Here is a 56476-nt window from a genome sequence, read left to right as displayed (position 1 = left end):
CTCACGTCCTGCACGAACGGCCCGCTACTCCAGAACTGAGGGATCGACGAAGGCAGGAGCGAGAAAAGCTGAAGGCTGCCCAAGGCAGCCTTCAGCTATGAAACATGTTTACCGGACACTAGTGACGGTGCGGCCGGGGTCGCGGCCGTCCGGGTCTGCGAAGGTGCTGCGCAAGTCGGAATAGGTCAGGACGCGACGACCATTGTCACGCAGGCCGAGGCCAGGGTCATCGAGTTTGGGTGAAGTGGTCATGGCTTGCATGTCCACCAGTGGATTGTTGTTTTCGGTCGCGGGATGGGACTGCATTTCGCCCATGCCGGTCATGCCGCTGTGATCCATGCCCGCCATGTCGCCGCCCATGCTGCCGTGATCCATACCGCCCATGCCCATGTCATCCATGGTCACCAGTGGTCTCGGGTCTAGGGCAGGGATCGGCGCGGACAAACCCACCTTCGCCGCCAGCGTGCCGCGGGCGTAGCCGGTACGATCCATCGACTGGGCAAACAGGGTGTAGGCATCCTGGGTCGGCTCGACGATCACATCGAACGTCTCTGCCACCGCGATGCGAAACTCGTCGACGCTCACCGGTTTGACATGCAGGCCGTCCGCTGCGACCACCGTCATTTTCAGGCCGGGAATGCGTACGTCGAAGTAGGTCATGGTGGAGCCGTTGATAAAGCGCAGGCGCAGTTTCTCTCCGGGACGGAATACACCGGTCCAGTTCATGTCAGGCGCCTGGCCGTTCAACAAATAGGTGTAAGTCGCGCCGCTGACGTCGGCCAGGTCTGTGGGATTCATCTTCATTTCGGCCCACATCTTTCGATCTGCGACGGTGGAGCCCCAGCCTTTCTCGCTGACGTCGTGGATGAAGTCGCCCACGGTGCGCTTGTTGTAGTTGTAGTAATCCGACTGTTTTTTCAACGTCTTCATCAGGCCGACCGCGTCTTCGTCGGTCCAGTCGGTCAGCATCACCACATAATCGCGGTCGTACTCAAACGGCTCCGGCTCCTTCGCATCGATCACCAGCGGGCCGTAGACGCCTGACTGCTCCTGAAGCCCCGAATGACTGTGATACCAGTACGTGCCGTTCTGCCTGACCTTGAATTGATAGACATACATCCCACCGGGTTCGATGCCGTGAAAACTCAGCCCCGGTACGCCGTCCATGTTGGCCGGCAACAAGATGCCGTGCCAGTGAATGGAGGTATCGGCATTGAGTTTGTTCCTCACTCGCAGCGTAACCGTGTCGCCTTCGCGCCAGCGCAGCAGGGGGCCGGGAATACCGCCATTGATGGTCATCGCGGTGCGCCGGTTGCCGGTGATGTTGACCGGGGTTTCGCCGATGAACAGGTCAAAGTCGGTACCGGCCAGGACATTCGCCTCTCCCGGGCTGGTAATCGCCCAGACAGGAGTGCGCCATAGCCCGAGGCCGCCGAGAATCCCGGTGGCGGCGAGCCCCTTCACAAAGGTTCGTCTAGAAGTTTCAGGTCGCATGACGCTGTGTTCCCTGTCAGTCGGATGACGGAGCAATCAGGAGATGTTGCCACGTTTGATGAAGAGGGTAAGGGGGGCGACCTTTCAGAAGACTGAGCTGAAGATTACGGTTTTGTCAGATTCACCCGTGACCTCGAACTGGATCCTGTCATGCCAGATTTTGCGAATGTGGGCTTCACGCTTAAGTATCTTGACGTTGAGGTTCTCCTTGGCAATCGCTATGCAGATGAAGTCATAGGCGCGGAGCGAAGCCCTCAGGGGCCATACCCATCCTGATGGAAACGATCGGGGTGGCCCTTGGCGCAGTGGGTGCAAAAAGAGGTGGCGCATGACTTCAGTGACTGATTTTGCGCTACCTCATCATCAACGCGGCCAGTTCCCGTTCCCGCCGCGTGACGTCCTCTTCCACCGCCCGCACTTCGCGCATGTAAGCCTCGACGGCGGGAGGCAGCGAGCGTTCCTTGAGGGAGATAAAACCGTAATGCATATACGACGCCTGATCGTGGAGCGGCAGGGGTACGATCTCCCCCGCCAGCAACTCGCGCTCAAAGGCCGTCAACGTGCCGATTGCCAGCGCGTTGCTGTTCACCACGAATTGAACGATCTGCATGGGCACGTCAATTTCAATCGCCGGCACGAAATCGCCTGTCCCTGTGTCATAGGCACCGGCGCAGCCTAACGCCGCGCGCGGCAGAAGGCCGGCCAGGCGCGACGGAATACGCGACGCCACCCAAGGGTAATCGAGTGCTTGCGCCCGCTTCAGGGAGCGTTGCGCAAGCAGCGGATGCCCGGGTCGGCAAAACAGGCGCCCCTGGTGTTCACCCAACAGCTCGCAATTGAATTCTTTTTCGCCTTGCAACGCGCTGATTTCAGCGATCCCCAGATCCACCACACCGTTGGCGACCTGCTGCGCAACTTCTCGCCAACCGGCAACATGGGCCGTCACCTTGAGGTTGGGATGGCGGGCGTGCAACCGGGCAATGGCGCGATAGCCGCTGATGACACTGGGGTACGGCCCCAAGGCCACCTTGAGTGTGCCGATGTCGCCCACTGCCAGCAGGGCGATGTCTCGCCGAAGGTCCTCTTCGGCCATCAACAAGCGCTGGCTTTTGCCCTGCAGCACCTGGCCGAACGCCGTCAGGGTCACACCATCGCTGCGTCGATCGAACAGCGTAACGCCGAGCTCCTGTTCCAGCAGCTGGATACTTTTGCTCAGCGCAGGTTGCGAAACGCCCAACGCTTTGGCCGCCTGACCAAAATGGGCATGTTCGATCAGTGCCAGGAATTGACGTAGGCGGCGCGGGGTCATGTCATAACCTTAATGTTATCGATATCAAGTAAAACGGAATTTTTCGTAATCAAATGAATATGCTATTCCTTGCCGGGCGGGTCAAGACGAACAAGAGCAAACCCGCGCCATCAAGGCATCGATACTCTGGCGAAGGAACATTTCATGAACAACAAGACCCTCAGTTGCGCGCTGGCCATCGCACTGTCCACGGGCTTTAACCCCAGCATTTTTGCTGCTCAGACAACTGCCGTACCGGCCGCGATTGAGCATGTCGATAACCATTTCGACAACAAGGGCAAACCGCCCTCGACCTACACCGTCGAATTTCAGAAAGGTGTGCGCAACACGCTTCCTTTTGCAGACAAGCGCGATTTTGAAGAAGCCAGGAAAGGCTTCATCGCAGCGCCGGCCTACAACAAGATCATGGCCGATGCGGGGAACGTCGCCTGGAACATGGGCAGCTACGATTTCCTGCTCGCGGGCAAGGACTTCGACACGGTCAATCCCTCGTTGCAACGGCAGGCCGTGCTCAACATGGCCTATGGTCTGTATGAAGTGGTTCCGGACAGGATCTATCAGATCCGCGGCTTTGACCTGGCCAATATCACGTTCATCAAGGGCGACACCGGCTGGATCGTTTTCGACACCCTGACCTCGAAGGAAACCGCCAGGGCGGCGCTGGATTTCATCAATGAAAAACTGGGCAAGCGCCCGGTGGTGGCCGTGGTGATTTCTCACTCCCATGCGGACCACTTTGGCGGTGTCCGTGGCGTAGTCGAGGAAGCCGACGTGCGCAGCGGCAAGGTCGCGCTGATCGCCCCCGTGGGCTTCATGGAGCATGCGGTCGCTGAAAACGTATACGCCGGCAATGCCATGAATCGACGCGCGTTCTTTCAATACGGCCTGCTGTTGCCACGCAGTCCCTACGGTCATGTCGACATGGCGATCGGCAAAAACGCCGCCTCCGGCAACATCGGCTTGATCGAACCTAATCGATACATCGAAAAGGATTTTGAAAGCGTGACCATCGACGGGGTGCAAATGGAGTTCCAGAACACGCCAGGCACCGAAGCACCGTCGGAAATGAATACCTGGTTCCCGCAGTTCAAGGCGTTCTGGGCGGCCGAGAACGTCACCGGCACCATTCACAACATCTACACCCTGCGCGGTGCCTTGGTGCGCGATCCGCTGGTGTGGTCGAAGAACATCAACAACGCCCTGTATCGCTACGGTCAGCAGGCGGATGTGATGCTTGCCGCGCACAATTGGCCGCGCTGGGGCAATGAACGAATCCAGGAAGTGATGCGCGCGCAACGCGACGCCTATGCCAACCTGAACAACGCCGTCCTGCATGCGGCGAACCAGGGCGTCACCATCAACGAGATCCACAATGTCTACACGTTGCCCGAGAGCCTCAAGAACACTTGGGCGACGCATAGCTATCACGGCTCGGAAGAACACAACAGCCGCGCGGTAATCAACCGCTACCTGGGTTATTGGGATGCCAACCCGGCCACGCTGATGCCGCTGTCACCGAAGGATTCGGCTCCGCTGTACGTTGAAATGATGGGCGGGGCTGCAAAGATCATGGCCAAGGGCAAAGCCTTGTACGATCAAGGCAAATACCGTGAAGCCTATGAGATTCTCAATAAGCTGGTGTACGCCGAGCCGCAAAACACCCAGGCCAAGGACCTGCTGGCGGACGTCTATGAGCAGGTGGGCTATCAGAAGGAAAGTGCCGGCGTGCGCAACAGCTTCCTGGCGGCGGCCTATGAGTTGCGCAACGGCATGCCCAAGGGCCGGGCGCCAAGATCTGGCGGGCCGGACTTTATCCGCGCCATGAGCACGGAGTTGTGGCTCGAATATCTCGGCATCAGCCTGGATGGCAGCAAGGTTGCGGACTTGCATTTCGTCCTGAACCTCAAGACCCCGGACAATGGCGAACAATTCGTGGTGGAGCTGAGCAATTCAACGCTGACCAGCATCAAGGGCCAGCAGGCAAAAAAACCCGACCTGACCCTCACCCTCGATCGCTCGGCGCTTGAAGGCGTGATGGCCAGGCAGACCAGCTTCGATCAGCTCGTCGCGGACGGCAAGGCAACCTTTGAAGGCGATCGCAAACCGTTCGCCCAACTGATGGCCGCCATGACCCCATTCACCCCGGACTTTGAACTGCTGCCGGGGACGAAGCCGTAATGGCGATGGCGCGTTAGACAGTTAACCTGGCGCGTCTGTGGCTTGGACGCGCCTGTTAAACACCCGCTGGCTGGAAAGCTCCCGCCGCGTGAGCTTCCACTTGCCCCCTGTCGTCATCAAGGAAGGGCATAGAGGTTGAAAAACATTCGGGAGGTATCACTGACGCCTCCCAGATGTTTGTCATATTGGCGCTCAATCTCACCGCTGCGATACATCTCGCTTAGCGCGCTATCAACTAACAGTCGGAAGTTTTCATCATCTCGATCGAGCATCATCGAGGTTGTTGAGTACTCAAAGATGCGATCAAGCAGTATTAGATTTCCGGTGACGTATTTGTCGGTGAGCTCATGTTTGAGCATTGTACGTTCAGCGAAGAAAACATCTGCCTTGCCATCGGCAACACGCTTGAGGCCCGCGGCCGCGTCTTGCACCGTGACGAGTGTGGCGACCACGCCCAGGGATCGTATCTGTTGATTGATCCACTGCTCGGTGACGCCGCCAGCAATCGTGGCATACGTCATGTTGGCCAATGCGCGATTGACGTCTGTACGCCAGGTTGGGCCGGTTTTGACCACGTCGCCTTTCAGCACCCTGAGTAGCGCATTAGGCGCCTTTTTGTTGACCACGGCCGATAGGCCGGCCGTGTAGACAGGAATGGAGTAGCTGACTGTTTTTCGACGTTCCAGTGTTGCCGGCGTCGGGGTGCAGAGAATGTCGACTTTTCCAGTGCTGACGGCGCTGGTTTCTTCGCCCAATCCAACGGGCTGATAACGAACTTGTAGTGAAGGCAGGTTCAACTCGGTTTTCAGTGCGTTGAAGATGCCCTGACAGAGATCGATCGCATATCCGCTGGCCTTATCACCGTCCTGGGTACTGAACGGTGCGAAGTCAGGCACATACCCCAGCACTACCGAGTGACTGTTGCGCACCCGTTCAAGCGTGTCGGCTCCCGCGACGGCGGATACCAGGGAAAGCAGGCAGACAAGAAGCAGGTGGGCGGCTTTAATCGGTTGAGCGCTCATTCCTCTTTCTCCCGTCAGGTGTTTCTTCTGATCGGCAAAGATCCATCCTTCAGATGTCTTCGGGTGAAATCACCCACACGCTGCAGGGCATCTTGTACAGCAGATGTTCCACAGTGCTGCCAACCAAACGCTCCATGGCGCCGTGGCCGACGCGCCCCATGACAATGACATCAGTGTCATAGGCCCCGACATAGCTGGAAAGCACCTTGGCCGGATTGCCCATGATCATGTGCTGGCGCTCCGGCCCAATACCGTTGCGCTGAGAAAGCTCGCGGAACGCTTCAGCTTGCGCATCGAAAAGGGTTTTGGCTTTGCTCGAAGAAAAAAATGCCGAACCATTACTGAAGCCAAATTCATCTGCGCTGATCGATGAAAGATCGTGGGCGTAGACCACGTCGAGCTCGGCGTTGCAAATGGCGGCCAGTTTTGACGCCTCGCGCAAAATCCTGTCGTTGAAATCTGCATACTGGTCATCACGATGAAAAGGGTCGACTGCAGCGACGATTTTGCGCGGCAAAGCATGGTGCATATGGCTGACAAAATGCAGCGGCACCTTGCATTCACGCAACAAGTGGATATCCAGTGGAGTAAACATCAGGCGTGATAGCAGGGACTCATGTTCGAGTGCCTTGATCAATACGGCCATCGGTTGTTCCTTGAGATGGATGAGGATTTCCTGCAAGGGCCTCTCCACCCAGACCACTTCCGTGGTGACGTGAACGCCAATTTTGCGCAGTGGTCTAGCCTGGTCCTCAAGCCATTGGCGATGGCGCTCGACATAACCCAGCCGCATCTGTTCCAGCGCCTGTTCGTTGACCATTCCAGCCGTCGCCAGCCCTTCGAGGTAATCGAACGCTACGATGTGCAGTGCCGCGTCCGAAGCCTTGGCCAATGCGGCGGCCCGGTCGAAGGCAGGGCTGTTTTCCATCAACGGTGAAACGATCAGCATGAAACGTGATTGATCAGACATGACGGATCTCCGGTCGGTAATCGCGCGTTGGCTTGCCCCAAATAACCGAGGCCTTGGGCAGTTGAACCTTGCAATCATGGTGCTTGCGGCCGGGAGGGTGGACTTGATCTTTGTCAAATGAGAGGGGGACGGACGCTATCGCTCGACGTGCGGTTGCCCAAAGCCGCGTCCAGTGAAGAATTAGTTGACCATTATCAATCCTTCTCCTGTCACGGCGGTGCAGTCTTTGGATTGCGTGCTGGTGCCGGACGCCATTGCCAATTTGTGCCCGATTGCGCACGGGGTGATTCTCGTTGTCGGATGGAGGTATTTATGTTCATTGATATCACGGAGAAACCCGCCAGCCATTGTTGGGGCGTGTGCATTGATGCCCTGGAAGTGAATTTCAATAGCCTGGCGCAAGCGCAGGCATTCGTTGATCAGCTCAAGGCACGTATCGAAGCCCCCCATGTCTGGCCGAATGCTCGAGACTCGGCAGCCCGTGCCAGCCGAATACCGCAGGCTCGCACCGATCTCGTGTAGTCAGCAGGACGTGGGCCAGCACGGGGCCGGGCTTGTGCAGGTGACAACCCAATGAATGAAACCTTCGGGATGGCGGGTGCCGCTGCTGCGCTGGGAATTGGCATGCTCATCGGCCTTGAGCGCGAACGGCACAAAGGGCAGGAGGAGAACCGTGCGTGTGCCGGTTTGCGCACCTATGCGATCACTGCATTGCTGGGTTATGTGGCGATGCAGCTCGGTGGCAACCTGCTGATAAGCATCGTCGCGATCATCCTCGGCGTGCTCTTCACCGTAGCGTACTGGCGCAGCGTTGGCGACGATCCCGGTGTGACCAGTGAAGTGGCCCTGCTCAGTGTCCTGATACTGGGTGGGCTGTGTGGTGCCTGGCCGACGCTGGCGATTGCCATTGGCGTGGCCATTGCGGGATTATTGGCCTATCGACAGAAATTGCACTACTTCGCCCGCAGTCAATTGACCGATGCCGAGCTGGGTGACGGCCTGATCCTGCTGACCGCTGCGCTGGTCGTGCTGCCCTTGGCGCCGGATCGTTTTATCGGGCCCTACGCTGCGATCAATTTGCGCACCATTTGCACACTGACCGTGTTGCTGATGGCAGTGGGGGCGATTGGGCATATTGCAGTGCGTACCCTGGGTATCCGCTACGGTTACCCCATCAGCGCCATTGCCTCCGGGTTTGCCTCCAGCGCCGTGACGATCGCCGCCATGGGCCATCTCGTCGCCCGGCAGCCCGACGACATAAAGCTCCTGAGCGCGGCCGCGATCCTGTCCAACATGGCCACCGTTACCCAGGTCGGCCTGATCCTGGGGGCGGTCGACACCGGTCTGCTTCGCCACATGTGGGGGCCCCTGATCGGCGGCGCTGTCGCGGCAGCGTTATATGGCTTGTGCCTGATGCTCCCCAAGCCGACGGCCGGCGCCAACCAGCCGATCAAGGTCGGAGGTGCGTTCAACCTCAAACTGGCCCTGATCGTCACGTTGGCCATGACCGGTATCACCTTTGTTTCTTCCATGATGCTTAGCCATTTTGGCCAGCTGGGGGTCATGCTCACCGCCACGATCTCGGGTTTTGCCGATGCACATTCCTCGACGGCGTCGATTGCCACGTTGGCCAAGTCCGGCCGTTTACCGTTCGACGCTATTGTCGGGCCCCTGTTGATAGCGATCAGCAGCAACTCTGTCAGCAAATGCGTGGTGGCGTGGGTCAGCGGCGGACGTCGTTTCGCCGCCTACGTGATTCCGGGCCAGGTGTTGCTGACACTGGCAATGTGGGCGGGGATGAGCCTGAACTGACGGACATCGTGCGTATCACTGACAAATATCAAGGGGGCGCAACAACAATCGATCAATCTGAGCATCTACTACCGGATTGAAATGGCCGTGCGCCGAGGTGCCCCATGTCGCAGACTCAACGTTTACTCCTGATCGCCCCTTCAGCCATGAAGCATACCCCGGCGTTCGACCGGGCCGCGGCGTTGGCGCAGGCGATGCATTTGCCGTTGCACATCGTGGCATTCGACTATTCACAGGCGTTGGCGGTCGCCGGGTTGTTTGCCCCGGAACAATTCAGCCTGGCGCGGGATGGCTATCTGCAAACTCATCGGCAATGGCTCGCGGATCAGGCCGGATTGATGAGCAAGCATGGCGTCGAGGTCACCAGCGAGGTGGTGTGGGTACAGGATCCTTATGCAGAGATCCTCAACTTTATCAACGAGATGCCACTGACGCTGATCATCAAGGACGCCCATGAAGAATCGGCGCTCAAGCGCGTGTTTTTCACGCCGCTGGATTGGCAACTGCTGCGTGATTGCCCGGTGCCGGTGCATCTGGTGACCACGCCGCTGAATCCGCGGCCGCGTCATGTGCTGGCCATCATCGATGTAATGCGCGATGAGGATCAGGACCGGGTGTTCAACGACCACATTATCGACGCAGCGGCGAAACTGGCCGCGATCTGCGATGCCGATCTTGACCTGCTGCATGTGTATGACTGGACGGTTGTATATGCCCAGGACATGGGCTTTGGCGCATTGCAACTGGCTAACGGGGTGTATGAAATGTTGGGAACGGCTCAGCAGGAGGCTTTTGCGGCCATCGCTGAACGCCACGGCGTGCCTGTGCAGCATCGTTTCTTCAGGGAAGGCGCGCCCGTGCCCAGTATCTGTGAGTTTGCCGCCGAACACCGCACCGATGTCATTGTCATGGGCACGGTGCAGCACAAGGGTTTGAGCAAGTTGCTGGGCACCACGGCCGAGCACCTGCTGCATCAGGCACCGTGCAGTGTATTGGCGATCAAGCCGCGACAAATGCTGCAATCCTGATGTGGGGAACGCCCCGCGATGCGCCGTTGGCCGAGACATCGCGGGGCGACTTTTCTACAGGTGAAGACGATGGATGACCTGGCGGCTGTCGTCGGGATCACACTGCGTCTCGAAGCCAAGTGCCTTGGCCAGGTCGCGCATGGGCGCATTACTGGCGGCGTCCACGGAATACATCTGGCGAAAGCCGTTGCGGCGGGCGGCCTCGATCAAATGCGTCATCAGCAATGTGCCCAGGCCCAGGTGCGTCCACAGATCGGCGACCGTGACGGCGCATTCACATTCATGTTCCCCGGTGGCCGCATAACGACTGACGCCAACCTCGATCAGTTGCCCGTTATCGTGGACCAGGGCGATATAGGCCACGCGCTGTTTGTTGTCGGTGTCCATCAATTGGTTGAGCATCGTCGTGCCGGGCTCGTTGATCTGTGCGAGAAAACGCATGTGCCTGGATTCGGGAGACAGCCGCTTGATGAAGTCATATTCACGGTCGCGGTCCTGTTCCGTCAGTGGCCGGATCAACACGTGGCGGCCGTCCCTGAGTGCTTCAATCCAGTATTGGCCATCGACGGCGGCATAGGCGGCTGCAGCCCGATCATTGTGGTCTTTGACGGTGAGCATGGGGTATTCCTCCAGTGCAGTTTCAAGGACGTGCGGGCGGCAAAAAATCCGCGCTCGAGTTCTTTTTACCCTGCTGTCCAGGTTGGAATTTGATCTGGATCAGAGACAGGCGTCAGGCGCGTCAGTGCGTGCGGGTTGATTTACATCAAGCACGCGAGAGGGATCAGGGCGCAGTGTTGAAGCATGCCGGCGAGTGATGACCGGGATCGAATGGAGGTGTGTGATGAGTCAATATCAACGGTTGCTGCTGATCGTCGATCAAAACCTGCAACGCTCTCCCGCCGAACAGCGTGCCGTCGCGCTGGCCAAGGCCGCCGGCGCAGTCCTGGATGTACGGGTGTTTGCCGAACCGGTGCCAGTGGTTCATTTGTGGGCCGAGAAAGTCGACGACACAGAGCATCAACGCTATATGCGTCGCTACCGCCGCTGGGAGGCCGAAGAGCTCGATCGGCTCAACGATATGGGGCTGGATGTGACAGTCAAAGCCGTCTTCACCACCCATCCGTTGCTGGACATACTGAAAACGGTCGAGGATCTGAAGCCCGATTTGCTGATCAAGGATGTCAGCCTTGAACCGGTGCTCAAGCGAGTATTCATCACGCCACTCGATTGCCACCTGTTGCGTGAGTGCCCGGTCCCCGTGCACTTGGTCAACCATGTCCGCTACAGCTTGCCGCATCGAATCGTGGCAGCCGTGGACCCCTTCGATCCAGCGACTCAAATCAGCGGCTTGAATGACACCATCATCCAGACCGCCAATGCCCTGGCCTTGCAATGCGACGCGCCGTTACACCTGCTGTACGCCTATGACCTGTCACCCCTCTTCAACAGCGATGCGCCACTGGCCGGGGGAGGGTGGGGCGTGGACGTTATCGAGGAGCTGCGTCAGTCCTTGCACCAGGCGTTCGTGACATTGGCGGAGCGCTACGGCGTGCCGCCGGAACGACGCCATTTCGTCATGGGGTTGCCTGTGCCGGTGATCAGTGAGTTCGTCGAGGAGTATTTGGCTGACGTGGTGGTGATGGGCACTGTGCATCGGGTTGGGATCGACCGGCTGATCGGCAGCAATACCGAGCGGGCGCTGTACTCGGTGCCAGGGAGCATCCTGGCGGTCAGGCAGCGCGTCAGGGTATGAGTACGATTGCGCCGTTGAACTGCCCGCTCCGCAACCGTTCCAGCGCTTGATTGGCATCGTCCAGGGCAAAACAGGTGACGTCAGAGTGAACGGGCGTGTGCTGCAGTGCCTCGAAAAACGCTGTGCCATCTTCACGGGTCAGGTTGGCGACCGATCGAACGCTGCGCTCGCCCCACAACAGCCGATAGGGAAAGGCGGGAATGTCACTCATATGGATGCCGGCGCAAATCACGCAGCCTCCCTTGACGGTGACCGCCAGTGCCAGTGGCACCAAGGCACCAACCGGGGCGAAAATCAGGCTGGCATCGAGCAGATGCGGCGGAGGCTGATCCGAGGGCCCGGCCCATTCGGCACCCAGCGACCGGGCATAAGCCTGGCCTTCGCTGTCGTCTGGACGGGTGAAGGCGTACACCTTCTGTTTACGTCCACGGGCGATCTGAATGGCCAGGTGTGCCGCCGCGCCAAAACCATAGAGGCCCAGATGGTGGGCGCCTCGGGCCATTTGCAGGGCCCGAAAGCCAATCAGCCCGGCGCACAGCAGCGGTGCGGCCTGGGTGTCGGAAAGTGCCTCAGGGATCGGGAAGCAAAAGCGTGCGTCGGCTACGGTGTACTCGGCATACCCTCCGTCCAGATGGCAGCCGGTGAACCGGGCCTTATCGCAGAGGTTTTCTCGTCCCGAACGGCAGAATACGCAGTGCCCGCAGGTCCAGCCCAGCCAGGGCACGCCTACCCGCCGGCCAATCCACTCGGCAGCGACGTCGGCACCGACGGCCGTGACTTCGCCGACAATTTCATGCCCCGGCACGCGTGGCAGCCTCGCTTGGGGCAATTCGCCATCCACCAGGTGCAGATCGGTGCGGCACACGCCGCACGCCAGGACCTTGATCAGCAGCTGCTGTGAGTCGGGCGTGGGAATGGGGCGCTCTTGCAATTGCAGTGACTGGCCGGGGCGATGCAGGACCATGGCACGCATGAACACACTCCAGGCGGCAGGTTTCAACTCAGGTGACGATGACAGCCCACTATCAGTTGCTTGAGTCCATCCATGTTCTGAATGTTGACGTCGCGGCCGGTTATTTCCACCAAACCTTGGTCACGCAGGTGAGCGATGCCCCGACAGACGGTTTCAAGGCGCAGGCCCAGATAAGAGCCGATTTCCTCCCGGCGCATTTTCAGCACGAAATTGCGCGACGAATAACCACGGGAATTCAAGCGTTGCGACATATTCAGCAAAAAAGCGGCCAACCGTTCGTCCGAGTTCATGTTGCCCAGCATCATCATCATGTCGTGATCACGCACGATTTCCCGGCTGAGGATTTTGTTCAGGTTGTGCTGCAATGAAGGCAACTCTCGGGCAAGTTTTTCCAGGTGGGCAAAATGGATGGGGCAGACCTCGCTGTCCTCCAGGGCAACCGCATCGCAGGTATGCTGATCTGTGCTGATGGCGTCCAGGCCGAGCATTTCACCTGGAATCTGAAACCCGGTGACCTGCTCGCGACCGTCGATGGAAAGCACGCTGGTCTTGAATGAACCCAATCGCACGGCATACAGCGAACGCAATGGGTCGCCTGCGCGGTAGAGTGCCGAACCTTTCTTGACCTTCAGCCGTTGAATGATCAGCGTGTCCAGGCGCTCGATTTCCGCACCGGTCAAGCCTAACGGCAGACACAGTTCCAATACGCTGCAACTGGAGCACGCCGTTTTGAGATGTTGATCGCGATACGATCGAGTTTCAGTCACGTGGAAGCCCTCGATATCAGCCTATTGAGCATAGTGTCTATTGCCGCTGGGCGTTGAGAATGGACGCCCGGAACTGAGTGATCAGACGAATGGACCCTGATCCGGCTTTGTTACAAAAAAGTATCAGAGCAGTGGAAACTTGAGGTAAATCAAGTCTGAACGCTTGCAGACCCACAGAATCAACCTATTGATCGGTGTACGGGATACGGCTGGAGAATTGCGATGAGCGACTGTCTGAGTACCGAGCAACTGGAAGGGCTGGATGCCTATTGGCGGGCGTCCAATTACCTGGCGGTCGGGCAGATTTATCTCAAGGACAACCCGTTGCTGAAGGAGCCCCTGGCCCTGGCGCACATCAAGCCACGGTTATTGGGCCATTGGGGCACGACGCCGGGGTTGAACCTGATCTACACGCACCTCAACCGGTTGATCAAGCAGCACGACCTGAACATCTTGTTCATCGCCGGTCCCGGCCATGGCGGGCCGGCGGTGGTGGCGCAGACTTATCTGGAAGGCACTTTTACCGAGTGCTATCCCTCGGTAGAGCGCAACAGTAATGGCTTGGTCCGTCTGTTTCGGCAGTTTTCCTGGCCGTACGGCATTTCCAGCCATGTATCGGCGCAAATACCAGGGTCGATTCATGAGGGCGGCGAACTGGGATATAGCCTGGCCCATGCCTACGGTGCGGCGTTCGATAACCCCGACTTGATCGTCGCTTGCGTGATCGGTGATGGCGAGGCCGAAACGGGGACGCTGGCGGCCAGTTGGCACTCCAACAAGTTCCTCAACCCCGCGCGTGACGGCGCGGTGCTGCCAATCCTGCATCTGAACGGCTACAAAATCGCCAACCCCACGGTGCTCTCCAGAATCAGCGAGGACGAGCTGTCGGCGCTGATGTATGGCTATGGCTACGATCCCTATTTTGTCGAAGGCGATGACCCCATGGCGGTGCATCAGGCGCTGGCCAGGACACTGGACACGATAACCCTCAAGATTGCCGAGATTCAGCGCGTTGCGCGCCAGCATCCGCAGGATGAGCCATCGGAGCGCCAACTCTGGCCGATGCTGGTACTGCGCACGCCCAAGGGCTGGACCGGGCCGAAGTTTGTCGACGGTCATCGGGTCGAGGGGACTTGGCGGGCGCATCAGGTCCCTCTGGCCGATTTCCGCCAGGCGCTGCACCTGCGCCAGCTGGAGGAATGGCTCAACAGTTACCGACCTGATGAACTTTTCGATGCCAACGGCACCTTGCTCCCCGAGCTGGCCGCCCTGGCGCCCACCGGACAGCGGCGCATGAGCGCCAATCCCCATGCCAATGGCGGCCTGTTGTTGCGCCCCTTGAACCTGCCGCGTTTTACCGACTATGCGGTGAAGTTTGACGCCCCCGGCACCCTGCGGGCCGAAGCGACACGGGTCATGGGCACCTACCTGCGCGACGTCATGAAAAACAACCTGGGCGCCAGCAACTTTCGGTTGTTTGGCCCGGATGAAACCGCCTCGAACCGACTCGATGCGGTCTATGACGTCAGTGCCAAGGCGTGGATGGACCCGCTGGAGCTTGAGGACCTCAATCTGGCGGCCGATGGCCGTGTGATGGAAATTCTCAGTGAACAAGTGTGCGAGGGTTGGCTCGAAGGGTATCTGCTGACGGGACGCCATGGGTTGCTGTCCTGTTACGAGGCCTTTATCCACATCGTCGATTCGATGGTCAACCAGCATGCCAAATGGTTGAAAACCGCCGCCGAGGTGCCATGGCGTAAACCGATCGCCTCGCTGAATTTTCTGCTGACGTCCCATGTCTGGCGCCAGGACCATAATGGTTTCTCCCACCAGGACCCGGGCTTCATCGATCTGGTGGCGAATAAAAAGTCGGACGTGGTGCGTATCTACCTGCCGCCCGACGCCAATTGCCTGCTCTCGGTGGCTGACCACTGTCTCAAAAGCCGTGACTACATCAACGTCATCGTCGCCGGTAAACAACCGGAATGGCAGTGGCTGGAAATCGACGCGGCCCTGCGCCATTGCCAGGCGGGTATCGGCCGATGGGACTGGGCCTGCCACGAGGACGACGACCCGGACGTCGTGATGGCCTGCGCCGGCGACGTGCCAACCCTGGAAACCCTGGCCGCAGTGACTTTGTTGCGCGAGTACGTACCGGATTTGCGGGTGAGGGTGATCAATGTCGTCGACTTGATGGTGCTTCAGCCTTCCTTCCAGCATCCCCATGGTTTACCGGACACGGCATTCAACGAACTGTTTACCGTCGACAAACCGGTCATCTTCGCCTTCCATGGCTACCCCGCGCTGATTCACCGGTTGATTTACAAGCGCACCAATCATGAGAATTTTCATGTGCGCGGCTTCATTGAGGAGGGCGCGACCACGACGCCGTTCGACATGGCAGTGCTCAACAACCTGGATCGTTTTCGGCTGGCGCTGGACGTCATCGAGCGGGTGCCCCGGTTGCACGATCAGTTGCAGGACGCGCGCTCACGCTATTGGTCGATCCTGGAAAAACACAAGCTCTACCTCATTGAGCATGGACAGGACATGCCCGAGATCCTCAACTGGCAATGGACACCGAGAGTAACCAACTGACTGGAGGTCGGCGACAAAACGATTACTTGCGCTTCCAGTACTTCTGCATTTCAAGGAACAGAAAGGATGCGGTCCACGTGATCAGCACCAACCCGGTCAGGGCCTGCAAGCCGGTCAAATACTTGAGGTTGCCCACCGGTGAAATATCGCCGAAGCCGATCGTCGTGTAGGTCGTGAAGGAAAAGTAAACGCAGTCCATCAGCGTACCGTCGAAGTTGCCCGTCAGGCCGCCCCATTGGCCGGAGTGCACCATCAGGTAATAAACCAGCGCGAAGCACCAGACCTCTACCGCATGGGCCAACAGGGCGCCAAATACCCCGACGACAATTCTGAAGCGGCTCCACAGCTTGAGCCGAGGCAGCCAATCGTTCAAGCGCAACAGACATTCGTAATGGATCACTACGACGATGATGACCACCAGCGTATTGATCAGCGTGACTGCCAGCATGGATGACTCCGTTTTTACGGGGTATTTAAGAAGAATCGGGACCACGCTGTACAGGTATGAGCGCTGGAAAGTCTTCGGGTGACAAGGTTTCCTTTTCAAGCAACAGATGGGCACCGGCGTCCAGATCGGCTCGACGACTTTCGAGCAAAGCCTTGGCTCGTCCATAGGCTTCATCGAGCAGGGCGCGAATACCCAGGTCGACTTCCCTGGCAGTCTGTTCCGAATAGTCTTTATCACCCAGCGCCGGCATGCGTTCACCCAGGTACGTGATGTTTTGTCGCTCCAGCACGGACTGACCGAGCTCGGCGCTCATGCCAAACCGGGTGATCAATTGTCGGGCAATATCCGTCGCGTGGGCCAGGTCATCGGCAGCTCCAGTGGAAATCTGGCCATAGGCTAGGTATTCGGCAGCGCGCCCGGCCATCAGGACGACGATCCGGTCCTTGAGCATCTGGCAACTGATCAGGAAGTGATCTTCGGTTGGACGCTGCAGGGTATACCCCAGCGAGCCAATCGCGCGAGGCACAATGGACACTTTGTGCACCGGATCCATGGCCGGAAGACTGCTGGCAGCCAGGGCATGCCCCATCTCATGATACGCCACCACCTGGCGTTCCTCGGGACGCAGCACACTGCTCTTGCGTTCAATCCCGGCAACGATGCGTTCCACGGCGGCCGTAAAGTCGTCGAGACCGACCGCTTGCGCTCCACGACGGGTGGCGACGATGGCGGCCTCGTTGACCAGATTGGCAAGGTCAGCACCGGTAAAGCCGGTGGTGAGGTCGGCAATCTGTTCGGCATTGATCGCGGGTTCCACAGTGATTTTTTGCAGATGGACCTTGAGGATGGCCTGGCGGCCTTTTCGGTCGGGGCGATCGATCAGCACCTGCCGATCGATCCGTCCGGCCCGCAGCAGTGCCGGGTCGAGAATCTCTGGCCGGTTAGTCGCGGCCAGCAGCACGACGCCCTCACGGGGATCGAACCCGTCCAGTTCTGACAGTAATTGATTAAGGGTCTGCTCTTTTTCGTCATTGCCGCCAAACGCACCGACGCCGCGCATTTTGCCCAGTGCATCCAGTTCGTCGATGAAAATGATGCAAGGTGCCGCCTGGCGCGCCTGTTCGAACAGGTCATGCACTCGGGCGGCGCCTACGCCCACGAACATTTCGACAAACTCGGACCCCGATATCGAGAAAAAAGGCACGCCGGCTTCACCGGCGATGGCTTTGGCCACGAGGGTCTTGCCGGTTCCCGGAGGGCCGACCAACAAAGTGCCTTTGGGGATATGCGCCCCCAGGCGTGAGTATTTGGCTTTGTCCTTGAGGAAAGAGACGATTTCCACCAGTTCGGCCTTGGCCTCATCGATGCCGGCCACATCGGCAAAGGTCACGCCGGTCTCGCGCTGCACAAATACCTTGGCCCGGGACTTGCCGATGCTCATCAATCCTCCGACACCTTGCTTTTCCGCCAGCCCGCGAAACAGGAAATGCCAGATCACCATGATCAGGACAAAGGGCAGCAGCAAGCCCAGCAGGCCATTGAGCAACGTGTTTTCGTTGACCCCCGTGAATCCGACGCCCGAACGACCCAGTTCCGTTGCTAACGCCGGATCCACCCGCACCGTGGAAAACTGGTTGTGCCCGTTGATAGGCTCTTGCAGTTTGCCGCTGATCTGATCTTTCTCGACCCGTAGATCGCTGACCTTCTGCTCGTTGAGCAATTGCACAAATTGACTGTACGGAATGCTTTGCACGACATTGCGTTCGAAAAACAGAATTTGAACCAGGGTCAGCACGACAAACGCTATCGCGAAGTAGGACAGGTTCCATTGGTGATTCTTTTTCATGGACGTGGCTCTGCGTCGTGGCATCGACCAGGGACGAACGATGATGGCCGGTCAGCCTTTTTCTACGCCTGGGCGCAGGAAAATCGTTGAGGTAAATCAACAATCTCTCCATGAGCACGGGAGGGGCGTACGGCCAGCGATTTGTTTGACAAAAATCAGTGCTCCCAATGTGTACCGCCCGATACTTGGGTCACTGCATTTGCGGTGAACGTTTCAGGGAGAGGCACGTGATGCTCAAACTCAAACGCATTCTGTTGATAGCCCCCGGCGAAATGACCCTTACCCCGGCGTTTGAGCGTGCCTATGCACTGGCCTGCGCGACCGGTGCCTTTTTGCATATTGTCGCGTTCGATTATGTCCCGGCACTGGCGGTGGCGGGTCTGCTCGACCATGATGCGATGGCCCAGGCGCGGGAAGGGTATCTGCAAGTGCATCGGCAGTGGCTGGAGCAGCAAGCCCGCTTCAAACGATGCATCGGCATGCAGGTGACCACCGAAGTAGTCTGGGCCAGATCGAGCCTGACGCACGTGCTTGAGTACGTGAATGACTTTCATCCGGATCTGGTGATCAAGGATACTCATTACGTGCCGGCACTCGACCGCGCCTTTCATCGACCATTGGACTGGCACTTGCTGCGCGCATGTCCTGCGCACTTGCACCTGGTGACCAGTGCCGCGCACCCCAAGCCGTTGAAAATCCTCGCAGCGATCGATCTGTCCCATCTGGAAGAGCTGACGCAGGGCCTCAATGACCGAATACTCGATGTGGCGTCTACGTTGGCGGCAAGCAGTGGTGCAGTGCTGCACGTACTCAACGTCAGCCATTGGTCTGTGATGAGCGATGCACCGTTGAGCGTGCCGATAGACAGTCTTGATGGCAGTTTGAGGGACGCGATCGAAGATGCGCAGCAAGAAGCCTTCGAAGCGCTTGCTGAGCGCTATTGCATAAAAGAAACGTGCCGACACTCGCTGACCGGTATCCCCCACAAGGTCATCGTGCTTTTCGCGCAGCAGAATGCATTCGACGTGGTGGTGTTGGGCACCGTTTATCACTACGGCAAAGACCCGTTCATTGGCAGTACTGCTGAGCGTGTATTGAACAGGGCCCCGTGCAGTTTGATGATCGTCAAGCCATCACCCCCACCAGACTGAAAGGGGCACTGTCGCTCACAGTTGATAAAAATCAACTTGCCGTGGACCAAAAGGCGCGATCAATAGCGCTCCCCTGCAAGCGCAAGGAAACGGCCATGCGAATCACATTTCTGGGTGCCGCGGGCACGGTCACGGGCAGCAAGTACCTGCTGGAGCATCGTAACCAACATGTGTTGATCGATTGCGGTCTGTTCCAGGGCTACAAGCAACTGCGATTACACAACCGTGACCCGTTCCAGCTTCCGGTCAACGACCTCGACGCCATCGTGCTGACCCATGCCCATCTTGATCACAGCGGCTATCTGCCCGTGCTGGTGCGCAATGGTTATCGCGGCCCGGTCTATGCCACGCCAGCGACCTGTGAGCTGGTGAAAATCCTGCTGCTGGACAGTGGCCGGTTGCAGGAAGAAGAGGCTGAGTTCGCCAACCGGCATGGCTTTTCAAAGCACAGCCCGGCATTGGCGCTTTACACCGAGCAAGATGCTGAGCATGCACTGAAGTTGTTACGGCCAGTGGAGCTGAACCACAGTGTCCAGATTGTCCCGGACATGACCATTGAGCTGCGGGGCGCCGGGCACATTCTGGGGGCCGCGACGGTGGAAGTGATTGCCGACGGCCAGACCTTGGTGTTTTCAGGGGATTTGGGCAGACCTGACGATCCTTTGATGTTCGCGGCGCAAACCGTCGAACAGGCGGATTACCTGCTGGTGGAGTCGACTTACGGCGACCGTAGACATCCAGACGAATCGCCGCAACAGCAGTTGGCTGAGGTCATCACCCGTACCGCGTTGCGCCGGGGCATCACGCTGGTGCCATCGTTCGCGGTGGGACGCGCCCAATTGCTGATGTACCACCTTTATCAGTTGAAACGCCAACGTGCGATACCTGACATTCCCATCTACCTGAACAGCCCGATGGCCACCGACGTCACGGGCCTGTACCAGCGGTTTCGCAGCGAGCACAGGTTATCCCTGGAGGACTGCGAGGGTATGTGCCATGTGGCGCAATTCGTCCGCACGGTCGAGGATTCGAGAGCGCTTGATCAGCAACGCACCCCGGCGGTCATTATCGCCGCCAGCGGCATGGCGACCGGAGGGCGCGTTGTCCACCACCTCAAGGCGCTGGCTCCCAATCCCCTTAATACGCTGTTGATGCCGGGCTTTCAGGCCGGTGGCACTCGGGGGGCACAAATTGTAGCGGGCTCTCGAACGGTGCGCATCCATGGCAAGGAGGTGCCGATAAACGCTGAGGTGGTGCCGATGCAAACCCTGTCGGCGCATGCTGACGCCGATGAAATCATGCAGTGGTTGCGTGGCTTCAAGCGCCCGCCCAAGCACACATTTGTGGTGCATGGCGAGCCAAACGCATCGGATGCGCTGCGCCGCCGTATCAGCCTGGAACTTGGGTGGTCGGTGTCGGTGCCGGAGTATCGCGATAGCGTCGACCTCACCCCCGGAGTCGAATCATGAGCCAGTATCGACGGTTGTTACTCATCATCCACCTTGCCTTGGGTCATTCTCCGGCCATCACCCATGCTGCGGCGTTGGCCCGGGCCAGTGGCGCGAGGTTGCATATCGCGGCCCTGGTTCCATCGTTGAAATTGTTGTCGCTGCTCGAAGAAAGCGACCGGGAAAAGGCCCGGGAACGTTACCTGCAGGACCATCGCGATTGGCTGAAGGATCAGGAAAAACTACTGCGCGGCAAAGGGATCGACGTGACCTGCGAGGTGGCCTGGGCTGATGAAATGAAGCAAGGCATTCTGGAATACGTCGCAGAATTACAGCCCGACCTGTTGATCAAGGAAATCCAACAGGAATCCGTGCTCAAACGCGCGCTCTTCAACTCGCTGGACTGGCGCCTGCTGCACCAGTGTCCTGTACCGGTTTATCTGGTCGGCGGGACCGGTCACGCCTTGCCCCGCAAGGTGGTGGCGGCAGTGGACGTGTCGGCTGGCGAATCTGGGCACAGCGAACTCAATGGCCGCATCATTCAACAGGCCTCCAGCCTGGCCATCCAGTGTGATGCCGAATTGCACCTGCTCTATGCCCATGAAATGTCAGAGGACTACCTGGAAGAGTTGAGCGATAGCTTGAAGCTGTCAGCGTTGAGTAAAGGGGTGCGCAAAGCGTTGGAAAAGTCGTTTCTTGCATTCGCCAGGCAATACGGTGTGCCCGCCGACCGCCGGCATTTCGTCTTGGGTCACCCCGTCACGGCACTCAGTGAATTTGCCAGCCAGAATCATGTGGATGTGATTGTGATGGGCAGAGCCCAGTACCAAGGCCTGGAGCACCCTCTGGGCAGTACGACCGAACATATCCTGTATCAAGTGCCCTGCAGCGTACTGGCGGTTTGAAGTCGTCTCGGGGTTCCGCTCGCCTGGTGGGGCGGGCGAATGCTCAGGCAGGATCAAAGGCAGCATTTTCCGCCAGCAAGGCGGCGGTCAGGGCCGTGCTGTCGAGTATCTGCAGGTGACGCGTGGCACAGTCAGGCGGCAGGCGAAACGGCGGCACGGAGTCAGCGATCGCAATGTGTTCAAAAAGAGGCCGGTCGAACAGCCGACTGCCTGCGGTAAACAAACCATGGGTAGCGGCTGCGAACAGTCGGGCGGCACCCGCCGTTTGGCAGGCGAGGCCGGCATGCGTCAGCGTTTCACCCGTGCTGATCAGGTCGTCGAAAACAATGGCTGTCTTGCCTGAGACTTCACCGATCAAGAGAGTGCCCGTCAGCGTGGCGTGATCGCGGTGCTTTTCCATCAGGGCACTGCCAACCGGACGCCCCAGTTGCCGTTCCAGGGCTTGTCGAAACTGCTCGGCGCGCTTGCTACCCCCTGAGTCGGGGGAGACCGCAACCACTTCGGCGTCGCCGACCAGCCCGGCGAAATGCCCGGCGAACAATTCGGTGCACTGCAGGTTCCTGGTTGGAATGCGAAAAGCGTTGTCAAACGCTGCCGGATTGTGCACGTCCAGGGCGATCAGGCGATCCACGCCACTGGCTTCAATAAGGGCGGCTACATAACGCGTTATGGTCGGGTCCTGAGGCTGGTTGCGGCGATCCTTGCGCCCGTAGCACAAGTAGGGCGTCACCACTTGCACATGACGAGCGTCGGCATCCTTGAGCGCACCGCAGAAGAACAGCAAGCGACACAGCTTATCGTTTGCGCTGTGTTGGCCATCCCCATACAAGGAATGGAACACCACGACGTCACGACCGCCAACCGGATCCAGCGGGCGGCATTTATGTTCGCCGTCTTCGTAGTCACGCTCTTCGTGGCGTGCCAGTTGGCAACCAAGCCGTTGAGCGACGCGGCCGGCGTAGGTTTCAGTGCCTTTGAGGGCAAAAAGAAGCGGGGGCAGGGTCAGCATGCAGTGGCTCCTTGGAGGCAGGATATGACATGCGTCTTACCTGAAACTTCGAAAAGAAAGCGCATGTACCGTGACCTCGGAGGCAACCGCCGGATGAAGGTGTATTCACGCTCAGCTTACGCCAATCCTGATGCACTGGCGTACAAGGGTCGTGGTCAAGCGACCGAAGAACAAACCCCCCGGCCGGTTTCCCGGCAGGGGGCAGGTGCGCGGTCAATCGGCCTTGATCGGCACGACCTTGTCGGCCTTCATGGCTTCGGGCTTTTTCGGCAACGAGATGCTCAGCACGCCTTTGCTGAAACTCGCTTCGATCTTCTCGGCATCGACCCCTTTGGGCAGGCTGAACGTGCGCTCGAAGGAACCATAGTGACGTTCGCTAAGATGATAGCCCTTACTTTTCTCTTCCTTGTCCTCTTTCTTTTCCCCCTTGATGATCAGGTTGCCGTTGGACAGTTTGAGCTCGATGTTCTTTTGATCCATGCCGGGGAGTTCGGCAGTGATTTCGAAGCTCTTGTCTTTCTCGGTGATGTCCACGGCAGGCAGGCCATGGCCGCTCAGTTCGCGCCGCCAGAAGGGTTCGACATCAAACAACCCACGGCTGAAGGGCGATAGCCCAGAACCGCGATTGAACTCGTCGAACAGGTGATCGACCTGTTGCCGCAGTTTTTCCAGGGGCCGCCAAATGTCTGAGGTCGCTGGATGCTGGCTTGATTTGTCTTCGGTCTGGATCGGCATTTTTTTCACGGAATTGCTCATTTTTCACGACTCCTCTTGGTTAAAGGGCAGGCTCAAAACAGTCCGTACACCCGTCCGCCCTGAAAAAATCAACCCGGCGCTGACCTTCCAAAGCCAGCGTCATTCACCCCATGCGATGGTGCGAACGCTGACTCTAATGTCCATGGGAATGCCCAAAAGTCGCTTGATATAAATCAGAAAGAGGGCAAAAACGGTTTGCTCCGATACCGCTGTCATCTCGTCACTGGCCAAGGCCTCTGCCCATCAACCAGAACGGACGCGATAGACAATCGAGACCTAAGCTTTACCTCAATGGGCCACGGGCGTTGTTGTTTCGATAACGTGAATCGCCCTTCGAGGAAAACACCTCCATGTTCAGTAAATGGCTGGATCCCGCGCTGCTCTTGCTCAGCGCCCTGACGCTGCTGGCGGGGGGTGTTGCGCACCTTTGGCAAAGACCGGACTGGGCGTCGATGTGCTGGGCCGCAGGAAGCGTGGTGATGGCCTTGGTACTGTTGGTCGAGATCGTCAGGCGTCTGGCCCGGCACGAGGCCGGTGTAGACATGATCGCGTTGCTGTCGATCACCGCCGCCCTGGCCTTTGCGCAGACATTGGTGGCAGCGGTGATTGCCTTGATGCTCGCAAGCGGACGTACCCTGGAGTTTTTTACCAGCCAACGCGCCGAACGTGAGCTTCGAGCCCTCATCGACCGGGCGCCACGTTCTGCCTGGTTGCAGGAGGCGGGCGGGTTGCGCGAGATCCCCGTAGAACAGATCCAGCCCAATCAAACATTGCTGGTGCGCCTGGGGGAGGTGGTACCGGTCGACGGGCGCCTGCTGAGCCCCACCGCCGAACTGGATGAATCGGCACTCAGCGGCGAATCGTTGCCCGTCACTCGTCGCGCAGGCGAGCAACTGCACAGTGGTGTTTCCAATGTCGGTGCACCCCTCCTGTTGAGCGCCACGCGAACGGCCGCACAGAGCACCTATGCCGGGATCGTTCGGCTGGCCGAGGAGGCGCGACGTTCACGCGCGCCATTCGTGCGCTTGGCCGACCGTTATGCGTTGTTCTTCATCCCGTTGACCTTGCTGATTGCCGCAGCGGCCTGGCAACTGAGTGGCGATCCCTTGCGAGCGCTGGCGGTATTGGTGGTAGCCACGCCGTGCCCGTTGATACTGGCGGTACCGATTTCGATCATGTCAGGTATTTCGAGGGCGGCGCGGCGCGGAATATTGATCAAGGACGGCGCGACCCTGGAGGCGTTGGCCGGTGTCAAACAGGTGTTTCTCGACAAGACCGGAACACTGACCAGCGGCCATGCCCGTCTGCAATCAATCGAGGTCAATGGGCTTGCCGACCCCTTGCGTTTGCTTGGCCTGGCCGCTTCGCTGGCGCAGGCCTCGACGCACCCCATCTGCCAGGCCATTGTCGACGCCGCGCACCAGCGTCAATTGCCTCTGAGCATCCCCCGACAGGTGGATGAGAGTCCGGGCGCCGGCCTTTGCGGGGTGGTCGATGGCAGGCGGGTGCGTTTCGGCACGTTGTCTTTTGCTCATGCCGACGCACCTGCATCCGATTGGGGTGCAGCCATGTTGCGCCATATGGATTACCTGGCGTGCAGTGGAAGCTTTATTGACGTGGATGGAGAACTTGCCGGCCTGCTGGTGTTTTCGGACAACGTGCGTCGAGAAACACCACAAACCCTGCGCCGCCTGCGCGCCCGGGGCATAGAGAGGATCGTCATGCTCACTGGCGATCGCCTGGAAACCGCCGAAATGGTTGCGCTGTCCGCCGGGATTGACGAGCTGCGAGCAGGGCTGATCCCCGAGGACAAAGTGCGAGCGGTGCAGGAAGGGTGTTTGCGCGCCAGTACCTTGATGGTCGGCGATGGCATCAATGATGCCCCCGCGTTGGCGGCGGCCAACGTCGGCGTGGCCATGGGGGCCAGTGGTGCCACGGCTTCTGCACAAGCCGCGGGTGTGGTGCTGCTGGTAGACCGTCTCGATCGTCTGGTGGAGGCATTGGACATTGCCCGCCAAACCCGTCACATCGCCCGCCAGGGTGTGCTGGTCGGCATGGGCATGTCGTTACTGGCCATGGTGGTGGCGGCCCTGGGTTATCTGCCGCCGCTTATCGGTGCCGTTGTGCAAGAGGGCATCGATGTGGCGATCATCATCAACGCCTTGCGTGCATTGGGGCCGCTGCGCGGGGTGCGCCAACAAAGGCTGGCAGCGCAACAGATCGATCACCTGCAGGACGAGCACAAGGCATTGTCTTCAGTACTGAGCGACCTGCATCAACTGGCCATTGATTTTGCCCGGCGTCCATTGGCACAAGCACAGTCGGATTTGCAGGCGCTGGTCAACAAGCTGCAAACAACCCTGGCACGCCATGAACGTGAAGACGAAAACACACTGTATCCGCAACTGACGCAAAGCATGCCAGGCGAGGATCCCATGTCAGCGATGAGCCATGCTCACCGGGAGATCTTTCGCCTGATCCATCTGCTGGCGCGCATGAGCCGTGACTTCTGTGCCGCCCCCGAAACGGCATCGGCAGATGAGATTCAGCACCAGTTGATTCGGCTGGATACGCTTGTGCGAATGCATTTTGATCAGGAAGAAGAGCTGTTTCGCTATCTGGATTGGCGCTGAATCAACGTCTGGGCAGGATGCGGGTCAACGTGTTGTCACCCACCCAGTAATGATGAATCAACCCGGTCGCCGCGTGCAGTCCGATCAACCAATAACCGGTGCTCCCAAGCAGTTCGTGCCAGTGCTTGAACTGCTTGGCCAATGACGGATCAACCGCTATTGGCGAGGGCAGGAAAAAACCGAAATAGGGCATCGGTTTGCCTTCTGCCGATAGCAGCAGCCAGGCCAATAGGGGGGTGGCGATCATCAGTATGTACAGCATCGAATGCATCAAGTGTGACATGCCGGTTTGCCAGGCGGGCAAGGCCGGTGCGATAGGCGGGCGCGGCGCAAGACGGCGTGCGAGCAGACGAACCCAGACGAGGGCGAAGATGCTCAGGCCGAACACTCCATGCAGCCCCAGAAACAAACTCCTCAAATGGCCACCGCGCGGCATCAGCCCCTTGATTTCGATACAAGCGTAGACACCGACAAACAACAGCAGCATTAGCCAGTGCAGGGTGATCGACAGTTGTCCGTAGTGCTGTGGCGTTGAGTGGCGTGTCATGGTGGCCTCGACAGATGGATGCTTCGAAAGAGCCAGTACCCTGCCTGCCAAGCCTTAAGGCAATCTGAAGAAGCAATGGGCCAATCTGTTCAAAAAAAGGCGTTGCCTTTTTCCTCTATTGCCTCAAGCGTCGGATTAACCACTGCTGTGGCTTCGACGCCAGCTTCTGAATGAAGAGAGTGAGTACGAAAATGCGTCGCGGTGTCATTTTCATAATCTTTGGCAATCAGTTTTTTTACTTACCGACTGCTGTCGGTGCGATCTTTTTCGCCTGGGGCAAATACTTCAATTACCAGCGGATGAACTACGCTCCAAAAACAACACTGCAGATCGAAGAAACAGTGTGCAAGGTCGATACGACCCGAAGGCTGATGGATACCCACTGTCCATTCTGCGGGATCCGGCATCCCTGATCGCCAGCACCCGGTGTACGCTCCGTGAGAATCAAACAGCCGCTGCCAGCTCTCCTGTTACTCGCCTTGCTATCGGGTGGCTGCACGACACTCGATGTCCCTCACGAACCCAGTCAGGCGTTGCCTGCGAGGGATTCGGCATTCGGTCGTTCTATTCAGGCCCAGGTAGCCCCTCATCAGGGCCAATCGGGCTTTCGCTTGCTATCCGATAGTGCAGAGGCTTTCACGGCCCGCGCCGAGCTGATCCGTAACGCTCAAAGCAGCCTCGACTTGCAGTATTACATCGTCCACGACGGTATCACTACGCGGATACTGGTGAGCGAGCTGCTCGACGCCGCCGACCGGGGAGTCCGCGTGCGGATTCTGCTCGATGACACGACCAGCGATGACTTGGAACGAATTATTGCGACGCTGGCTGCCCACCCGCAGATTCAGGTCCGCGTGTTCAATCCACTGCATTTGGGCCGCAGCACTGTCGTGACGCGAACAATGGGCCGGCTGTTGAACCTGTCGCAGCAACACCGGCGCATGCACAATAAATTGTGGGTGGTGGACAACAGCGTGGCAATCGTCGGAGGGCGCAATTTGGGGGACGAGTATTTCGATGCCGAGCCCAACAAGAATTTCACCGACATCGACATGCTCAGTGTCGGCCCAGTTGCAGAACAGTTGGGTCATAGTTTTGACCAGTACTGGAACAGTGCCCTGAGCAAGCCGATCGAGCAGTTTCTCTCGATCCGGCCAACAACCAGGGACCTGAAAAATACCCGGACCCGACTGGACGAATCCCTTGAGGAAACGCGTAAACAGAATCCTGCTCTGTACCAGCAGTTGATGACCTACACCACTCACCCGCGCCTGCCTGTCTGGCGCCGCGAGCTGATCTGGGCCTGGAACCAGGCGATGTGGGATGCACCGAGCAAGGTTTTGTCGAAGGGCGAACCCGCCCCGCACTTGCTGTTGACCACCCAGTTGGCACCTGAGCTTAACGGGGTCACCAAGGAGCTGATATTGGTTTCTGCCTACATGGTGCCCGGCCAACCGGGGTTGGTGTACTTGACCCGTCGTGCCGACGCTGGCGTGTCGATCAGCTTGCTGACTAATTCACTGGAAGCCACCGATGTGCCTGCCGCGCACGGTGGCTATGCCCCTTATCGCAAAACCTTGCTCAAGCATGGTGTGCAGTTGTTCGAATTACGCCGCCAGTCCGGCGACAATGGCGACAGCGACAACGGACCACACCTTTTTCACAACGGATCCTCCAATAGTTCCGATTCCAGCCTGCACAGCAAAGCGATGATTTTCGACCAGCAGAAAGCTTTCATCGGTTCGTACAACTTCGATTCGCGCTCATTATTGTGGAACACCGAAGTCGGGGTGTTGGTGGATAACCCGCAACTCGCCGGACGGGTGCGCGAACTGGCCCTGGAAGGCATGGCACCACCTCTCAGTTATCATGTCCTGCTGGAAAAGACACAGCTGGTCTGGGTCACCGAGGATGACGGCAAACAACATACGTTGACCACTGAGCCGGGGGGTTGGTGGCGACGCTTCAGTTCTTGGCTCAGCAGCAATATCGGGCTGGAGAAAATGTTATAGCGAGAAAATACTGGAGGTCACTCCCTTCATTTTACTTTCGTGACCAGGATGAATCATGCGGATGTGGGTAGGTGGTACGGCGCGGCTTATCAGCCAATTGATGATGGCTGCGGGTATCAGCCTCGTCGCAATCGTCACGGGTGTGCAGGCTCAAGTCACACCTCAAACCAGTCGAGAGATAAAGGCCTTGCTGGATTTTGTCGAACGCAGTGAGTGTCAGTTTGTGCGCAATGGAAGCGAATACCCAGGTCCCCGCGCTCGGGCGCACCTGGAGAAGAAGCTGGATTACCTCGAAGGCAAGAACATGTTGAACAGTGCAGAAGACTTCATTGATCTTGCAGCCACTAAAAGCAGTATAAGTGGACGCAATTATGAGGTTCGATGTTCGCAAGGTGTAGAACCGGCAAGCATCTGGTTGAAGCGGGAACTACAGCGGCAACGGCTACTTCATTGAGTCGCAAAGGAATGCACAGGATCGCAGGATGGTAATCAGGACGGCGGTCATCTGATACGGTTTTTTATGTTGTATCTGAGTCTTTTTTTAGCGACTCGCTGCTCTATAGAGTGCGCGTCCGACGCACTAGTGGACAGTGCTCGGCCGCCCACTGTTTCAGGCTCTCTGAAGACCGGACGACCTCGAGAGTCTTCAGGAACTACCATGAATACTCGTCCTGGTTCTCACAGCAAGACCTTCCCCGAGTCGCAAACTGACATTCTCGGTATGATTGCGACCGACCATCATCTGGGCGAAATACTCAGCGCCATCTGCCAGATGCAGGACGCACAGAGCCCCGAAACCTTCTGCTCCATCCTGCTCACTGATGCCGAGGGCAAACGCTTGCTGAGCGGCGCGGCGCCCGGCCTGCCGGTCGAGTACAGCGAGGCGATTCATGGAATGGCCATTGGTCCACAGGAAGGCACCTGCGGCACCGCAGCGTTCCGGCGCGAGCTGGTGGTCACCGAAGATATCGCCCGGGACCCGAAGTGGGAGCGTTTTCGCGGCCTGGCGCTGGGGCATAACCTGCGTTCCTGCTGGTCGGTGCCGTTACTCTCCCATCAAGGTAGCGTGTTGGGTACATTTGCCATGTACCAGAACCGGACCCACGCGCCGGATGAGGCGCAGATTCAACGCCTGGCCTGCGCGGCCCAACTGGCAGTCATTGCGATCCGCCATGAGCGTGACGGCCAACGGCTGGAGGCCAGCGAACAGCGTTTTCGCTCATTGTTCACCTACAACCCCAACCCGGTGTTCGCCCTCGATCTGGCCGGCAACATCCAGAGTGTGAATCCAGCAGGCCTGAAGCTGAAACCGCACACCGCCACCGATTTCCTCGGTCATCACTTTTCCCGCCTGTTGCTCGAAGAAGACCTGGAACGGGTCAGCCGGCATTTTTACGCCGCTCGCGCCGGAGAGCCTCAACGCTTCGAGGCACGGCTTCTCGACGAGAGCGATAACTTGCTGACCATGGACATTTCCAACCTGCCGATCATGGTCAACGGAGAGATCGTCGGGGTATTTGGCATAGCCCGGGACATCAGCGAGCAGAAGCATTACGAGCGCCAGTTGAGTTTCAACGCCTGCCATGACCGGCTGACCGGATTGCTTAACCGTGTATCTCTTGAAGAGCGGCTGATGCTTGATTGTCACATCAGTCGTCGACGCAAGCGTCGCCTGGCGGTCATGTGCATTGATCTGGATGGATTCAAATCCATCAACGATTCGATCGGGCATTACTTCGGCGATCAGGTGCTGATTGAGGTGGCGAAGCGTATGACCCGGCAGGTTCGGCCCGGTGACACCATCGTGCGCATGGGCGGTGACGAGTTTGTCGTGCTGCTGCCGGACCTGCTGCTTGATGAGGACGTGGTACCGGTGGTCGAGCGATTGATGGCCAGCATTGCCAGACCCTACTGCATCCAGGGCATTGACCTGCACGTGAGTGCAAGTGTCGGCATCACCCTGAGCGATGGTCACATCGAGCAGCCGATGCAGCTGCTCCAGCAGGCTGACATGGCCATGTACAAGGCCAAGCAGCAAGGGCGCAACAACTTTCAGTGGTACACCAGCGATCTCAATCAGCGCGTTTGCGAGCACGCGAGCCTGCGCAATGACCTGCAAAAGGCTATCGAAACCCAGTCGTTCAAGCTGCATTATCAACCGCAGATAGACGCGCGCACGGGACGGGTGGTCGGGATCGAAGCGTTGCTGCGCTGGGCGCATCCGGACAAAGGATTTATCTCACCGGCGGTGTTTGTGCCGGTGGCAGAGGACAGTGGCCAGATCATCCCGCTGAGCCTTTGGGTGCTCGATACGGCCTGCGCGCAGCTGCGCCAGCTAGGCGAGCAGGGCATCACGGGCATTTCGATGGCGGTGAATATTTCGCCGATGCATTTTCAGCGTGGCAATTTCGTCCAGTGCGTCCAAGCCGCCCTGGAGAAATACGGCCTGGGGGGTGAGCAGCTGGAGCTCGAGATCACCGAGTCGATTCTGTTGCATAACGCTGAACAGGCGATCGACACGTTGCATCGGCTCAAGGCGCTGGGGGTGCGCATTGCCCTGGATGATTTCGGCACCGGTTTTTCCAGCCTCAGTTACCTCAAGCGTTTGCCCATCGACAAGATCAAGATCGACCGCTCGTTCATTCAGGAAATCAGCACTGATCGTCATGATGCCGCCATCACTCAGGGCATTATCTCCATGGCACACCACCTGAGCCTGACGGTGGTCGCCGAAGGGGTGGAAACGGCGTCCCAGGTGGATTTCCTGACGGGCAGTCAGTGCGATGTCTTCCAGGGGTATTACTTTGCCAAACCGATGCCCTGTGCAGAAATCGAAGCGTTCCTGTGTCATCCCGCTTGCCTATCCCTGACCGGCTAGCCTGGCCGGTCCCCATCCTTAAAATCAGACGCTAAGGCAAATTTTCAGACCCTGGCGCAGAACTCCATCTCCCCAGGCAAGGCGCTCCCTGCGCCTTTCTCACACACTCGGCTCTAACGCTATCGCGCTGCAAAACAACAAGAGCCGCGAAAAAATGACTAGTTTCCAACCTGCTACCGAAAGCCAGACCGGCCACATCGGCGCCCGCCAGGCCCGGGTCGAGGACGCCGCATTGTTGCGCGGCCTCGGCTGTTATGCCGATGACGCTGCCATCCCTCCGGGTACGCTGCATGCGGCGATCATCCGTTCGCCCCACGCTCATGCGCGGATCACCTCGGTGGACTTCTCCAAAGCGCTGCTGATGAAAGGCGTGCACGGCGTGCTGGTCGGCGAAGACGTCAAACGCTGGGCGCTGCCTTTCCCGGTAGGTGTACGTCAGCCGATGGAGCACTGGTGCGTCGCCGTCGACAAGGTGCGTTATGTCGGAGAGCCGGTGGCCGTGGTGATCGCTGAGAGCCGCTATCTGGCGGAGGACGCCATCGAAGGTGTGCGCGTTGAATACGAGCGGCTGTCGCCGATCATCGATCCTGAACTGGCCACCGCCGAACAGGCGCCGATCCTGCACGAAGCGGTCGGCAGCAACGTGGTCAACGAACGGCACTTTCGCTATGGCGAGCCGGAACAGGCGTTCGAGCAGGCGCCGCACAAGGTCTCGCTCAAAGTGAAGTTTCCGCGCAGTTCCTGCACACCCATTGAATGCTATGTGGTGCTGGCTCAGTACGAGCGCGCCACTGGCATCTATGACGTGCTGGCCAATTTCCAGGGTCCCTATGCGTTGCACACGGTCATGGCCCGGGCACTGAATGTGCCTGGCAACCGCTTGCGTTTGCGCACGCCGAAAGATTCCGGCGGCAGCTTTGGCATCAAGCAAGGGGTGTTCCCTTACGTGGTGATGATGGGGCTGGCGTCACGCAAGGTCGGTGCACCGGTGAAGTGGGTCGAGGACCGTCTGGAACATCTCCAGGGGGCTTCTTCGGCGACCAATCGGGTGACCGAAATTGAAGCCGCGGTCGAAGCCGATGGCCGCATCACCGCGTTGCGTTATGACCAGATCGACGATTGTGGCGCCTACCTGAGAGCGCCTGAACCGGCGACTTTCTACCGTATGCACGGCAACCTCACGGGGGCTTACGCGATCCGCAATTTGCAAGTGCGCAACCGAGTGGTGTTGACCAACAAAACCCCTTCCGGCCTGAACCGTGGTTTCGGTGGCCCGCAGGTGTATTTCGCCCTGGAGCGGCTGTTGCAACACATCGCCGTGCAGTTGAAGCTCGATCCGTTGGATGTGATCCGCCGTAACCTGGTGCCGGCCGATGCCTTCCCTTATCGCGCGGCGGCCGGTGCATTGCTCGACTCCGGCAATTACCAGGCAGGCATTGCCTTGGCGGCGGCCGACGGAGGACTCGACGAGTTGCTCAAGCGTCGTGATCAGGCCCGTGCCGAAGGCCGAATCTATGGCATTGGTTATGCCGCCGTGATCGAACCCTCGATTTCCAACATGGGCTACATCACTACCGCGATGACACCCGAAGAGCGGCGCAAGGCCGGTCCGAAAAACGGCGCTGTCGCCACCGCCACCATCAACGTCGGCCCGTTGGGTGACGTCAGTGTGCACGTGTCCTCGGCGCCGCAGGGGCAGGGCCATCAAACCACTGTCGCTCAGGTCGTCGCCGAAGTGCTTGGGGTGGCGCTGGAATCCATCGTGGTCAACGTCGAGCTGGACACCCAGAAGGACGCCTGGTCGATTGCCTCGGGCAACTATTCCAGCCGCTTCGCCGGCGCTGTGGCCGGTGCCGTCTACAAGGCCGCGCTGAAGATCCGCGATCGCCTCGCCGCGATTGCCGCCGAGCAATTGCAGGCCAGCCCCGAAGATATTCGTTTCGCCGGTGGCAAGATTTTTGTGGTCAATGGCGGGGCGGTGGCGCCATTCCATCGGATTGCCGGTGCGACCCACTGGTCGCCGGGCCTGCTGCCGGAAGGTGAAAGCGGCGGCCTGCGCGAAACCGCCTTCTGGAGCCCGCCGCAACTGGTGGCACCGGACGACCAGGACCAGGTCAATAGCTCGCTGTGCTACGGCTTTGTCTTCGACATCTGTGGCCTGGAAATCGACCGTATGACCGGCGAGATCCACATCGATCGCTACGTCACCTGCCATGACGCCGGCCGCCTGCTCAACCCGGCACTGGTCGATGGCCAGATTCATGGTGGCTTCACCCAGGGCCTCGGCGCGGCGCTGATGGAAGAGTTCGCCTATGGCGAGGACGGCAGCTTCCTCTCCGGGACCTTCGCCGATTATCTGGTGCCGACCGCACCGGAAGTGATTGAACCGGTGATCCTGCACATGGAAACGCCATCGCCCTTCACCCCATTGGGCGCCAAGGGTGTCGGCGAGGGCAACAATATGAGCACGCCGGTGTGCATCGCCAACGCGGTGGCCGACGCCCTCGGTCGCTCGGACATCCGTCTGCCACTGACGCCATCGAAAGTACGCACGCTCATTGGCATCGACGAACCGCCACGGCCCGCCGGTATGGAAGCCGATGACAACCTCGACGCAGCCGCCGGTGGACCGGCACTGCGGGCCAGCGACTCGGTGGTGATTCCTGCCTCGCCGCAACAGGTGTTCGATACCTTGCTCGACCCGCAGACGCTGGCAGCGATCATTCCCGGTTGCCACGACCTCGTGCTCGAAGGCGAAAACCGTTACCGCGCAGACGTCACCGTCGGCGTCGGCATGATCCGCGCGCGCTTCGAGGCCAAGGTGGCCCTGAGCGATCTGGACCCGCCGCATTCGTTGCGTCTGTCGGGATCCGGCAGCAGCTCCATGGGATCGGCCCAAGGCCAGGCCCAGGTGCGTTTCGTCGAACTGGAAAATGGCCACACACGTCTGGAATACCAATACCAGGTGGCGGTCAGCGGCAAAGTCGCCGCCGTCGGCGGCCGCATGTTGCAAGGGGCCTCGAAAGTGATCATCGGACAAATATTTACTCGCCTGTCGCAACGGGTCAGCGGCCAAGCCATCTCCACCGGTTGGTGGGCGCGGCTGCGTGCCTCGCTCGGCGCGCTGTTCGGCAAGGGAGGTGCGCAATGAAACCGGCTGCTTTCGATTACGTTCGGGCTGACACCCGGCGTCAGGTGGTTGAGTTGCTCGCCGAGTACGGCCAGGAAGCTCGCATCATCGCCGGTGGCCAATCGCTGATGGCGGTGCTGAACATGCGCCTGGCTCAACCCAAATTGCTGATCGATATCAATCATGTGGATGAGCTGGCTTATATCGAGCTGCGCAAGGATTGCCTGGCTGTCGGTGCCGGGGTGCGACAGGCGCAGTTGCTGGCGCGTTCGAGCCTGATGGAAGAGGTGCCTTTATTGGCGCTGGCGATGCCCTGGATCGGCCACTTCCAGACGCGTAATCGCGGCACCGTCTGTGGGTCGGTGGCTCATGCCGACCCCAGCGCCGAGTTGCCACTGTGCCTGGTGACGCTGGGCGGCGAGATCGTCCTGGAGTCGAAAAAAGGCAAGCGCATCGTCAAGGCTGCCGACTTCTTCCAGGGCATTCTCACCACCGACAAGCGTGCGGATGAACTGGTCGTCGAGGTGCGCTTTCCGCTCAAGCGCGAAGGCATCACCTATCGCTTCCGTGAAATCGCCATGCGCCACGGTGACTTCGCCATTGTTTCCCTGGCCGCGGCCATCGGCGCGGACCAGGTCGAACTCGGCATCGGTGGGGTCGCCGACCGTCCGCAACGTCGCAGTCTGCCACGTGGTGCAGCACTGCCCGATGCGCTCAATCAAACCGCCTGGTCGCTCGATGCACAAGACGACGTGCAGGCCAGTGCTGCCTATCGCCGCCAACTGATTCGCGAGCTGGGTCATCAGCTGATCGAAGGAGCCTGACATGCGTGTAACTGCCGACCAAACCTTTCCGATTCGCCTGGAACTCAACGGCCGCTCCCGCGAAGCGTTGGCTGAACCGCGCACCCAACTCTGCGATTTCCTGCGCCACGACCTCGGTGCCACGGGTGTCCATGTTGGATGCGAACACGGTGTCTGCGGTGCCTGCACGGTGCTGGTGGACGGCGTCGCCATGCGTTCCTGCCTGATGCTCGCGGTTCAGGGGCACGAGCGGCGTATCGAGACCGTCGAGTCCTTGGCCGACGACGACACACTGAGCGACCTGCAACAAGCTTTTCGCCGTCATCACGCCTTGCAGTGCGGCTTTTGCACTGCGGGCATTCTCATGTCCTGCGTGGATTTCCTCGAACGGGTACCCAACCCGGACGAGACCCAGGTACGCGACATGCTTTCGGGGCATCTATGTCGCTGCACGGGCTACACCGGCATCGTCCAGGCCGTGCTCGAAGTCGCCGCCCAGCGCCAAACGAACAAAGGGGTATAACAAAAATGTTCGATCTCGGACGCAGCTTCCTCGCAGCCGTTGAACGCCGACCGCACGCCGTGGCGGTCAGTGACGGTGCATTGAAGAAAACCTATGAAGACTGGTTCGTCGATATCCAGAGCGCAGCCAGGGGCCTGCAACGCCTGGGGCTGCAACGCGGCGACCGAATGCTGGTAGCGATGCAGAACCGCTGGCAAATGGCGACCCTGCATTGGGCCTGTCAGTTTGCGGGCGTCGTCATGACCCCGTTGAACTGGCGTTCGACTGCCGATGAACTGGGCTACTGCATCGAAGATGCGCAAATCCGCGCGTTGGCCTACGACGACGCGACCGTGGCCGCCGTAGCCGGTTGCAGCGCCGCCACAAGGCTGCCACGGATCGCCGCCGGTCTGCGTGCCGCCGACTCCGACCTGAGTTTCGAGGAACTGTGTTCGCAAGCGCCTGCGGCAATCATTCTGCAGGCCAACGCCGAAGACTTTTCACTGCTGCTGTACACCTCCGGCACCACCAGCAAGCCCAAGGGCGTGCTGCGTCGCCACCGTTGCGAACGCGCCGCGGCGGTTGCCCACGTAGCGCAAAACCTTTACCGCCAGAGCGAGTGCACGCTGGGAGTCATGCCGCTTTATCACACGATGGGCGTGCGTTCGTTGCTGTCCATGGCGCTGATCGACGGACATTTCGTCTGTGTGCCCAAGTTCGATGTGGAAGCCACGCTGCAGGCCATCGAGCGGGAAAAGGTCAGCAACCTGTACCTGGTGCCGACGCTCTACCACATGCTCATCGAACACCCGGCCTTCGCCCGCGAGCGAGTCGCCAGTGTGGAGAAAATCGGCTTTGCCGGTGCGCCGATGAGCGACGGCTTGATGCGTCGCGTCGAGGAGGCGTTCCAGCCGCAATTGTTCGTCAATCATTACGGCAGCTCGGAAATCTACACTTTCACCATCGACCAGCAAGCCAGCCGCAAACCCGGTTCGTCAGGGCGCAGTGCAATGAACCAGCGAGTGCGCGTTGTGCCGCTCGATGCAGAAACGGCAGACGTGCAGGCCAATCCGTTGGAGGAGGGCCAGATCATCGCCGACCTGGCGAGTGACGAGGCATTCGAAGGCTACCTCAACCGCCCCGAAGCGACCGCCAAGGCGTTGCGTGACGGATGGTATTTCACTGGTGACATCGGCTACTTCGATCTGGAGGGCGATCTGTTCGTCACGGGTCGGGTCGATGACTTGATCATCACCGGCGGCGAAAACGTCAGCCCGGCGGAAATCGAAAACATGCTCTCCCTGCACCCGGCCGTGGAAGAAGTGGTGGTGGTCGGCCTGCCCGACGAGCAGTGGGGCAAGATCATTGCCGCGTTCATCAAGCTGCGCGCCGAAGTCTCGGAGTGCGACCTCGATGCCCATTGCATTGCTTCGGGCCTGGCCAAATTCAAGCGGCCACGGCGTTACCAGTTCATCGACCAGATTCCAAAATCTCCCGTTGGCAAGGTGCTGCGGCGCGTGCTGCTGGCCCAATTCCAGGAACAGGCCTTGAAGGCCATCAGCTAATCATCCAGAGGACACTCCCATGCAACAACAATCGATCCAGCAATTTCTCGAGACTCAATTCGATGGCTTCCAGGTAGAAGTCGATGTGTCCCGCGAGCGCGCCGACATCATCCTCAACCGGGCGCCGTTGAACGTCATTTCCATGGGGCAGCGCGATCAGCTGCGCCTGGTCTTCGAAGCCCTCGATGCACACAAGGACGTGCGCGTCATCGTGCTGCGCTCGGTGGGTGAACACTTCTCCAGCGGCGGCGACATCAAGGGTTTTCTTGAAGCGTCGCCAGAGCACGTTTCCAAGCTGGCCTGGAACGTCGCGGCACCGGCACGTTGCGAAAAACCGGTGATCGTTGCCAACCGCGGTTACACCTTCGGTGTCGGTTTCGAACTGTCCCTGGCCTGCGATTTCCGCATTGCGTCGCAAACCACGCGCTATGCCTTGCCTGAGCAGAACCTGGGGCAGATCCCGGGCTCGGGTGGCTCCGCACGCCTGCAGAAAATCATTGGCATCACCCGTACCAAGCACATGGTGATGCGCGCCAAACGCATCACGGGCGACCAGGCCTATGCCTGGGGTATCGCTACCGAGGTCGTGCCGGACACCGAACTGGAAAGCACCGTCGATGCCTTGGTCGATGAGCTGCGTCGCTTCTCGCCGCTGGCTCAGCGCACGGCAAAAAAACTGATCAACGACAACGAAGATGCACCGCTGACCGTCGCGATCGAAATGGAAGGTCACTGCTACAGCCGCTTGCGTAGCTCCAAGGACTTCAAGGAAGGCGTCGAGGCGTTTCACAGCAAGCGTGCGGCCGTGTTCACCGGCGAATAAATGTGTGCCGGCGAGCAGGCCCGGGAGTGCGTCGGCAACGGTGTGCCCCCCCTATGGAGCAGGGCCTGCCGCCCCTTCAGTGAAACTGATAGGGCGCATCAATATTCGTTAATGGAAAACCTGTTGCGGGGCTCTTAGGGTGAGATCGGCTGCACCGAAATCCGTCCAATAAATATAAAAATCGGAGTTCCACTTATGGCTTCTAGCTGGCTCGTATTAACCATCGTGGCCGCCTACATGGTGGTCTTGGCGTTGATCAGTTTGTGGGTTCGACGCTCTACACAAAGCGCAAAAAACTTTACAACAGGAGGCAAGGACTTCCCGGCGGTGCTGATCGGTTTTCTGATGATGTCCGAGTTCATCGGCACCACCGCGAGCATTGGTACAGCCCAGGCGGGCTACACCTATGGCATTTCCGCCGCCTGGAACATCGCGGCCCTGGGCGTCGGGTTCGTGATCTTCTCCATGCTGTTGGCGAAGAAGTACAAGGACCTCGGCGAGAACACCATTTCCGGGGCGCTGGCCCGCACTTACGGCGAGCCGGTACGCTTTGCCACCTCAGTGATCATGATCTGCGCGCTATCGATCGTAGCGGTCTCGATTTATGCCAGCGGCGGGGCAGTGCTGGCGACCTTGCTGGGCATCGAGCGGACGTCGGCGATCATCATCGTCGGTATTGTTTCGGTGCTGTACGTCGGCATCGGTGGCATGCGCTCAGTGATCTATACCAACGTCTTGCACGCATTGATGATGTACACCGGGATCATCCTCGCCTTGGGTTTTGCCTTGAGCAAGGTGGGCGGCATGGGCGAGTTGGTGGCGCGACTGCCAGCGCCGATGTTCGAAGTCGGTAACGTTGGTTGGCCGAAGATTTTCGCCTGGCTGGTGGCCGGTATCGGCGCGACGTTCGCCACCCAGTACGTGGTGCAGGCGGTGAATACCGTCAGCGACGGGCGCAAGGCCCAGCACGCGAGTTTCTACTGTGCCTTGATGTTGATTCCCTACGGCCTGATCGCCGCGATGGTGGGGATGTGCAGTGCGGTGCTGTTTCCGCAGATTCCCTCGTTGCAGGCCTTTCCGCAAATCCTCGGGCACATGCACGAATGGATGGCCGGGATCGTCGTTGCGGGACTGGCCGGGGCGCTGTTCGGCACCATGGCCGCGCTCACCATGGGCATCGCCACGTTGTTGCTCAAGGACTTCTATCAGCCGTTCTTCAACCCACAACGTGATGATCGCAAGAACCTCAATTTTGCCCGGACCGCGACCATCATCGCCGGCCTGCTGCCCATCACGCTGGCGCTGTACGCCTCCGACGTTCTGGTGGTGACCTTCCTCGCCAAGGCCTTGCGTGCCTCACTCGCGGTACTGGTGCTGATGGTGTTTTACGCGCCGACATTCGGCACGCGGCAGGGTGCGTTCATCAGCATCATCGCGTCACTGATCATCACCATCGGCTGGTTCCTGATGGGCAACCCTTATGGCATCGACAACGCCTACATCGCACTGGCCACGCCACTCGTGATCATGACCCTGAGCCACTTGCTGCGGGGTGGCAAGCCCGAGCGAGCCGGCAGCGCCAAACCCATCGGTGCGAGCGCAACCGGGCGCTGAATCCCAGCGATTTCAACGGGCGTGCCGTCGGGTGACCGGGCATGCCACCAAAACAGTAATGACGAGGTAAGGCCATGCAGCCTGTGACTCTTTCCACCCCCGAAGCCGACATGGCCGGGGACCTGCCAGCAGGCGCCAGCCTGCGTGGCTGGCTCGACCATTTGCAGCGCCAGCAGCGCTTGGCAATGATACGCCCCGGCGTGGACCTGCGTTTCGGCGTTGCAGCGATTGCCAATCGCCTGGACGGCAAGAGCGCTTCGCTGTTTCCCCAACCTGGCGGCCACTCGATTGCGGTGGTGTCCGGCCTGCTGTCCGACCGGCAGTGGATGGCCGAGGCCATGGGCGTGGAGTCCGCTGAAGTGTTGGCGCGTTTCGAAGCCGCCAGCCTCAATCCGCTGCCGTGGCGCGAAGTCGGCGATGCAGCTTGTCAGCAAGTGGTGCATCGCGAGATCGACCTGAACAAACTGCTGCCAATTCCCACCCACAACGAGCACGACAGCGGCCCTTACATCACCGCTGGCCTGCTGATTACCCGAAACCCGCGCACCGGGGTACAGAACGTTTCGATTCACCGCTTGCAAGTGAGCAGCCCCAATCGCCTGGGTGCACTGCTGCTGCCACGCCATGCGCTGGCCTTCTTTCAGGAAGTCGAGGCGCTGGGGGAGGATCTGGACGTGGCGGTGGTCATTGGCGCTGATCCGCTGACCCTGCTGGCGTCCCAGGCCATCGTGCCGATCGATCACGACGAACTGGAAATTGCCGGTGCGTTGCATGGCCGGCCGCTGGCGGTGACGCGCTGTGTCACCAACCAGATTCGCGTGCCTGCCGATGCCGAGATCGTCATCGAAGGCCGGTTGCTGGCCAAGGCGCGGGAAATGGAAGGGCCGTTTGGCGAGTTTCCGCAGTACTACGGCGAGCGCGCCGAGCGCCATGTGATCGAAGTCGACGCCGTGACCCATCGACACAACCCGATTTTTCACACCATCGTCGGCGGCGGCCTGGAGCACTTGCTGCTCGGTGGCATCCCGCGCGAAGCGACCATGCTCGCCTACTTGCGCCGCAGCTTTCCATGCGTGCGTGACGTGCACCTGAGCAAGGGCGGGGTGTGTCGTTATCACCTTTATGTGCAGATCGACAAACGCTCCGAGGGCGAGGGCAAGAACGTCATCCTCGGCGCGCTGGGCGGTCACTACGACATCAAGCATGTCACGGTGGTGGATCTGGATGTGGACATTCATGACCCCACCGAAGTCGAGTGGGCGATCGCCACCCGCTTCCAGGCCGACCGCGACCTGGTGCTGATCCACGAGTCCCAGGGCTCGAAACTCGACCCCTCCACCCGTGACGGTGTCGGCTCGAAGATGGGCTACGACGCCACGGTGCCGCTGTCGGCACCGACCATGCGCTTCAAACGAATCCAGGTGCCAGGCCAACAGGAAGTCGAACTCGACACGGTGGCGCACGCGGCGCCGCAGGACTGGCAGCGCGTGCTCCAGATGCACGATTGAACCCGGTGGCCGCTGGAGTTCGGCGGTCTGTTCCCGATAGTTCCAACCAACTCAAGACACGTCTTGCGTGAGGCAACCATGACCACGACAACAACAACAACTGCACCGCCAACCAGCGCCGCTACCGATACACCGCAAATTCCACCGGGCAAGGCTTTGCTCGCGGCATTTGCCTCGACATTCGGCTGGGCGCTGGATTTGTTTGACTTGTTCATTCTGCTCTACGTGGCGCCGATCATCGGCCGCATGTTTTTCCCCTCGGACACCCCGACACTGTCGCTAGCCGCGGTATACGCCTCATTCGCCGTGGCCCTGCTGGTGCGCCCCCTGGGTTCGGCAATCTTCGGCGCGTATGCCGACAAGCACGGCCGCAAGCGTGCGTTGATGGTGTCGATGGTCGGCGTCGGTATTTCCACCGCACTGTTTGGCGCGCTGCCGACCATTCATCAGGCCGGCATATTGGCCCCGATACTGTTTCTGCTATTGCGGGTGATTCAGGGCATTTTCGTTGGCGGCATCGTGGCCTCCACTCACACCATCGGCACCGAATCCATCTCGCCGCGCTATCGCGGCCTGATGTCCGGGTTGATCGGTGGCGCCGGTGCCGGCATGGGCGCGCTGTTGGCGTCAGTCACTTATCTGGTGTTGTCGGAGATATTTCCCGGGGCGGAATTTGACGTCTGGGGCTGGCGCTACATGTTCTTCTGCGGCCTGCTCAGCACGTTTTTCGGGCTGGTGATGTTCCGCTATCTGGAAGAAACCCCGGTCTGGCAGCAACTGCAACAAGCGCGCAAGACCAAGGGGCCGGCGGTAGTGGTCGTCTCGCCGCTCAAGCGTCTGTTTGGTCGCGAGTACCGCAGCGTGATGCTGGTCAATCTGCTGATTACATTCGGCGGCGGAGCAACGTATTACCTGGCCTGCGGTTATCTGCCGACCTTGCTCAACGTGGTCGCCAAAGTGCCCCATACGCAAACTTCGCAGATGCTCATGTACGGGTCGGTGGCAACCATTGTCGGAGCACTGGCCTTCGGTTACCTGAGTGACCTGATCGGTCGCAAGAAGACCTTCATGCTACTGGGTGTGATTAACCTGGTGAGCTTGCCGATGATGTTCCTCGGTGTCGCCGAGCCGGGTTCGCTGACCCGCACTGCGCTGTATTGCGTGGGCATCGCCTTCATGGGCGGGGCGATCATCGCGCCGATCCTGATCTTCCTCAACGAACGCTTCAGCACCGAGCTGCGCGCCAGCGGCACAGGATTGTCCTGGAACATCGGTTTCGCCCTCGGTGGAACCATGCCGACCTTTGTGTCCCTGTTCAGCAGCAGTCCTGCGCAGATCCCGATGGTGCTGGCGATTTTCGCCGCCGGCCTGTCGGTGATCTACCTGATCGGCAGCGTGGTGATTCCGGAAACCCAAGGCAACTTCAAGTAAAGGAAAACGCAATGAGCAGATTGAATGGAAAAGTCGCGATCATTACCGGTGCCGCGCAAGGTATCGGTGCCACTTATGCCCAGGCCTTGGCGGCCGAGGGTGCGACGGTGGTGCTTTGCGATTTGAAGGCGCCTGACGCAACCGCTGCCGCGATCCGCAACAAGGGCGGTACGGCCCTGGCGATCGCTTGTGACGTGACCGACGGTGCCGCCGTGCAAGCCATGGTCGAGGAAGCCGTGGCGCAGTTCAGCGGTGTGCACGTGCTGATCAACAACGCCGCGTTGTTCGCCACCCTGGAGCTCAAACCGTTCGAGCAGACCAGCTCGGCGGAATGGGATCGGATCATGGCGGTCAATGTGCGCGGTTCCTTCGAGTGCGCGAAGGCGGTTATGCCGGTGATGCGCCGTCAGGGCTACGGCAAGATCGTCAACATTGCCTCGGCGACGGCCTTCAAAGGCGCGCCGATGATGGCGGCTTATGTCGCGTCGAAGGGCGCGGTGATTGCCCTGACACGCTCGATAGCGCGAGAAGTCGGCGACGCCGGCATCCGCTGCAACTGCCTGGCGCCCGGCCTGACCATGAGCGCCAACGTCCAGGCCAATGCCGCCTGGGCCGGGGATATCGTGCGCAACAACATTGCCAGCCGCTGCATCAAACGCGAAGCAGTGCCACAGGATCTGATCGGCGCGCTGCTGTTTCTGTCCTGCACCGACAGTGATTTCATGAGCGGCCAGACCCTTGTGGTCGACGGCGGTTCGGTGACCCATTGATTGAAGGAGGATTCATGCAAAGCCAACACTTCATCGATGGACAATGGACCTCAGCGGATCGTTGGACCGACAGTCTCGACCCGGCAAACGGCGAACTGATCGGCTGCTTTGCCGACGGCGGCGAGGCCGAAGCTGAAGCCGCGGTGGCAGCGGCTGCCCGAGCCTTCAACGACCCGCAATGGGCGCAGAATCCACGCCTGCGTCAGCAGCTATTGCTGGAGTGGGCTGCCGCCCTGAAGGCGCGTCAGGAACAACTCGCGCAATTGCTGACCCGCGAGAACGGCAAGGCATTGGCGCAGTCCCGAGGGGAGATCGGCGGGGCGATTTCCGAGATTCTTTATTACGCCGGCCTGGCCCGGCACAACCCGGGGCACATGCTCGAAGTCGCGCCCGGTGAGTTCTCCAGCATGCTGCGCGAACCCGCCGGGGTGGCCGGGCTGATCATTCCATGGAATGCCCCGGCGGTGCTGCTGGTTCGTGCTCTGGCGCCAGCGATCGCGGCGGGTTGCACAGTAGTGATCAAACCCGCGCCGCAAACCGCGCTGTTCAATGCGGCGATGCTCGAGCCGCTGTTCGCATTGCCAGGCCTGCCGGCTGGGGCGGTCAATCTATTCGCCGAGAGCGGGCATGCCGGGGCAGCGCATCTGGTGGCTTCGCCACGGGTGGATGTGCTCAGCTTCACCGGCTCGACCGCGACAGGCCAGCGCATCATGCGCGACTGCGCGGCGACTATGAAGAAGCTCTCGCTGGAACTGGGCGGGAAATCTTGCTGCCTGGTCTTTGAAGATGCCGATATTGCCGCCATCGCGCCGAAACTGGCAGCGGCGGCCACCATTATCTCTGGCCAGCAATGCACTGCTGCCCGGCGCGTGCTGGTGCATGCCAGCCGTTTTGCCGAAATGAAAACCGCGCTGAGCGCCGCACTGGGGCAGATCCGCCTGGGTAATGGCCTCGATCCAGCGAACAACATGGGACCGCTGATCGACTGGCAATCGCGGGACAGCGTTGAGCGGCGCATTGGCGAGGCGCTGGACAGCTGTGACGAAGTGCTGCTGGCCGGAGGTCGCCCGCAGGGTGAACTCAGCAAAGGCGCATTTCTCGCGCCGTCGCTGATCGCCCATCGCGACAGCAGCGCATTCTTTTGCCAGGAAGAAATTTTTGGCCCGTTGCTGGTACTGGAGTCCTTCGAAGACGAAACCGAGGCTGTAGCGCGCGCCAACCATACCGAGTTCGGTCTGTCCGCGAGTGTCTGGACCGAGCAGGGCGCTCGCGCCTGGCGTGTCGCTCGGGCACTGCGCAACGGTACGGTGTGGCTCAACGACCACAACAAATTGTTCGCCGAGGCGGAAACCGGTGGCTACCGAAAGAGCGGTCTGGGGCGCTTGCATGGCGTCGATGCGCTGCTGGATTTCAGCGAGCTCAAACACATTTATCAGAACGTCGGCACGCTTGGTTGAGCGCGAACGCGGGGGTGATCATGGAGCTGCGCCATCTGAAGTATTTTACCTGCCTCTACGAAGAGGGCTCCGTCACCCGGGCGGCGCAGCGCTTGAATATCGTGCAACCGGCGTTGTCGATGCAGATCGCCAGGCTTGAGGAAGAACTCGGGCAGACATTGTTCGAGCGCAGCTCCAAAGGCATGGCGCCGACCGAGGCCGCAGATCAGGCTTATCGCTTGTTCATGCCGATCCTTGGCCAGCTGCTGGCGGCGCGTCAGACTCTGATCGACCGTAGTGGCCAGATTGGCGGTCGCATCAGCGCCGGGCTGATCGCGTCTGCCGCCAACAATGCGTTGGCCAGTACCCTGGCGCATTTTGTCGAGCATCACCAGCAGGTCGAACTTTGCGTCACCTCGGGCTATAGCCAGGAACTGATCGCGAAGGTCCTGAACGGCATGCTGGATTTCGCGGTCATCAACCAAAGCTTCCAGTATGAGCACCTGATCGGCCACGACATCTTCGATGAGGAATTACTGGTCGCCACCGGTGCAGCCATTCGCCTCAGCGGAGCGCTGCCATTGCCGTTGACCAGTCTGGCGGGGTTCAAACTGGTGCTGCCCTCGCGTCGTCACGGGTTGCGCAGGGTGATCGACCAACACCTTGCCGCCCAAGGCGTTGAAGTCACCCCGCAGTTGGAGGTGGATGATCTGGCGGTCATCGAGGACTTCTTGCGTCGCAGCGACTGGGTCAGCGTGCTGCCGGCAACCGTCCTGCATCGCGGATTGCACGAAGGCGCGTTGCGCGCCTATCCGCTGGCCGCACCCGGGATCAGCCGGCGCATGGTGTGTGTGCACGACGCGCGTCGACCACTGACCCCGGCGGCAATGCTGTTCATCGAGATGATCGGCAAAACCATGACCACCGCGCTCGACACCATCCATTTCTTCAAAGAAGGTCCGATAGAGGAGGGCGACCATGGGCGCTCCGGGAAGTAGCCGGCCGCAGCGGCTGATCGTAGGAATTTCCGGTGCCTCTGGCGCCGTTTATGGCGTGCGTCTGCTGGAGCTGTTGCGCGACACGCCGATTGAAACCCATCTGGTGGTCAGCAAGTCAGCGCTGATTACTTTGGCCCATGAGACCGAGATGTCCTGGTCTCGGCTCAAAACCCTTGCTGACGTCAGCTACGTCAATCAGGACATCGGCGCGGCCATTGCCAGCGGCTCGTTCAAGACCATGGGCATGATCATCGCGCCATGTTCGATACGCAGCTTGTCGGAGATCGCCAGCGGCGTGACCTCGACACTGCTGACCCGCGCCGCCGACGTGGTGCTCAAGGAGCGCCGGCGCCTGGTGTTGATGGTTCGCGAGACGCCATTGCACCGCAATCACCTGCGCAGCATGACCGAGTTATCTGAACTCGGCGCAGTGATCGCTCCGCCAGTGCCAGCGTTCTATGCCAGGCCGACCAGCCTGGAAGACATGGTCGATCACACTGTAGGAAGGGTGCTGGACATGTTCGATATCGAACTGGGGGTCGTGCGTCGCTGGCGCGAACTGCCGGAGCGCGTAGCAACGCTGGATGAGGTGGCCCATGATTGAGTCACGCTCGGTGCATTCAGGCGGGGAGGCGCTCCAGGAATTCGCAGATCAGCTGCAAGGTCCGCTCGGTTGCTTCGGTCTGGGGAAAGTGCCGGCAGTTATCCAGCAACACACAACGGCACGGCCCAGGCACCTGTCGCTCGATGACCAGCAGTTGCTCGGGTGTGGCGTAGTGGTCTTCGCGACCCTGAATGACCAGCAGCGGCTTTTCGATACAAGCCAACTGCGCTTCGAGATCGACCAGGGAAAAGTCCGGGTGCAACCAACTGTCGCTCCAACCGTGAAAAGCGCCGTCGACATTGGTCCCGTGGTGGCGTGCCAGGCGTTCGCGCAATTCGCCCTGGTGCCAGACCTCAGTGGTGTGGCGAATACCATCGAGGCTCTGCGCCTCGACAATCACGTGAGGCGCCAGTGCGATGCTGCCCAACACGCGCGGATCGTTGGCGGCGGCATAGGCGAGGACAATGGATGCACCGTCACTGTGACCGAGCAAGACCACTTGCGGCAGTTGCAAGGCATCGAGCAATTGCCGCAGTTCACGAGGGCCATCGCTGCTCAGGTAGTCCAGCGGACGCGGCAGGGTCACCGGGCTCGATTGCCCATAACCCTGACGGCTGTAAGTGACCACACCGCAACCGCTCGCCTGGGCCAGGCGCAGGGGAAAGTCTTTCCATTGGCTGGCGCTGCCCAGGCCTTCGTGCAACAGCACCAGCGTCGGTCGCGATGGGTCAGCCCCAGGCAGTTGGCGATATTCCAGCTGCACCGGCCCAAGTTGCAAAAATTGTTGTGGCGACATGTTGAACCAACAATTGAACAGGATTGCTCGCAGGTTACCGTAAACGTAACCCTGCATGCAGCACCACGCATTACTTGAGGTACTGAAAACATGCGCCATCTCGATGTTCAGGTGATCGACCAGGCACTGCAATGGGCACGGTCCGGACAGTCCCAGTGGCTGTGCACGGTGCTCTCCACCTATGGCTCGGCGCCGCGTGCGCCGGGTGCGATGCTGGTGACCAATGGTGCAGGTGAACACGTCGGCTCGCTGTCGGGTGGCTGTGTCGAAGAGGAGTTTCTCGAAAGCCTGACGCGTGGTGAATTACGCGAACCGGCGCAGATCGTCAGTTATGGCGACAGCGTCGAGCAACGCCACCGTCTACGATTGCCCTGTGGGGGTGTGCTGATCGTGCTGGTCGAGCACCGTGCTGCCAGTCTCGAATGGATCGCACACCTGGAGAGTCTGCAAGCGGCGTTACTGGGGCAGCGCCGCCTGCTGCGTCACGTCGAGTTGAGCAGTGGTGCCTTGCGCCTGGACCCGGACACCGGACACGGCAGCGAACGGGTGCAAGTCGTCGACGAGAGGGTGCGCATCAGCGTTGGCCCTGCATTACGACTGATTCTGGCAGGGCTCTCGCCGGTCGCTGAAGTTTGCGCCAGTTTTGCCCGCGCCATCGGCTGCGAAGTCATCGCCTGCGACCCCCGCGAAGAGATGCTGCATGTCCAGCTCGAAGGCGTGGAGATGCAGCGCGTGCTGCCCTCGATGTTCATTGCGGCGGGAGGTTGCCACGCGGCGACCGCGGTGGTGGCGCTGACCCACGATCCGCGAATCGATGATCTGGCGCTGATGGAAGCGGTCCACACCCCGGCGTTCTACATTGGCGCCATGGGGTCCCAGGCAACCTCCGCCAAGCGCGCCGAGCGGCTCAAGCGCATCGGTGGTCTGACGGATGAACAGATCGCCCGTTTGCACATGCCCATCGGGCTCGATCTGGGCAGCAAGGCCCCGGCGGAAATTGCCCTGGCGGTGGTGGCCGATATCCTGCGCGTTTATCACGGCAAAGAACGCCATGCCTTGTAGGGCGGTTTTTCCGACGAACGAGGGGGCTGCGAAAGTCGAGGTAGACGCTTGGTCATTCGCGCGCGATAGTGGCCAGCCAAGTGTTGCTGAACCATGGACCGATCGACGGGCTTGAGAAATAGATAGACGCCCTGATGAAATGCATTGAGGCCGATAACAATATCGCTTCAAGCGAGCGGAGGAATCTGATGTCGATAGCCCAACGGGTTTTCCACGGCAGGTTTGGCCGGGTCGCCTTGCTGAATATGGATCATTCGCTGGTCACCCATACCCATTCCGAATGCCATGTGCTGGTCAAAGTGTCTGGCGAGGACACTTACTTCAACGTTAACGGTCGGCGGGTTCCGCTCAGTGATCGCACGGCGGTGCTGGTCAACGCATGGGAGCCGCATTTCTATGATCCGCAGCCGGGTGCCGGTGCTACCGTCATCCTGGCGCTCTACATCGAGCCCGCCTGGCTGGCCACTGCCCAGCAGTCGCTGGCGCTGAGCGGTCGGCCGGACTTTTTTGCCCAGCCGTGCATTGAGCTGTCGAGCCGTAATCGCACCCTGGCCGACATCCTGGTCGCCGAAGCGCATGGTTGCGGGATCGTGCCGAAAGAGCGCATGGAATTCATGCTGTTCGATTTCCTGATCGAACTGATCGAGGACTTTTCCAGCTGGCGGCATTTGTCGCAACTGGGGGCGCCGAGCTCAGGTGAATTCCGGGACGCGCGCGTGCGCCGTGGCATCGCCTGGCTGCTTGAGCACCTCGATGATCCGAACCCGATCGACAACGCCGCACGGGCGTGTGGTCTGTCGCGGGCGCACTTCTTTGCGCTGTTCAAGAAAGATACTGGCATGACGCCGACCCTTTTGCTTAACGACGCGCGCATGCGCCGGGCTTTTGCCTGGCTTGAGCGTGAGCGCAGTGGAACATTGGGCCTGTTGTCGGAGAACCTCGGGTTCTCCGAGCAAGGTCATTTCACACGGTTTTTCCGTCAGCATATTGGTGCTTCTCCCAGCCAGTATCGGCGTGTAGTGGATTGTTACGCGCCGGTTTGAACCGGGAGGAGGGTGGTGGGTATTTTGGGTAATAATTCCCGGTGTTGAAGTTGGGTTTGAATATTGAGGGTTAGTAGCTTGGATAGTTGCAGGCGTTATTGGGTCTGCCACTCATTCGGGAAGTCATCAATCTCATTTATGTGTACTTCACGCTTCAACTCAAATTTTATTCTGAGAGTTCTCAGCTTTCAGTTCGCTGAGTTCAAATTGAATTTGTAATGGGTCGCCAGGAAATTCTTCGCGGGCAAGTTCGGCTCTCCTTTCCTTTGTGATGCGCTCTTGTGTCCTGAAATAAGTAGCCGATTGTTCGAGGTCGATGAGGCGCTAAATAGAATGCTGTCAATTTCCCGCCATCATCCATCCTCTCACACCATGATGTTCACTCAGCTCTTTCATGACTCGGGCCGCGTCCTGCTTCTGTTTATACGGGCCGATGACTACAAAGTTGTTTTCTTTACGCGCTACCGGCAACTCCAGCTGTTGAATGGCTTCCTTGGCGCGATGTCGGCTGGGTGTGTTCAACGCAATTTCAATCACCCACAGGCCGGATGAAGTCGTGGCCAAAGCAGGTTTTCCAGCGTGGGAAATATAGCCGCCGCACGTCAAACACGGGCGTTCCAGCGTGATCAGCGATCCTGGCACGGTGCGAAAGACATGCCATTGCGGGTCAAAGGTTTTTTTGCGGGCGAAGAGTGCCAGGAGCAGGCCGGTAAACGTAATCAGGCCGCTGAGCACAATCGTCCATTTGTGAGACGGTGTGGGCAATGAAGGCAGCGTGAGTACGGGTGATTCGGCTGGTTTTTCGAACAACGGCTGTAAGGCGTCAGCCTCCGTTGAATCGGGTATATCGAATCCGTTTTTCGCAATGGGGGCGAGTTCATCGAACTGTTTTGTACTGAGCTCTTCCGCCACTTTATGACTGGTTTCATCGAGTAGCTGTTCGAGTTTTGTCACTTTTTGCTGGATGTATGAATTGTCGACGTTATTTTGACAAGTGGGTCCTGTGGACGGGTAGGTCCATAGGAGTACTGATAGTTGTCCAAAAACGCCAGTTACCAGGAAGCCCAAGCCAAGCTTTCGCACGGCACTCTCTCCACATCAGGTGAATAGTAAGTTTTCCCATTTGTTTCTGATGAAACAGGGTTCTATTGCCGGTCCTGGATAATTAAGTTCTTGAGCGCGTCAGTGTGCCCAAGCGCCAAAGTCATTTGGCTGCTTGTTGTTGTTTTAAAGTATATCGGGCTTGCACTTTATAGACTGTTGCTTAACGAAAAACGGCTCAGAGGGTCGAAAATAAACCGTATCAGATGGATGTCAGGGTGATCCATTAAAACACTTGTTTTTAAGATGAAGTTCGTGACCAAAGCTCCTGCTCTCGGCCACCTTTATCTCGACGCCAGCGGCAAGTAACGCTTCTCGAGATTAATCTGCTCCCGGCCGATTTCTGCCCAGGATCACAGCGTCATATGGGGCGAAAACCAGCGCCCTGGGCCGGCAGGGCCCAGGGCAGGATGACTGCCTGGCATTCACAAAACCGGTCAATGCTGCAGGCAAGTCGAGGGCTTAGTTAACGATCACTTCGTCCAGTGCTTGCTCGAGGATATTGACCGTGCGCTCGATATTGTTCAGCTTTTCGAGCCCGAACAGACCGATGCGGAAGGTCTGGAAGTCGGCCGGCTCGTCGCATTGCAACGGCACTCCGGCGGCGATCTGCAGGCCGTGGTTGGCAAATTTCCTGCCGCTCTTGATGTCGGCATCATCGGTGTAGCTCACCACGACGCCAGGAGCCTGGAAGCCGGCTGCGGCCACGCTCTTGATGCCTTTGCCGGTCAGCATGGCGCGCACCCGATCGCCCAGCGCCTGTTGTTCGTCGCGGACCTTGTCGAAACCGTAGGCTTGCGTCTCTTTCATCACTTCGTTGAATCGCGCCAGGGAGTCGCAGGGCATGGTTGCATGGTAGGCATGTCCGCCCTGTTCGTAGGCCTGCATGATCTGCAGCCACTTTTTCAGGTCGCAGGCGAAGCTGCTGCTTTGCGTTTGCTCGATCCGCTCGAGGGCCAGGGAACTGAACATCACCAGGGCGCAGCAAGGGGAGGCGCTCCAGCCTTTTTGCGGTGCGCTGATCAGCAGGTCGACGGCGCATTTGTGCATATCGACCCAAAGCGTGCCAGAGGCGATGCAGTCCAGCACGAACAGGCCACCCACCGCGTGCACGGCGTCGCCGATGGCCCGCAGGTAGTCGTCGGGCAGGATAATCCCGGATGAGGTTTCAACGTGTGGGGCGAAGACAATTTGCGGCTTTTGCGCCGCAATGGCTGCCAGCACTTCGTCCAGAGGGGGTGGGGCGTAGGCAGCCTGGCGACCCGTCTCGACCGGTCGGGCTTTGAGCACCGTGGTGGCTGCCGGGATGTTGCCCATCTCGAGGATCTGGCTCCAGCGATAACTGAACCAGCCATTGCGTATCACCAGGCACTGCTGGTCGGTGGCAAACTGTCGCGCCACCGCCTCCATGCCGAATGTGCCGCTGCCCGGGACCACCGCAACAGCCTGGGCGTTGTAGACCTGTTTCAGGGTCTTGGAAATGTTCTTCATCACGCCTTGAAACGACTGCGACATGTGGTTGAGCGAGCGGTCGGTGTAGACCACTGAGTACTCGACCAGCCCCTCAGGATCGATACTGGGATATAGCTTTGACATGGAGTGACTCCTTTGGCAGAGATGTCATTGGTATCGACCCTGCCCTAAGCCTTGGCAAATGACAAGATTGCCGGGGATTGAATGGCGAGTTCTGTCGATCGGCAGGCATCAACCCATAGCTGTCAGGCTGACACCACTCACAGGCATTCGCGACTAGAATTTCACTTTCGACGCTTCTAAAGCCAGGTCAGATTTCCACCGTGCAGCGACAGGTCTCGAGCGTTGCTTCGGACTATGGGAAACATCTATGACAAACCCGCAAGATAAAGCCGAATCCGACGAGGATCTAGGTCAGATGGTGATAGGGCGAGGGCCCTGTACCTATCTGTTGCTGCTCCTACTAGGATTGATCCTCCTGTTTCCGTTTCTTGAGGACGGTATAGTTGCTCGTACGATGCTCGGCACTCTGTTTTCAATCGTGCTGCTCGTGGGCGCTTTCGCCACCAGGCAGACGCGGCGGGGGTTCATCCTCAAACTGGGCCTGGCGTTGCTTGGGGTTGGTCTTCAATGGTCGGCGTTGTGGGCTGGAAGTGTCGCGATTCTTTTCGTTGCCGGGATAGTGTTTGCGGCGTCTCTTGCCGTCTCGTTCACCGGAGTGCTTCGCTATATCCTCAAGCGCGGACCCATTACAGCCGACAAGCTGCATGGCGCGCTGGCGGGTTACATCATGCTGGCCTTCGTCTGGTCCTTCGTCTATGCCCTGGTCGAGATCTCCAGCGCTGGCTCATTCGGCCCTGCGCACCTCGACTTCGAACAGCCCGGCACTTTTTTCAAACTGATCTATTTCAGCCTCACGACGCTCACGACCACAGGTTTCGGAGATGTGCTCCCGTTGACCAACCACGCCCGCTCACTGGTGATGGTCGAAGAATTTTCAGGGGTCTTCTACGTTGGCGTGGTGATAGCGCGGCTTGCCGGTCTCTATCCGTCGAACCAGACCCATTGACTGGCGCTTTCCCTGGGTGAGCCTGGCCTGGTCAGGGATAGACGACAGCACAAGGCGTGTAATCCACCAAGCCCGTGAGAGCGTTAGGTCTATTACAGCCAGGCCCAAAGAGGAGACCGCCATGACCGTAGTCAATCGCCTCAGGTATTTGCGCGTGGTGCTGGTTTTGTCCGGCCTCGCGTGCCTTGCTCTCTACCCACTTATGTTGTTCTGGCCATCCGGCTGGGCCTGGCACGTCGGTCACTCGGACTACCCGATGATGGTCGTTGGCATCTACGCCACACTTGGCGTGTTCTTGATCCTGGCCGCGCGTGACCCATTAGCCAATCTGAGCCTGATCTGGTTCACCGTATGGTCCAGCGCCGTACATGGAGCAATCATGGCCGTCCAGGCGGTCACCCAGCCAGGACAAATGGGGCACTTGGCAGGTGACGTGCCGGCGCTCTTCATCGTGGCGCTTGCCTTGGCCATCTTGACGCCCCGCTCATGACAAACGCCCGGGGAATGCCCGGGCGTTTTATTCTCCAGAGTCTGCTTGCGTGTCAGTTGACCACGAAGCCTGCCCCTACCGGATCGTTGCGCTCGATCACCCAGCGCGAGGTGCCCAGGATACTGGCCGTGCCCTTGACGGTCGGGCGTACCGCGCGCGTGCCGTTGAGGTCGACTTCGCCCAGCAGGCAACCTTCGAACGTGCCGCTGCCCAACAGTCCTTCGGACAGAATGGGTTGGTTCAGGCCGAGTTTTCCACGGGCTTCAAACATCGCCATCATCGCACTGGTGCCCGTGCCCCCGGGGGAGCGGTCGAGTTGACCGGCGCTGAAGACGTGGACGTTTTTGTAGAAGGCGCCTTCGATGGTTGCCGGGTGCCAGAACGTGATGAAGTTGAGGTCGTTGATGTGGGCCTCGGTGGGGTGCTGGATCTTCAGCTGCTTGTTGATCTGGTCGCGGGCCAGCAGGCCAAGGCGCGACAGTTCGCTGCCGTTGTCGGGACTGATGCGCAAGTCGCAGTGGCTCAGGTCGACGATGCCGAAGTAGTTGCCGCCCCAGACCAAATCCGCCTTGAGGTCGCCATAGCCGGGCAGATGGATCGGGATGTCCTGGGCGGCGACGTAGGCCGGTACGTTTTCGAAGCGGGTCCAGAGCACGGTGTCGCCTTGCGACGCCACCTCGGCCACCACCAGGCCGGCGGTGGTTTCAAAGCGGATTTTGGTGATGCCGTTTTCACCCCGTGGCACCAGGCCCAGGGCGACCATCGCCATGCTCACGGCAATGGTGCCGTGGCCGCACATGTGCGAGTACACGCTGCCGTCCATGTAGATCAATCCGGCGTCGTACTCGCTGCTCGAAGGCGGGGTGAGGAACACTCCGAACATGTCCTTGTGGCCGCGCGGTTCCTGCATCAATGCCTTGCGCAGCCAGTCATAGTTCTGCTCGAGGAACTTGCGCTTGGCCAGGATGCTGGAGCCGGCGGGGTAGGGAATGCCGCTGTGGACGATGCACAGTGGTTCGCCTTCGGTATGGGTGTAGATGACATCGAACGTGTCTTGCATGCGCATGACGAAACTCCTGGCTTACGGGATGTATGGGGGAGGGTTATTTGCGTTCAGACAAAAGGTCGAGACCGATGCACAGGTCCAGAATGATCACGGCGACAACGACGACGAGGATGGTGGCCCCGGAGGCGGCGGCAATGGTCGGGTCGACGGTGTACTGCACGTAGTTGAAAAGCTTGACCGGGATGGTGTTGAGGTCCGGCGTGGTGTTGAAGATCGACAGTTCCACGTTGATCCATGACGAGATGAAGGCAAAGATCGATCCCGTTACCAGCCCCGGCCGGATCTGTGGCAGCACCACTAGGAAGAAGGTGGCCCAGGGGGTGCCGCCCAGATCGCTCGAGGCTTCCTCCAAGGCGCGCTGCTCGGGCGTCAACATCGACAGCACCGAACGCAGGACGAAGGGCGAGACGATAATGGTGTGGCCGATCAGCAACGCGAGGAAGCTGCGGGTCAATCCGAAGTAGCCGCCGAACTGCAAGAGCGCCGCGCCAAGCACGATGTGCGGGAACACCAGCGGGGAAGTCAGGGCGGCGAGGATCGTGCCTTTGCCGGGAAAGTCGTAGCGAGCCATCGCCAGGGCCGCCGGAACGCTGAGCAGCACCGCGGCGAAGGTCGCCGCCAGGGCCAGCACGGTGCTGGTGGCAAAGGACGCCACATAGCTTGGGTCGCTGAGCATCTTGGCGTACCAGTCCAGCGTCCAGCCCTGGGGCGGGAATGCCAGGAATGATGTGGCGGTCACGGAGACGCCGAGAATGACGACCAGTGGCAGCAGCAGGTATCCCAGCACGGCCCAGGCCACCAGCCTGACCAGGAGTTGAGTGATCATGGGTTGTTCCCCCGGATATTCCCGACACGCCCGGCCAGCCCGACCATTACCAGGGTAAAGATCAGCAGTACCACGCTCAGCGCCCCGCCATAGTTGAAGTCGAAGACCGAACTGTATTGCTGGAAGATCAGCATCGAGAGCACAGAGATCCTTCCCCCGGAGAGCAGCGCCGGCGTGACGTAGGCGCTTGCCGCCAAGGTGAACACCATGATCGAGCCGGAAATGATGCCGGGCATGGTCAGCGGCAGCACCACATGGAAAAACGTCGCGCGGGGGCTGGCCCCCAGGTCCCCGGACGCCTGCTCAAAGGCCGGGTCCACTTGGGCCAGGGCATTGCCGGCCGCGAGCACGATGAAGGGCAGCAGGATGTACACCATGCCGATCAGGATCCCGAGTTCCGTGCCCAGGAAACGTATCGGCGTATCGATCAGTCCGGTTTCCAGCAGGCTCTGGTTGACCAGGCCCTTGCGCCCCAGCAGGACCATCCAGCCGAACGAGCGGACGATGTTGCTGGTGAACATCGGCACCACCAACAGGATGACGCAGGCTCGGCGCCAGGCACGCCACTTCACCACGCGCACCAGATACCAGGCCAACGGATAACCCAGCAGCAGCGAGATCAGAGTGGTCAGTGCGGCAATGCGAAACGTCACCAGAATCACATCCCAGTGATACTGGTCGCCCAGCACCCGAATGTAGTGATCCAGGGTGAACGTCTGATCCGCGCCCTGGGTCAGGCTGGCGACGATCACCACCGCGAAAGGTGCGAGAAAGAATGCCGTGAAAAACGCCAGGGCGGCGAAGAGCATCAACCACGGAGCGAGCGCCG

46 protein-coding genes and 1 pseudogene (1 of these 47 running past the window's edge) are annotated in these 56476 nt (G+C 59.5%); 29 read left to right on the top strand and 18 right to left on the bottom strand.

All coding sequences use genetic code 11. The features are described 5' to 3' along the window. Nucleotides 1–123: 123 nt before the first annotated feature. Together CGA21_RS21900 and CGA21_RS21895 are read right to left on the bottom strand one after the other, a co-directional pair. Nucleotides 124–1494 (bottom strand): annotated as a pseudogene (locus CGA21_RS21900) (copper resistance system multicopper oxidase); the annotation flags it as partial. A gap of 352 nt (nt 1495–1846) precedes the next feature. Next, nucleotides 1847–2803 (bottom strand): LysR family transcriptional regulator, encoded by a 957-nt coding sequence (locus CGA21_RS21895; protein WP_188265024.1) that lies wholly within the window; start codon nt 2801–2803, stop codon nt 1847–1849. 144 nt (nt 2804–2947) lie between these two features. On the opposite strand from CGA21_RS21895, the gene CGA21_RS21890 reads away from it, so the two are divergent. Continuing rightward, on the top strand, nt 2948–4981 hold the full coding sequence (locus CGA21_RS21890) for an alkyl/aryl-sulfatase (protein WP_033044949.1): 2034 nt from the start codon (nt 2948–2950) through the stop codon (nt 4979–4981). Between the two features lie 116 nt (nt 4982–5097). Here the strand turns inward: CGA21_RS21890 and CGA21_RS21885 are convergent, their stop codons facing one another. Next, nucleotides 5098–6003 (bottom strand): amino acid ABC transporter substrate-binding protein, encoded by a 906-nt coding sequence (locus tag CGA21_RS21885; RefSeq protein ID WP_188265023.1) that lies wholly within the window; start codon nt 6001–6003, stop codon nt 5098–5100. Nucleotides 6004–6052: 49 nt separating this feature from the next. Beyond that, on the bottom strand, nt 6053–6973 hold the full coding sequence (locus tag CGA21_RS21880; protein ID WP_083348577.1) for a universal stress protein: 921 nt from the start codon (nt 6971–6973) through the stop codon (nt 6053–6055). A gap of 312 nt (nt 6974–7285) precedes the next feature. Between CGA21_RS21880 and CGA21_RS21875 the strand changes: the two genes are divergently transcribed. From CGA21_RS21875 to CGA21_RS21865, 3 genes are all read left to right on the top strand, one after another. Beyond that, nucleotides 7286–7495: a hypothetical protein gene (locus CGA21_RS21875; protein WP_083348578.1), complete on the top strand. Its 210-nt coding sequence runs from the start codon at nt 7286–7288 to the stop codon at nt 7493–7495. Nucleotides 7496–7546: 51 nt separating this feature from the next. After that, on the top strand, nt 7547–8785 hold the full coding sequence (locus tag CGA21_RS21870; protein WP_188265022.1) for an MgtC/SapB family protein: 1239 nt from the start codon (nt 7547–7549) through the stop codon (nt 8783–8785). 104 nt (nt 8786–8889) lie between these two features. Next, nucleotides 8890–9813 (top strand): universal stress protein, encoded by a 924-nt coding sequence (locus CGA21_RS21865; protein ID WP_151141288.1) that lies wholly within the window; start codon nt 8890–8892, stop codon nt 9811–9813. Between the two features lie 54 nt (nt 9814–9867). On the opposite strand, the gene CGA21_RS21860 is transcribed toward CGA21_RS21865, so the two are convergent. Beyond that, entirely contained in the window at nt 9868–10431 is a 564-nt protein-coding gene (locus CGA21_RS21860) for a GNAT family N-acetyltransferase (RefSeq protein WP_020800316.1), read from the bottom strand. Between the two features lie 223 nt (nt 10432–10654). Between CGA21_RS21860 and CGA21_RS21855 the strand changes: the two genes are divergently transcribed. Next, nucleotides 10655–11566 (top strand): universal stress protein, encoded by a 912-nt coding sequence (locus CGA21_RS21855; RefSeq protein ID WP_020800315.1) that lies wholly within the window; start codon nt 10655–10657, stop codon nt 11564–11566. Here CGA21_RS21855 and CGA21_RS21850 read toward each other — a convergent pair. Next, the gene (locus CGA21_RS21850) at nt 11556–12539 is read right to left on the bottom strand and encodes a zinc-dependent alcohol dehydrogenase family protein (protein WP_033044944.1); all 984 of its coding nucleotides are present in this window, start codon (nt 12537–12539) and stop codon (nt 11556–11558) included. The genes CGA21_RS21855 and CGA21_RS21850 overlap by 11 nt on opposite strands. A gap of 23 nt (nt 12540–12562) precedes the next feature. Further along, a complete protein-coding gene (gene fnr, locus CGA21_RS21845) occupies nt 12563–13306 on the bottom strand; it encodes a fumarate/nitrate reduction transcriptional regulator Fnr (protein ID WP_188265021.1) in 744 nt (247 codons plus the stop codon). Nucleotides 13307–13528: 222 nt separating this feature from the next. Here fnr and CGA21_RS21840 point away from each other — a divergent pair, with 222 nt between their 5' ends. Further along, nucleotides 13529–15904, top strand: a complete 2376-nt coding sequence (locus CGA21_RS21840) for a phosphoketolase (protein ID WP_188265020.1) — start codon at nt 13529–13531, stop codon at nt 15902–15904. Nucleotides 15905–15926: 22 nt separating this feature from the next. On the opposite strand, the gene CGA21_RS21835 is transcribed toward CGA21_RS21840, so the two are convergent. Then, nucleotides 15927–16352, bottom strand: a complete 426-nt coding sequence (locus CGA21_RS21835; protein ID WP_020800311.1) for a potassium channel family protein — start codon at nt 16350–16352, stop codon at nt 15927–15929. Nucleotides 16353–16377: 25 nt separating this feature from the next. After that, nucleotides 16378–18198 carry an ATP-dependent zinc metalloprotease FtsH gene (gene ftsH, locus CGA21_RS21830; protein ID WP_188265019.1) on the bottom strand — a complete coding sequence of 607 codons (1821 nt, stop codon included), beginning with the start codon at nt 18196–18198 and terminating at the stop codon, nt 16378–16380. 230 nt (nt 18199–18428) lie between these two features. Here ftsH and CGA21_RS21825 point away from each other — a divergent pair, with 230 nt between their 5' ends. The 3 genes from CGA21_RS21825 to CGA21_RS21815 all read left to right on the top strand — a co-directional run bounded on the left by CGA21_RS21825 (nt 18429) and on the right by CGA21_RS21815 (nt 21702). After that, a complete protein-coding gene (locus tag CGA21_RS21825) occupies nt 18429–19349 on the top strand; it encodes a universal stress protein (protein WP_188265018.1) in 921 nt (306 codons plus the stop codon). 95 nt (nt 19350–19444) lie between these two features. Beyond that, a complete protein-coding gene (locus CGA21_RS21820) occupies nt 19445–20818 on the top strand; it encodes an MBL fold metallo-hydrolase RNA specificity domain-containing protein (protein ID WP_188265017.1) in 1374 nt (457 codons plus the stop codon). Next, on the top strand, nt 20815–21702 hold the full coding sequence (locus CGA21_RS21815) for a universal stress protein (protein ID WP_188265016.1): 888 nt from the start codon (nt 20815–20817) through the stop codon (nt 21700–21702). The genes CGA21_RS21820 and CGA21_RS21815 overlap by 4 nt, the downstream gene beginning before the upstream one ends. Before the next feature lie 43 nt (nt 21703–21745). Here CGA21_RS21815 and CGA21_RS21810 read toward each other — a convergent pair whose 3' ends face one another. Together CGA21_RS21810 and CGA21_RS21805 are read right to left on the bottom strand one after the other, a co-directional pair. Beyond that, nucleotides 21746–22711, bottom strand: coding sequence for a ribose-phosphate diphosphokinase (locus CGA21_RS21810; protein ID WP_188265015.1), 966 nt, complete (start codon nt 22709–22711; stop codon nt 21746–21748). A gap of 213 nt (nt 22712–22924) precedes the next feature. After that, a complete protein-coding gene (locus CGA21_RS21805) occupies nt 22925–23467 on the bottom strand; it encodes an Hsp20/alpha crystallin family protein (RefSeq protein WP_110754569.1) in 543 nt (180 codons plus the stop codon). 350 nt (nt 23468–23817) lie between these two features. On the opposite strand from CGA21_RS21805, the gene CGA21_RS21800 reads away from it, so the two are divergent. After that, nucleotides 23818–26100 carry a heavy metal translocating P-type ATPase gene (locus CGA21_RS21800; protein WP_188265014.1) on the top strand — a complete coding sequence of 761 codons (2283 nt, stop codon included), beginning with the start codon at nt 23818–23820 and terminating at the stop codon, nt 26098–26100. Nucleotide 26101: 1 nt separating this feature from the next. On the opposite strand, the gene CGA21_RS21795 is transcribed toward CGA21_RS21800, so the two are convergent. Beyond that, complete coding sequence (locus tag CGA21_RS21795) at nt 26102–26647, bottom strand: cytochrome b (protein WP_188265013.1); 546 nt, start codon at nt 26645–26647, stop codon at nt 26102–26104. A 437-nt stretch (nt 26648–27084) separates the two neighbouring features. Between CGA21_RS21795 and CGA21_RS21790 the strand changes: the two genes are divergently transcribed. The 15 genes from CGA21_RS21790 (at nt 27085) to CGA21_RS21720 (ending at nt 46721) form a co-directional block, all read left to right on the top strand. After that, entirely contained in the window at nt 27085–28659 is a 1575-nt protein-coding gene (locus tag CGA21_RS21790; RefSeq protein ID WP_188265012.1) for a phospholipase D family protein, read from the top strand. A gap of 55 nt (nt 28660–28714) precedes the next feature. Then, the gene (locus CGA21_RS21785; protein WP_188265011.1) at nt 28715–29113 is read left to right on the top strand and encodes a DUF5329 domain-containing protein; all 399 of its coding nucleotides are present in this window, start codon (nt 28715–28717) and stop codon (nt 29111–29113) included. 204 nt (nt 29114–29317) lie between these two features. After that, nucleotides 29318–31537 (top strand): putative bifunctional diguanylate cyclase/phosphodiesterase, encoded by a 2220-nt coding sequence (locus CGA21_RS21780; protein ID WP_188265010.1) that lies wholly within the window; start codon nt 29318–29320, stop codon nt 31535–31537. 154 nt (nt 31538–31691) lie between these two features. Continuing rightward, nucleotides 31692–34688 (top strand): xanthine dehydrogenase family protein molybdopterin-binding subunit, encoded by a 2997-nt coding sequence (locus CGA21_RS21775; RefSeq protein ID WP_188265009.1) that lies wholly within the window; start codon nt 31692–31694, stop codon nt 34686–34688. After that, nucleotides 34685–35491, top strand: coding sequence for an FAD binding domain-containing protein (locus tag CGA21_RS21770; protein WP_188265008.1), 807 nt, complete (start codon nt 34685–34687; stop codon nt 35489–35491). Before CGA21_RS21775 ends, CGA21_RS21770 begins: the two co-directional genes overlap by 4 nt. Nucleotide 35492: 1 nt before the next feature. Continuing rightward, the gene (locus tag CGA21_RS21765; protein WP_008060977.1) at nt 35493–35993 is read left to right on the top strand and encodes a (2Fe-2S)-binding protein; all 501 of its coding nucleotides are present in this window, start codon (nt 35493–35495) and stop codon (nt 35991–35993) included. A 5-nt stretch (nt 35994–35998) separates the two neighbouring features. Continuing rightward, nucleotides 35999–37537: an AMP-binding protein gene (locus CGA21_RS21760; RefSeq protein WP_188265007.1), complete on the top strand. Its 1539-nt coding sequence runs from the start codon at nt 35999–36001 to the stop codon at nt 37535–37537. A gap of 19 nt (nt 37538–37556) precedes the next feature. Further along, the gene (locus tag CGA21_RS21755) at nt 37557–38360 is read left to right on the top strand and encodes an enoyl-CoA hydratase/isomerase family protein (protein ID WP_020800292.1); all 804 of its coding nucleotides are present in this window, start codon (nt 37557–37559) and stop codon (nt 38358–38360) included. Nucleotides 38361–38555: 195 nt separating this feature from the next. Beyond that, nucleotides 38556–39974: a sodium:solute symporter gene (locus CGA21_RS21750; protein WP_188265006.1), complete on the top strand. Its 1419-nt coding sequence runs from the start codon at nt 38556–38558 to the stop codon at nt 39972–39974. Nucleotides 39975–40048: 74 nt separating this feature from the next. Then, the gene (locus tag CGA21_RS21745; RefSeq protein ID WP_110754586.1) at nt 40049–41482 is read left to right on the top strand and encodes a UbiD family decarboxylase; all 1434 of its coding nucleotides are present in this window, start codon (nt 40049–40051) and stop codon (nt 41480–41482) included. A 78-nt stretch (nt 41483–41560) separates the two neighbouring features. Continuing rightward, entirely contained in the window at nt 41561–42913 is a 1353-nt protein-coding gene (locus CGA21_RS21740) for an MFS transporter (RefSeq protein ID WP_110754588.1), read from the top strand. An 11-nt stretch (nt 42914–42924) separates the two neighbouring features. After that, a complete protein-coding gene (locus CGA21_RS21735; RefSeq protein WP_110754590.1) occupies nt 42925–43683 on the top strand; it encodes an SDR family NAD(P)-dependent oxidoreductase in 759 nt (252 codons plus the stop codon). A gap of 14 nt (nt 43684–43697) precedes the next feature. Continuing rightward, a complete protein-coding gene (locus tag CGA21_RS21730; protein WP_188265005.1) occupies nt 43698–45140 on the top strand; it encodes an aldehyde dehydrogenase family protein in 1443 nt (480 codons plus the stop codon). Between the two features lie 20 nt (nt 45141–45160). After that, nucleotides 45161–46117, top strand: a complete 957-nt coding sequence (locus CGA21_RS21725) for a LysR family transcriptional regulator (RefSeq protein WP_110754594.1) — start codon at nt 45161–45163, stop codon at nt 46115–46117. Further along, nucleotides 46098–46721 carry a UbiX family flavin prenyltransferase gene (locus CGA21_RS21720; RefSeq protein WP_110754596.1) on the top strand — a complete coding sequence of 208 codons (624 nt, stop codon included), beginning with the start codon at nt 46098–46100 and terminating at the stop codon, nt 46719–46721. The genes CGA21_RS21725 and CGA21_RS21720 overlap by 20 nt, the downstream gene beginning before the upstream one ends. A gap of 16 nt (nt 46722–46737) precedes the next feature. On the opposite strand, the gene CGA21_RS21715 is transcribed toward CGA21_RS21720, so the two are convergent. After that, on the bottom strand, nt 46738–47517 hold the full coding sequence (locus CGA21_RS21715; RefSeq protein ID WP_110754652.1) for an alpha/beta fold hydrolase: 780 nt from the start codon (nt 47515–47517) through the stop codon (nt 46738–46740). 90 nt (nt 47518–47607) lie between these two features. On the opposite strand from CGA21_RS21715, the gene CGA21_RS21710 reads away from it, so the two are divergent. Together CGA21_RS21710 and CGA21_RS21705 are read left to right on the top strand one after the other, a co-directional pair. Further along, nucleotides 47608–48579, top strand: a complete 972-nt coding sequence (locus tag CGA21_RS21710) for an XdhC family protein (protein WP_033040282.1) — start codon at nt 47608–47610, stop codon at nt 48577–48579. Nucleotides 48580–48767: 188 nt separating this feature from the next. Next, nucleotides 48768–49622 carry a helix-turn-helix transcriptional regulator gene (locus CGA21_RS21705; protein WP_110754600.1) on the top strand — a complete coding sequence of 285 codons (855 nt, stop codon included), beginning with the start codon at nt 48768–48770 and terminating at the stop codon, nt 49620–49622. A gap of 339 nt (nt 49623–49961) precedes the next feature. Here the strand turns inward: CGA21_RS21705 and CGA21_RS21700 are convergent, their stop codons facing one another. Both CGA21_RS21700 and CGA21_RS21695 read right to left on the bottom strand, forming a co-directional pair. Further along, nucleotides 49962–50705, bottom strand: a complete 744-nt coding sequence (locus CGA21_RS21700) for an SPOR domain-containing protein (protein ID WP_110754602.1) — start codon at nt 50703–50705, stop codon at nt 49962–49964. A gap of 480 nt (nt 50706–51185) precedes the next feature. Then, nucleotides 51186–52319, bottom strand: coding sequence for an aminotransferase class V-fold PLP-dependent enzyme (locus CGA21_RS21695; protein ID WP_110754604.1), 1134 nt, complete (start codon nt 52317–52319; stop codon nt 51186–51188). A 247-nt stretch (nt 52320–52566) separates the two neighbouring features. Here CGA21_RS21695 and CGA21_RS21690 point away from each other — a divergent pair, with 247 nt between their 5' ends. Further along, nucleotides 52567–53265 carry an ion channel gene (locus tag CGA21_RS21690; RefSeq protein ID WP_110754606.1) on the top strand — a complete coding sequence of 233 codons (699 nt, stop codon included), beginning with the start codon at nt 52567–52569 and terminating at the stop codon, nt 53263–53265. A gap of 121 nt (nt 53266–53386) precedes the next feature. Then, a complete protein-coding gene (locus CGA21_RS21685) occupies nt 53387–53755 on the top strand; it encodes a DUF6632 domain-containing protein (protein ID WP_110754608.1) in 369 nt (122 codons plus the stop codon). Between the two features lie 52 nt (nt 53756–53807). On the opposite strand, the gene CGA21_RS21680 is transcribed toward CGA21_RS21685, so the two are convergent. The 3 genes in view from CGA21_RS21680 to CGA21_RS21670 are tightly spaced (at most 37 nt apart) and all read right to left on the bottom strand, a layout consistent with a single transcriptional unit that may run on beyond the window. After that, a complete protein-coding gene (locus CGA21_RS21680) occupies nt 53808–54821 on the bottom strand; it encodes a proline racemase family protein (RefSeq protein WP_110754610.1) in 1014 nt (337 codons plus the stop codon). A gap of 37 nt (nt 54822–54858) precedes the next feature. Then, nucleotides 54859–55647 carry an ABC transporter permease gene (locus CGA21_RS21675; RefSeq protein ID WP_110754612.1) on the bottom strand — a complete coding sequence of 263 codons (789 nt, stop codon included), beginning with the start codon at nt 55645–55647 and terminating at the stop codon, nt 54859–54861. Then, nucleotides 55644–56476, bottom strand: the 3' portion of a protein-coding gene (locus CGA21_RS21670; RefSeq protein ID WP_110754614.1) for an ABC transporter permease. Its footprint extends 10 nt past the window's final position; the window shows 833 of its 843 coding nt (coding positions 11–843); its start codon lies off the right edge, out of view — the gene reads right to left on this strand; its stop codon occupies nt 55644–55646. The genes CGA21_RS21675 and CGA21_RS21670 overlap by 4 nt, the downstream gene beginning before the upstream one ends.

Source organism: Pseudomonas sp. PSB11, from assembly GCF_014596605.1.
GTDB lineage: Bacteria > Pseudomonadota > Gammaproteobacteria > Pseudomonadales > Pseudomonadaceae > Aquipseudomonas > Aquipseudomonas umsongensis.
The sequence above is the reverse complement of the archived record's forward strand: the minus strand, read 5'-3'. Positions and strand labels throughout refer to the sequence as shown.

Coding starts and splice junctions, on each gene's coding strand:
- CGA21_RS21710 (WP_033040282.1), top strand. CDS start 47,608: ATGCGCCATCTCGATGTTCAGGTGATCGACCAGGCACTGCAATGGGCA.
- CGA21_RS21800 (WP_188265014.1), top strand. CDS start 23,818: ATGTTCAGTAAATGGCTGGATCCCGCGCTGCTCTTGCTCAGCGCCCTG.
- CGA21_RS21745 (WP_110754586.1), top strand. CDS start 40,049: ATGCAGCCTGTGACTCTTTCCACCCCCGAAGCCGACATGGCCGGGGAC.
- CGA21_RS21680 (WP_110754610.1), bottom strand. CDS start 54,821: ATGCGCATGCAAGACACGTTCGATGTCATCTACACCCATACCGAAGGC.
- CGA21_RS21755 (WP_020800292.1), top strand. CDS start 37,557: ATGCAACAACAATCGATCCAGCAATTTCTCGAGACTCAATTCGATGGC.
- CGA21_RS21820 (WP_188265017.1), top strand. CDS start 19,445: ATGCGAATCACATTTCTGGGTGCCGCGGGCACGGTCACGGGCAGCAAG.
- CGA21_RS21675 (WP_110754612.1), bottom strand. CDS start 55,647: ATGATCACTCAACTCCTGGTCAGGCTGGTGGCCTGGGCCGTGCTGGGA.
- CGA21_RS21855 (WP_020800315.1), top strand. CDS start 10,655: ATGAGTCAATATCAACGGTTGCTGCTGATCGTCGATCAAAACCTGCAA.
- CGA21_RS21685 (WP_110754608.1), top strand. CDS start 53,387: ATGACCGTAGTCAATCGCCTCAGGTATTTGCGCGTGGTGCTGGTTTTG.
- CGA21_RS21805 (WP_110754569.1), bottom strand. CDS start 23,467: ATGAGCAATTCCGTGAAAAAAATGCCGATCCAGACCGAAGACAAATCA.
- ftsH (WP_188265019.1), bottom strand. CDS start 18,198: ATGAAAAAGAATCACCAATGGAACCTGTCCTACTTCGCGATAGCGTTT.
- CGA21_RS21840 (WP_188265020.1), top strand. CDS start 13,529: ATGAGCGACTGTCTGAGTACCGAGCAACTGGAAGGGCTGGATGCCTAT.
- CGA21_RS21815 (WP_188265016.1), top strand. CDS start 20,815: ATGAGCCAGTATCGACGGTTGTTACTCATCATCCACCTTGCCTTGGGT.
- CGA21_RS21875 (WP_083348578.1), top strand. CDS start 7,286: ATGTTCATTGATATCACGGAGAAACCCGCCAGCCATTGTTGGGGCGTG.
- CGA21_RS21720 (WP_110754596.1), top strand. CDS start 46,098: ATGGGCGCTCCGGGAAGTAGCCGGCCGCAGCGGCTGATCGTAGGAATT.
- CGA21_RS21715 (WP_110754652.1), bottom strand. CDS start 47,517: ATGTCGCCACAACAATTTTTGCAACTTGGGCCGGTGCAGCTGGAATAT.
- CGA21_RS21895 (WP_188265024.1), bottom strand. CDS start 2,803: ATGACCCCGCGCCGCCTACGTCAATTCCTGGCACTGATCGAACATGCC.
- CGA21_RS21825 (WP_188265018.1), top strand. CDS start 18,429: ATGCTCAAACTCAAACGCATTCTGTTGATAGCCCCCGGCGAAATGACC.
- CGA21_RS21885 (WP_188265023.1), bottom strand. CDS start 6,003: ATGAGCGCTCAACCGATTAAAGCCGCCCACCTGCTTCTTGTCTGCCTG.
- CGA21_RS21890 (WP_033044949.1), top strand. CDS start 2,948: ATGAACAACAAGACCCTCAGTTGCGCGCTGGCCATCGCACTGTCCACG.
- CGA21_RS21795 (WP_188265013.1), bottom strand. CDS start 26,647: ATGACACGCCACTCAACGCCACAGCACTACGGACAACTGTCGATCACC.
- CGA21_RS21750 (WP_188265006.1), top strand. CDS start 38,556: ATGGCTTCTAGCTGGCTCGTATTAACCATCGTGGCCGCCTACATGGTG.
- CGA21_RS21735 (WP_110754590.1), top strand. CDS start 42,925: ATGAGCAGATTGAATGGAAAAGTCGCGATCATTACCGGTGCCGCGCAA.
- CGA21_RS21785 (WP_188265011.1), top strand. CDS start 28,715: ATGCGGATGTGGGTAGGTGGTACGGCGCGGCTTATCAGCCAATTGATG.
- CGA21_RS21810 (WP_188265015.1), bottom strand. CDS start 22,711: ATGCTGACCCTGCCCCCGCTTCTTTTTGCCCTCAAAGGCACTGAAACC.
- CGA21_RS21835 (WP_020800311.1), bottom strand. CDS start 16,352: ATGCTGGCAGTCACGCTGATCAATACGCTGGTGGTCATCATCGTCGTA.
- CGA21_RS21725 (WP_110754594.1), top strand. CDS start 45,161: ATGGAGCTGCGCCATCTGAAGTATTTTACCTGCCTCTACGAAGAGGGC.
- CGA21_RS21770 (WP_188265008.1), top strand. CDS start 34,685: ATGAAACCGGCTGCTTTCGATTACGTTCGGGCTGACACCCGGCGTCAG.
- CGA21_RS21865 (WP_151141288.1), top strand. CDS start 8,890: ATGTCGCAGACTCAACGTTTACTCCTGATCGCCCCTTCAGCCATGAAG.
- CGA21_RS21705 (WP_110754600.1), top strand. CDS start 48,768: ATGTCGATAGCCCAACGGGTTTTCCACGGCAGGTTTGGCCGGGTCGCC.
- CGA21_RS21760 (WP_188265007.1), top strand. CDS start 35,999: ATGTTCGATCTCGGACGCAGCTTCCTCGCAGCCGTTGAACGCCGACCG.
- CGA21_RS21860 (WP_020800316.1), bottom strand. CDS start 10,431: ATGCTCACCGTCAAAGACCACAATGATCGGGCTGCAGCCGCCTATGCC.
- CGA21_RS21775 (WP_188265009.1), top strand. CDS start 31,692: ATGACTAGTTTCCAACCTGCTACCGAAAGCCAGACCGGCCACATCGGC.
- CGA21_RS21870 (WP_188265022.1), top strand. CDS start 7,547: ATGAATGAAACCTTCGGGATGGCGGGTGCCGCTGCTGCGCTGGGAATT.
- CGA21_RS21765 (WP_008060977.1), top strand. CDS start 35,493: ATGCGTGTAACTGCCGACCAAACCTTTCCGATTCGCCTGGAACTCAAC.
- CGA21_RS21780 (WP_188265010.1), top strand. CDS start 29,318: ATGAATACTCGTCCTGGTTCTCACAGCAAGACCTTCCCCGAGTCGCAA.
- CGA21_RS21690 (WP_110754606.1), top strand. CDS start 52,567: ATGACAAACCCGCAAGATAAAGCCGAATCCGACGAGGATCTAGGTCAG.
- CGA21_RS21880 (WP_083348577.1), bottom strand. CDS start 6,973: ATGTCTGATCAATCACGTTTCATGCTGATCGTTTCACCGTTGATGGAA.
- CGA21_RS21695 (WP_110754604.1), bottom strand. CDS start 52,319: ATGTCAAAGCTATATCCCAGTATCGATCCTGAGGGGCTGGTCGAGTAC.
- CGA21_RS21740 (WP_110754588.1), top strand. CDS start 41,561: ATGACCACGACAACAACAACAACTGCACCGCCAACCAGCGCCGCTACC.
- CGA21_RS21850 (WP_033044944.1), bottom strand. CDS start 12,539: ATGCGTGCCATGGTCCTGCATCGCCCCGGCCAGTCACTGCAATTGCAA.
- CGA21_RS21730 (WP_188265005.1), top strand. CDS start 43,698: ATGCAAAGCCAACACTTCATCGATGGACAATGGACCTCAGCGGATCGT.